Genomic DNA, 40,879 nt, shown 5'->3' on the forward strand with positions numbered 1-40,879 from the left:
ATGCCATTGAGAACCACTTCGACACCTCGTTCGAACTCGAGAGTATGCTGGAGTCGCGCGTCAAACGGCAGTTGCTGGACGAAGTGCAGTCCATCTGCCCGAAAGGCGTCACGGTGATGAACGTGCGCCAGGGGCACTCCAAGGGGCTGGGCCATGCGATCCTCTGCGCCCGCCCGCTGATTGGCGATGCACCGTTCGCCGTGCTGCTGCCGGACGTGCTGATGGATGATGTCTCCTGCGACCTGAAGAAGGACAACCTGGCCGCGATGCTGGCGCGTTTTGAGGAGAGCCAGACCAGCCAGATCATGGTCGAGCCGGTGCCGCAGCAGGACGTGTCCAAATACGGCATCGTGGATTGTGCCGGCAAGGCACTGGCGGCCGGCGCTTCCACGCCGATGCACGCGATTATTGAGAAGCCGGACGCTGACAACGCGCCGTCAAACCTGGCGGTGGTGGGCCGTTATGTGCTGTCGAAAGAGATCTGGCCGCTGTTGCAGGTGACGCCATACGGTGCCGGTAATGAGATCCAGCTCACCGACGCCATCGCCATGCTGATGGCCGAACACCCGGTGGAAGCCTATGCGATTGTTGGCCGCTCGCACGACTGCGGCGACAAATTCGGCTACCTGAAAGCCTTCGTCGAGTACGGGATGCGCCACCCGACCCAGGGCGCAGCATTCAGCGCCTGGCTGAAACAGACCCTGGCTTCCTGAGCCGCGCGGTAAACGCACACCATAAAAAAAGCACAGCCTGCGCTGTGCTTTTTTGTTCTGCCTGGCCGCAATTATTCTGCGATCAGGTCTTTCAGGTATTGCCCATAAGCGGTTTTCGCCAGCATCTGCGCCTGCTCCGCTACCTGCTCAGCACTCAGCCAGCCCTTGCGGAACGCAATCTCTTCCAGGCACGCGACTTTGAAGCCCTGACGCTTTTCAATGGTGTGAATGAACTGTGACGCCTCAACCAGGCTGTCATGGGTGCCGGTATCCAGCCAGGCAAAACCGCGCCCCAGCAGTTCCACTTTCAGCTCACCCTGTTGCAGGTACATTTCATTCAGGGTGGTGATTTCCAGCTCGCCGCGGTGCGAGGGCTTGACCTGCTTGGCCATCTCCACCACACGCTCGTCGTAGAAATAGAGCCCGGTCACCGCCCAGTGGGATTTCGGTTGCAGCGGCTTCTCTTCGATCGACAGGGCATTGAAGTTGTCATCGAACTCCACCACGCCAAAGCGCTCCGGGTCCATCACCTGATAGCCGAACACCGTGGCGCCGTGGGTGCGCTCAGCAACGGATTCCAGCTTCTTGCCGAAGCTCTGGCCGAAGTAGATGTTATCCCCCAGCACCAGCGCGCAGCGTTCGCCGTTGATGAACTCCTCACCGATGATAAACGCCTGGGCCAGGCCATCCGGGGACGGCTGCTCAGCATACGAGAGGGACAGGCCAAACTGCGCACCGTCACCCAGCAGGCGTTTAAAGGCCGGCAGGTCATCCGGCGTGCTGATGATCAAAATCTCCCGGATACCGGCCAGCATCAGCACGGAGATCGGGTAGTAAATCATCGGCTTATCATAAATAGGAAGCAGTTGCTTCGAGATGCCGCGTGTAATCGGGTAAAGGCGGGTGCCGGAGCCGCCCGCTAAAACGATGCCTTTCATTGACTCACCTTCCAGGTAATTATTTTTGCAGGCCGAGACGCTCGCCGGCGTAAGCACCGTTTTGCACGCGCTGCCACCACTCTTTATTGTTCAGGTACCACTGCACGGTTTTCAGGATACCGCTTTCAAACGTCTCTTCCGGTGTCCAGCCCAGGGTGCGCTCAATTTTGCTGGCATCAATGGCGTAGCGCATATCGTGGCCCGGACGATCGGTAACATACGTGATCAGGTCAGCAAAGTGGGTGACGCCCGCAGGTTTTTCAGCGATCAGCTCATCCAGGATGCCGCAGATGGTTTTCACCACGTCGATGTTTTTGCGCTCGTTATGGCCGCCGATGTTGTAGGTTTCACCAATCTCGCCTTCGGTGACCACCTTATACAGTGCGCGCGCGTGGTCTTCGACGTACAGCCAGTCACGGATCTGCTGGCCGTTGCCGTATACCGGCAGCGGTTTCCCGGCCAGCGCGTTCAGGATGATCAGCGGGATCAGTTTTTCCGGGAAGTGGTAAGGGCCATAGTTGTTCGAGCAGTTGGTCACCAGCGTCGGCAGGCCGTAGGTACGCTGCCAGGCGCGCACCAGATGGTCGCTGGAGGCTTTCGAGGCAGAGTAAGGGCTGCTCGGCGCGTACGGGGTGGTTTCGGTAAACAGGTCATCAGTGCCGTGCAGGTCACCATACACCTCATCGGTGGAGATATGGTGCAGGCGGAAGGCCGCCTTGCGCTCACCGTCCAGGGTGCCCCAGTAGTGGCGGGCCGCTTCCAGCAGGGAGTAGGTGCCGATGATGTTGGTTTCGATAAAAGCGGCCGGGCCGTCGATAGAGCGGTCAACATGGCTCTCAGCGGCCAGGTGCATCACAACGTCAGGCTGGTAATCGGCAAACAGCGTATCGAGGGCAGGGCGGTCGCAGATGTCCACCTGCGCGAAATGATAACGTGCATTGTCCGCCACTGCGGCCAGCGACTCCAGGTTCCCTGCATAGGTGAGGCTGTCCACCACCAGAACGCTGTCGTCCGTGTGGTTAATGATGTGGCGCACCACCGCCGAACCGATGAACCCTGCTCCACCCGTAACCAAAATTTTCATAAACGTAGACTCATATCTGGAATATTTACTCTCACGTCACTGCCGTGAGTCGCTCAGACGTATCGATGGCACCCGCTGCCGGATGCAACACCCTGATACAAAACCGACGAATTATACCTGTTGGCAAGATATGCTCAACAGGAATGGTCGAGGATTTAAAGATAAGTGAAACTGACGTATTTCTTATTTTTCAGATTAATCGCAAAGAAAAACAGAATAGCCGGATCGGCAAGGGATTTTATTGGTCAATAATACGCCTCAATAAAATAAACCCTAAAACTAATAGGAAGCTAATTATGCAGGGAATAGCGTACGGGGCAGAAAAGAACGCTGCCCGCGGGCGAACGTGCGCCTTAAACAGGTCAGGCCAAACGCGTGTGAAAAGGAGTTGTGAAGTAGAACGCGGAACGTGTAACCTTCACCCTGTTTAACCCGAGATATTTCCTTTAAGAAGGTTCTGGCATAACGATCATTGTGCTACCATTTTGGGGTAAATAACACCCGCAATCAGGCGCATAATTGATGTGTTTTGATAGGATATTTTCCCAGCGGAATGAGATATCGGCAGCACGTTTGCGTGTCAGTATATGAGTGAATGACGAAATGAATGTGATTGAGACCCGGGTAAAAGGTGTAAAACTGATCGAGCCAAAGGTATTTGGCGATCAGCGCGGCTTCTTTTTAGAAACATTCCAGCGGGATCGCTATCAGGAAATGCTTGATATTGATCTGGAATTTGTTCAGGACAACCACTCGCGCTCCTCGCAGGGTGTATTGCGCGGCCTCCATTTCCAGACCGCCAGGCCACAGGGTAAACTGGTGCGTGTGGTACGGGGCGAAGTGTTTGATGTCGTGGTCGATATCCGGCCGGATTCCCCCTCGTTCAAACAATGGGTGGGCGTGACGCTGTCTGAAGAGAACAAAAACCAGCTGTGGGTACCGCCTGGCCTGGCGCACGGGTTTGTCGTGATTTCAGAGTTTGCCGATTTTGAATACAAGTGCACGGATTACTATGATCCGGCCAACGAAGGCTGCCTGATTTGGAACGACCCGGACGTCGGCATCGAATGGCCGGTGGCTGAGCCGCGGCTTTCCGCGAAAGACCAGCTGGGCAAAACGTTCTCTGAATTGTTCTGAACAGACGCAATGCCTTTACTGAGGCCCCGGGGAAACCCCGGGGCCTTTTCCCTTATAAAGGCTGAGTGACCGATCTTTATTCAAGGTAATAAAAACGATTATGAAACTGTTGATTGTTGGCGGGGCCGGGCAGGTCGGCAAGGAGCTGGTAAGCCGTGCACCGGCAGACTGGGAGATTCTGGCGGTAGACCGCCAACAGCTCGATATTACTGACAGCGCAGCGGTTCACCGTCAGGTGACGGGCTTTGGCCCCGATGTCATCATTAATGCGGCGGCCTACACCGCCGTTGACCGCGCAGAGAGCGAGCAGGCACTGGCTTACGCCATTAACCGTGACGGCCCAGCGGCCCTGGCGGCAGCGGCGGCGTCCACCGGCGCGGCATTACTGCATATCTCCACGGATTATGTTTTCCCCGGCGATAAAGCCGGCACGTACCAGGAAGATGACCAGACCGGGCCGACCGGTGTGTACGGTGCCAGCAAACTGGCCGGGGAAGAGGCGGTTGCGGCGGCCTGCCCACGCCATATTATCTTGCGCACGGCCTGGGTGTTTGGTGCCCACGGCAATAATTTTGTGAAGACCATGATTCGCCTGGCACGGGATCGTGACCAGCTCTCCGTAGTCAGTGACCAGCTGGGCAGCCCCACCTATGCGGGCGATATCGCTGACACGCTGCTGGCCATCGCGCGCCGGGTGGCCGGCAAGCCGGACGCGCCGTGGGGCGTTTACCATTACAGCGGGGCCCCTTATACCTGCTGGTCTGATTTTGCCGGTGCCTTGCTGGATCAGGCGGTCGCCGCCGGCATCATTGCCGCAAAACCACGCATCAACCCTATTACCACGGCAGAATACCCCACGCCTGCGCAACGCCCGGCCAACTCCCGGCTGGATTGCCGCAAAATTGAGGCGGCGTTCGGGATTGCCCCCAGCGACTGGCAGGCTGCCCTGCGTGATATCACCCGCTATGCGTAACGGCATGGCTCAGTAATGCTGGTTCACCATACCCCTGTAAGCCTCTGCCTGCCGCCCGTTTTGCGCGGCAGGCAACATGTGCCGGCAGGGTTCAGGACGTAAGGTAAGAGAAAGGTAATGAATCCACATTCACGTAAGCCCACCTCGCTGCTCTCGCTGGCAGCCACTACCTGGGGGCACCGGAACCTCATTTTTCAGATGGCCAAACGGGATGTTATCGGCCGTTACAAAGGTTCGGTCATGGGGCTGCTCTGGTCCTTTATTAACCCGATATTTATGCTGGCGGTCTACACGCTGGTGTTCTCCGTGGTCTTTAAGGCCCGCTGGGCCGGTGGCGGTGCCACAGAGTCCAAAACCGATTTTGCCGTCATCCTGTTTGTCGGCCTGATTATTCACGGGCTGTTTTCCGAGGTGCTTAACCGCGCGCCGTTCCTGATTGTGCAAAATGCGAACTATGTCAAAAAGGTGGTGTTTCCGCTGGAAATCCTGCCTATCGTGACCCTCTGCTCGGTGCTGTTCCACAGCCTGATAAGCCTTATCGTGCTGGTGATTGCCTTCTTTATCTTTAATGGCTTCCTGCACTGGACGGCGATATTTGCGCCGCTGGTCTTTTTGCCTTTGCTGTTCCTGACGCTGGGGCTGGCGTGGTTTGTCGCGTCACTCGGGGTGTTTCTCCGGGACGTCGGCCAGACCGTGTCACTGCTGATGATCGTGACCATGTACCTGTCCACGGTGTTTTTCCCGATTTCTGCCCTGCCGCAAGAGCTGCAGCCCGTCATTCTGCTGAATCCGCTGACCTTTATTATTGAGCAGGCCAGGGCGGTATTGATCTGGGGAAAAATGCCTGATTTTGCCGGCCTGGGCACCTATGCCCTGGTTGCCCTGGGTGTGATGTGGCTGGGTTATGCCTGGTTCCAAAAGACGAGAAAAGGGTTTGCTGATGTCCTCTGAAGATTTTGCGATCCGCATTGAAAATATAAGCAAATGCTATCAGGTTTATGAAAGCCCGGTCCGTCGCCTCAAACAGTTCATTGTCCCTCAGCTGGATCGCCGTCTTGGCCGCCAGCCGCGGGTTTACCACCAGGATTTCTGGGCACTGCGGGATGTCTCTTTGGCGCTGCCGCGCGGCCAGACCATGGGGATTGTCGGCCGTAACGGTTCCGGTAAATCGACCCTGTTGCAGATTATTGCCGGTACCCTGACACCGACGTCCGGTGACGTTAAGGTCAACGGCCGGGTGGCGGCACTGCTGGAGCTGGGCGCCGGGTTTAACACGGATTTCAGCGGGCGCGACAACGTGTACCTGAATGCTTCCCTGCTGGGGTTAAGCAAAGAGGAGACCGATGCCAAACTGGATGACATCCTGTCGTTTGCTGACATCGGCCACTTTATCGACTCCCCGGTGCGGGCTTATTCCAGCGGGATGCTGGTGCGCCTGGCGTTTGCCGTTCAGGCGCAGATTGACCCGGAAATTCTGATTGTTGACGAAGCGCTGGCGGTCGGTGATGCCAAATTCCAGGCCAAGTGCTTTGCCCGCCTGAAAAAGCTGAAAGAGCAGGGCACCTCTATCCTGTTTGTCTCCCATGCCACTGAGCAGATTGTCACCCATTGTGACACGGCACTGCTGCTGGATGGCGGCAACGTCCAGGTACAAGGCAAGCCGCGTGATGTGGTTAACCGCTACCTGGATATCCTGTTCGGTAAACCGCAGGCAGAAAAAGGGGCGCGTGAAGAGGCTGAAGCGCTGATTGAAGAAGCCGTTATCGGCGAAACGGCGCGCTCAGCACGGGAAGAGGGAAAAACGGCCCCTGCCGTTGCCGGAAACCTGAAAAATCTGGTGAATGGCGCGTATGAGGAGCGGGTAAATTATAACCCGGCGGAATACCGCTGGGGTGATCGCGCTGCTGAGCTGGTGGACTTCCATCTGCAGCAGGATGACGAGCCCTATCCGGTGAGCCTGACGCCGCGCAAAGATATCCGCTTTGTGTTTCGCGTCCGCTTCAACAGCCTGGTTGTCCGGCCTATTTTCGGTTTTGCCGTAAAAACCAAAGAGGGGGTGACCATTTACAACACCAACTCTGAAATCCAGAATATCGAGCTGCTGAATGAAGGCATGGCCGGTGCTGAAGCCCTGGTGACCGTGGTGATGCCGGTCACGCTGTATGAAGGCGATTATTTTGTCTCCGTAGGCATTGCCAGTTGCTCTGCGGCCGGTGAAATCATTCCACATGACCGCCGTTATGATTCAATCCATCTCACTGTGCAACCGGTAGGGACGTTCACCGGTTTGGCTGATTTGAATGCGAGAATTAAATTTGAAACAGATTGATGTACCACACCGCCTCTCCACACACGGTTTTTCACTGAATGAACAAACCGGTGTCTGGTGCCTGAATACTCAGCAAGAGTTCGCCTATAACGACGGGGATGAGGTTGAAAACTACGTGCTGGACGCGGTAACGCAGGCCCGCGACCTGAGCGTCTACTCGCTGGAGCTGAGTGAGAAGATGAAGGACTGGCCCTCCACGTACCATCTTATTTCACGCCGTTCAAATCTGTTGCTGCCGTTCAAATCCTGGTTTGCCGGGAAACGGGTACTGGAAATCGGCTGTGGTTGCGGTGCTATCACCCGCTTCCTCGGCGAGTCCTGCGCCGAGGTGGTGTCTGTCGAAGGCAGCCCACGGCGTGGGCAGATTGCCCGCCAGCGTACCCGTGACCTGCCGAACGTCACCGTCATTTCCGCGCCCAGTGACCAACTGCCGGATTTAGGTGAGTTCGATGCGGTCTTGCTGATCGGTGTGCTGGAATATGCCAACGTCTTCCTGGGGACACAGGGCCAGCAGCACCTGCTGCAGGATTGCGAACGACGCCTTAGCCCGGAAGGCCGCCTCTTCGTCGCCATTGAAAACAAACTGGGCCTGAAATATTTCGCCGGTGCCAATGAAGATCATCTCGGCAAGCCCATGGTGGGGATCAACAACGCCTACGCAGACAACGGGGTGTCCACGCTTGGCCGCCAGGATCTGATCGCCTTGTTGGGCCGCAGCGGTTTTAACAGCGTAGAAGAGTACCTGCCGCTGCCGGATTATAAGTTGCCGGTTACGGTGGTGACACCGGCTGGCTGGCAGGAGAGTGCTGCCCAGCTGAGCCATTTGGCCATTGAAACCGTACACCAGGACCCGCAGCAGATCCCGGAGTACCTCTTCTCACTGGAACAGGCGACCAAAAGCATCTGGGAAAACGGCCTGGCACCGGATTTGGCCAACTCCTTCCTGATGGTCAGCAGCCGCCGGCCAGAAGCACCGATCCACCCGCAAACCGCCGCGTACCACTATTCCGATGGCCGGATCCCGGCCTTTAACAAAGTGACCCGCTTTGAGCATACAAAAACCGGTGACCTGTCAGTCATCACCGGCCCGATGGTCGAGCACACGGCTGGGCTGAGCCCGGTTTGCCGTAATCAGCCGGAAGAGAACGCATTTATCCACGGCAGCTCACTGTGGCAGGATCTGCTGAAGTTGGTGAATGGCTCAGGCTGGCGCATCGAGCAGGTTTGTGACTGGGCGGCCATCTGGCTGGACAGTCTGCTGACCCGCGCCGGGCAGCCAACGGGGCGTTATGACAAAGATCTGGCGCTGCCTGCCGAATATCAGGATGCCTTGCCCTTTAACGCTATCCGCACGCCTTCCGGCGAGATTGTCTATTTTGACCTGGAATGGGAACTGGAAGCCTCTGTGTCGCTGGGGTATGTCGCCTACCGCGGGATCTACCACTCCCTGTTCCGTATCACGTCACTGGAGAGCCTGCCGCCGGAGTGCAACAGCAATGTTTTCCAGCTGACCCTGTCGTTGATGCAGGCGCTGGGCTTTGATTGTGACGAAGAGGATGGCCGGGCTTATCTGGAGCAGGATGCTGCCTTTATGGCCCGTATCCAGAATAAGGTTGCCGCGCCGATTGCGGATCAGTTGCGCCCGGTCACACTGCGGACCCGGATCAATCTGCCGCAACTGGCTGAGCACATTGGCCAGTTACGCGCGTCCGCCGAAAAAGAGACATTGACCTTCCAGCAGTATATTGACCGCCTGACGCAGGAAAACAATTTGCTGGTTCAGGTGCAGCATATTCTGACCAAAGAGAATATGACGCTGGATGAGCGGCTGAATGCCCTGAGCATCATGCCTGACCCGGTAGGTTACTCCCAGGAGGAGGTTGACGCGCTGCATCAGCAAATTGCTGAGCTGAGCCAGCAAGCTGCTGATCTGAATCATCATCTGGCCAATCTCAACCAACATGCCGTCAACCTTGACCACAATCTGAGCGGTGTGTATGCCTCAGCGAGCTGGCGTGCCACCGCCCCGTTACGGGCCATCAGCCGCCGTTTGCCGGCAGATAAACGCAAATATGCGCATTTTGCCGTGCATAAAGCACACTCTGTTGGCCGCCTGGCAAAAAATGCGCCGCACTATGCCCGCGAAATGGGGGGCTGGAAACCGCTCGCCAAGCTGGTCTACCGTACCCTGCGTCGTGAAGGCGTCAGCGGCATTCTGTCCCGTGCGCGCGGAAAATTGAATCAGGCGGCGATTGAAACGCCGGCCCAGCGCCGTGCCGACTATGTCGAGTGGGTGGCGCTTTACGACACCTTCGATGAGGCAAAGCGCGACCAGGCACGCCAGGAGATTGCGGCGTTCGCACGCCACCCGGTCATCAGCGTCGTGATGCCGACCTATAACCCGCCGGCCGATTTACTGAGCGAAGCCATTGAGTCTGTGATGCGCCAGGTCTACCCGCACTGGGAACTCTGCATTGCGGATGATTGCTCGCCAAACGCTGAGGTACAGCAGGTCCTGAAGTCCTATGCGGCGCGCGACCCACGGATCAAAATCTGCCTGCGCGAACAGAATGGGCATATCTCCGCAGCCAGTAACAGCGCGCTGGCGCTGGCCAGCGGCGAGTATATCGCCCTGCTGGACCATGATGATCTGCTGCCGGAAAACGCCTTGTTTGACGTCGCGAAAGCGGCGCTGGCGCACCCTGATGCCGCCATGTTCTACAGCGATGAGGACAAAATTGACCCTGAGGGCGTGCGCTGCCACCCTTATTTCAAGCCGGACTGGAACCCGGATCTGTTCCTGTCGCAAAATATGTTCTCGCACCTTGGGGTCTATAAGCACAGCCTGATTAAAGAGATCGGCGGGTTCCGGCTGGGGGTGGAAGGGAGCCAGGATTACGATCTGGCTTTACGTTGCATAGAGGTTGCCGGTCACCAGGCGGTGCACCATATCCCGAAAGTGCTTTACCACTGGCGGATTATCCCCGGCAGTACCGCTGCCGGCGGGGGCGAAAAACCTTATGCTTTCCTGGCCGCCATGCGTGTGGTCAAAGAGCATCTTGAGCGCTGCAACATCCGGGCGGAGGTAGATGAAGCGGTAGAGGGCATGTCGATGATGCGGGTGAAATATGCCCTGCCTGACGTGTTGCCGCTGGTGTCTATCATTATCCCGACCCGCAACGGCAAGCAGTTGGTGCAGCAGTGCATTGACAGCATTACGGAAAAAACCACGTATCCGAACTATGAAATCATCCTGGTGGATAACGGCAGTGATGATGCAGATGCGCTGGCCTATTTTGCCGCGCTTGATCAGCATGACAACATTACCGTATTGCGCGATGACCGCCCCTTCAACTATTCCGCCCTGAATAATGAGGCGGTAAATGTGGCCCGCGGTGAGCTGGTCTGCCTGCTCAATAATGATATTGAGGTGATTACGCCTGACTGGCTGGATGAAATGGTCAGCCATGCAGTGCGCCCTGAGATCGGCGCTGTGGGGGCCCGTTTATGGTATCCGAATGATACGTTGCAACATGGCGGCGTGATTCTGGGGATGGGCGGGGTAGCCGGGCATGTGCATTTAGGGATTACCCGTGATAACCCCGGTTACTTTGGCCGGGCCTGGCTGGTTCAGAACTATTCGGCAGTGACAGCCGCCTGTTTGTTGATCCGGAAGGAGATTTATACGGCGGTGGGCGGCCTGGAAGAGGAAAACCTGACCGTAGCCTTCAATGATGTCGATTTCTGTATCCGCGTGCGTGATGCCGGCTACCGTAATCTTTGGACACCTTTTGCTGAGCTGTATCACCACGAATCAGCGACGCGGGGCAATGACCTTGCGCCGGAAAAAATTGAGCGGTTCAAACGCGAAATTGCCTATATGGAACAGACTTATCAGCATGCGCTGACGTGTGATCCGGCGTTTAACCCCAACTTTACACTGATGAATAATCACTTTGCCTTAGCATTCCCACCCCGAACCCCGACAGAATAAACAGGGTTAAAAAAGGGAGGTTTTTTACCTCCCTTTGTTCTTATTCAGGCTATATAAGATGTGGGTGTAATGCGGGTTGTCATGAAGAAAAATAACGCAGAAATAACAGGGCGGGTCGCCATTCTGCTCGGTACCTATAACGGTGCCGGGCATCTGGCTGATCAGCTGGACTCTTTCCGGGCGCAGACGTACCCGCACTGGGCGCTGTGGGCATCAGATGATGGGTCAACGGATGCCACCCCGGCAATAATTGAGCAGTTTCTCCGGCAGCCGGGCGTGAACGGGCAGTTGTTGTCCGGCCCGCGGCGGGGTTTTTGTGACAATTTCATGTCGATGGTGTGTCATCCGGCGATTGAGGCGGAGTATTATGCTTTTTCTGATCAGGATGATGTCTGGCTGGATGACAAGCTGAGCCGGGCAGTGGCCTGGCTGGAGACGGTCGACCCGGCGGTGCCGGCGCTGTATTGCTCCCGGACCCGGCTTACGGACAGTGAAGGCACGCCCACGGGGCTGTCGCCGGACTACCGTAAAGCGCCGGGGTTCGGCAATGCGCTGCTCCAGAACATTGCCAGCGGCAATACCATGGTCTTTAATCACCAGGCCCGGCGGCTGTTGCAAAAGGCACAAGGGACGCCGATGGTGGTGCATGACTGGTCGCTCTACCAGATTGTCAGCGGCTGCGGCGGCGCTATCCGGTTCGACCCGGCCCCCACCGTGCTCTACCGCCAGCACAGCAATAACCAGATTGGCAATGGAATGTCACCCCTCCGGCGTCTGCGTAACTTTATTGCCGCGCATAAGGGAAGGGCAGCCGGCTGGAATGACCGCAACTACCAGGTGCTGATGCGCGTGGCCGATGATCTTACCCCTGACAACGCCCGGCGGCTGGCGGCGTTCAGGCAGATCCGCCACAGTGGCTTGCTGGCGCGCCTGCGGTTATTTGCGGCCTCCGGCCTTTACCATCAGCAACCGGCAGGTATGCTGACTACGCTCACGTATGTGCTGCTCAACAGACTTTAATTTTGGTGTCTTTGGTGAAAATAATTGCTTCTCTGGTGCTGTATAAGCACCTGTATCAGGATGTTCAAGAAACGCTGACCTCGCTGTTCAATGAGGAGAGCATCGCTAAGGTGGTCATCGTGGATAACGGTGCCCACTGCGGCTGGCTCTCTACCCTGACCCATGAGAAGCTGGACGTCATCACGCTGCCCATCAACCGGGGTTTTGGGGCGGGCCATAATGCCGTGATTACGCGTTATCGCCAACAGGCAGAATTTATTCTGATCTGTAACCCGGATATCGCCTTTGCACAGGGCGAAGTGGACAAACTTTACGCCTTCAGCGTACGCCACCAGACCGGGTTGTCGATCCCGAAAGTGGTTTACCCGGACGGCAGCCTGCAACATGGCTGCAAATTGCTGCCCTCGCCCTACCAATTGCTGATCCGCCGGTTTATCTCGCGTTTTTCCAGCAATATCAATACGGAATACGAGCTGCGTAACGCCGATTACAGCCGGCCGTTTTTTGCGCCGTCGCTCTCCGGCTGCTTTATGCTGCTGAGCCGGCGTGCGTTGTCAGATGTCGGTGGGTTCGATACCCGCTTTTTCCTTTATCTGGAAGATGTGGATCTCTCACGCCGGGTTTGCCAGGCGCAGCACGTGGTGCGTTACTGCCCGGATGCGCTGGTGATCCATGAGTCCCAGCGCCGTTCTTACCGGGATGTCCGGTTCTTGCTGTTCCATATCACCTCCGCTATCCGCTATTTCAATAAGTGGGGTTGGTTCAGTGACCGGCAGCGTAAAAGTCTTAATCAGCGCTGCCTGGCAGAATTGCCGAACGCCAAATAACCGCAGCCGGCGGGGATTTAACAGGGCATCTGCGCATTGTTCACTAAAATTAAGCGTCTGCCCGCGCATTTTGCCCTGTATTTTTTCAATGTTACCGGTAAAGTAATCCGGCAGACCCGTAAGGCGGCAGGGAAGGGCGTGTGCCGGCAGCCAGGCGTTGTAAGAAGAATGTAATGGCTGTGATAGGTACACGGGCGCCTTTTCTCATGTACAATGCGGGTGTTCATCTGTGAGATCCGGCGCATTAAATCCCCTGATAACAGAGGGTTATGCAGTAATCGGGTTATCGTATATTTCAGACAGGAGTTGCTAATGTCCAAACAACAGATCGGCGTTGTCGGTATGGCGGTCATGGGCCGTAACCTCGCGCTTAACATCGAAAGCCGTGGTTATTCCGTTTCCATTTTTAACCGTTCAGGCGATAAGACCGATGAAGTCATCGCGGAGAACCCAGGCAAAAACCTGGTGCCTCACTACACGGTTGAAGAGTTTGTTGAGTCGCTGGAAAAACCGCGTCGCATCCTGCTGATGGTGAAGGCCGGCGAAGCAACCGACAAAACCATCGCCTCCCTGACCCCGCACCTGGATAAGGGTGACATCCTGATCGATGGCGGCAACACCTTCTATAAAGACACCATCCGCCGTAACCGCGAACTCTCTGAGCAAGGCTTCAACTTCATCGGCACCGGCGTTTCCGGCGGTGAAGAGGGCGCGCTGAAAGGCCCGTCCATCATGCCTGGCGGTCAGAAAGAAGCGTACGAACTGGTTGCCCCGATCCTCGAGCAGATCGCTGCCCGTGCTGAAGGCGAGGCCTGCGTGGCTTACATCGGTGCTGACGGCGCCGGCCACTATGTGAAAATGGTGCACAACGGCATCGAGTACGGCGACATGCAGCTGATTGCTGAAGCTTACTCCCTGCTGAAAAATGCCCTGAACCTGAGCAACGACGAGCTGGCGAAAACCTTCAGCGAGTGGAACGAAGGCGAACTGAGCAGCTACCTGATCGACATCACCAAAGATATCTTCACCAAGAAAGATGAAGAGGGTAACTACCTGGTGGATGTGATCCTGGACGAAGCCGCCAACAAAGGCACCGGGAAATGGACCAGCCAAAGCTCCCTGGATCTGGGCGAGCCGCTGACCCTGATCACCGAATCCGTGTTCGCACGCTACCTCTCCTCACTGAAAGAGCAGCGCGTTGCGGCCTCTAAAGTGCTGAGCGGCCCGGCGGTGAAAACCGTTGAAGGTGACAAAGCTGAGTTCATCGAGAAAGTGCGCCGTGCGCTCTACCTCGGCAAAATCGTCTCTTACGCGCAGGGCTTCTCTCAGCTCAAAGCCGCGTCTGACGAGAACAACTGGGATCTGAACTACGGCGAAATCGCCAAGATCTTCCGCGCCGGCTGCATCATCCGCGCCCAGTTCCTGCAGAAGATCACCGATGCCTACGCAGAAAACGCTGCTATCGCGAACCTGCTGCTGGCACCGTACTTCAAAAACATCGCTGACGAATACCAGCAGGCGCTGCGTGACGTTGTGGCTTACGCGGTGCAGAACGGCATCCCGACCCCGACCTTCTCTGCGGCCATCAGCTACTACGACAGCTACCGTTCTGCGGTACTGCCGGCGAACCTGATCCAGGCACAGCGTGACTACTTCGGCGCGCACACCTACAAGCGCATCGACAAAGACGGCGTGTTCCACACCGAGTGGCTGGACTAATCTCCGCCCCGGCGTCACCGCCATCCAGAAAAAAGCCGCCGGGTATCAGCCCGGCGGCTTTTTTTATGGCGCAACGTCAGCGGTTACTGATGGCGCTGGCGCAGGTTGGCGATCACGTCGCTCAGGGAGAGATCCTGATCCTGCAACAGCACCAGCAGGTGATAGACCAGATCAGACGCCTCATTGGTCAGCTCGTTGCGGTCATGCACCGTGGCAGCCAGGGCCGTCTCCACGCCTTCTTCCCCGACTTTCTGGGCGATGCGTTTGGTGCCGCTGGCATATAGGCTGGCGGTGTAGGAGCTGGCCGGGTCGGCGGTTTTGCGCTCAGCCAGCAGCTGCTCAAGCTGGTAGAGGAAGCCCCAGTCGCTGGCGGCCGGGCTGAAACAGCTGGAGGTGCCGAGGTGGCAGGTCGGGCCGATTGGGTTGGCCAGCACCAGCAGGGTGTCGTGGTCACAATCCGCAGTGATGCTGACGACTTTCAGGAAATGGCCGGAGCTTTCGCCTTTGGTCCACAGCCGCTGTTTGGTGCGGGAGAAAAAGGTCACGTTGCCGCTCAGCTCCGTGGCTTCCAGCGCCGCCGGGGACATGTAACCCAGCATCAGCACCTCGCCGGACACGGCGTGCTGGATGATGGCCGGCATCAGGTTGTCGGTTTTTGCCCAGTCAAGCTGGGCCTTTTGCTGTTCAGTTAACACAGTCGGATCTCCACGCCGTTCTCAGCCAGGTAGGTTTTCAGCTCGCCGATATTGATAATTTGTTTATGGAACACCGAGGCCGCCAGCGCGCCGTCTACCCCGGCGACCTTGAAGGCGGCCAGGAAGTGTTCCATCGTCCCGGCGCCGCCGGAGGCGATCAGCGGCACATGGCAGGCGTCCCGCACCAGCTTCAGCTGGGTCAGATCATAGCCGTTGCGCACGCCGTCCTGGTTCATCATGTTCAGTACAATCTCGCCTGCGCCGCGTGCCTGCACCTCCTTGACCCAGTCCAGCGTCTGCCAGGTGGTGACTTTGGTACGGCTCTCGTCACCGGTGTACTGGTTGACGTGGTAGAGGCCGGTGTCGGCGTCAAACCAGGTATCGATGCCGATCACAATGCACTGCACACCGAAGCGGTCGGCCAGCCGGGTGATCAGCGACGGGTCCGCCAGGGCCGGGGAGTTGATCGAAATCTTATCCGCGCCGAACGACAGGATCTGCGCCGCGTCGTCGGCGGTTTTGATGCCGCCCGCCACGCAGAACGGGATGTCGATCACTTCCGCCACCCGCGCCACCCAGCTTTTATCCACTACCCGGCCGTCTGACGAGGCGGTGATGTCATAAAACACCAGCTCGTCCGCGCCTTCCTGTGCGTAGCGCTGCGCCAGCGGCACGATGTCACCGATGATCTCATGGTTGCGGAACTGCACGCCCTTGACCACCTGGCCGTCTTTTACATCGAGACAGGGAATTATCCGTTTTGCCAGCATGCGATCGCCTCTTTCACGTTGAATTTACCTTCCAGCAGGGCACGCCCCACAATCACACCCTGTACGCCGCTGTCGCGCAGGGCTGCGATGTCGTCCAGGTTGCCGATGCCGCCGGAAGCCTGAAACGCCACCTGCGGGTAACGGCGGCTGACGTCGCGGTAAAGGGCCACGTTGGAGCCGGCCAGCGTGCCGTCACGCGAAATATCGGTACAGAGCACATGTTTCAGGCCAAACGGCAGGTACGCCTCCACCAGCTGTTCCAGCGTGGCGTCGGAGTTCTCCTGCCAGCCGCTCACGGCCACCTGTTTGGTGCCGGCCGCATCAATGCGCACATCCAGTGCCAGCACCAGCGCGTCAGCGCCGAAGCGCTCAAACCAGCCCTGCACGGTTTTTTGTTCTTTCACGGCGGTGGAGCCCACCACCACGCGGGCTGCGCCGGCGGCCAGCAGCGCCTCAACATCCTGCTCAGTGCGGATACCGCCGCCGACCTGTACCGGCACGCTGACCCCGGCCAGCAGGCTGCGCAGCAGCGGGATCTGGCGCGCGGCAGGGTCTTTCGCGCCGGTAAGATCCACCAGGTGCAGCACCTGCGCCCCTTGTTGCTGATAATCCTGCAAACGCGGCAGCGGGGTGTTGCCGTAGTCGCGCTGCTGGCCATAGTCGCCCTGATGCAGCCGGACGACGCTGCCGTCGATCAGATCCAATGCGGGAATAATCATGCTGCTCACATCTCCAGAAAGTTTTTCAGCAGTTGCGCGCCCGCGGCACCGGAGCGCTCGGGGTGAAACTGCACGCCGAAGAAGTTGTCTTTGGCGACGGCGGCGGTGAAGGGTTCGCCGTAATTGGCCTGAGCGATGGTATCGGTGCATACGGGCATGGCGTATCCGTGGACAAAATAGAAGTAGGCATCATCAGCAATGCCGCGGAACAGGTGGCTGTCAGCGTTGGCCGTCACCTGGTTCCAGCCCATGTGCGGCAGCGGCAGGCCGCGATCTTCCATTTTGATGACCGGCGTATCAATAATGCCCAGCGTCGGCACGCCGCCGTTCTCCTCACTGGAGGAGGCCAGCAGCTGCATACCCAGGCAGATGCCGAGCACCGGCTGGGTGCAGGCTTTGATCAGGTCGATCAGGTCACGCTGTTCGAGCTGATCCATCGCTGCCTGCGCGGTGCCTACGCCGGGCAGGAACAGCTTGTCTGCGCGCAGCACCACGTCGGCATCACGGCTCACCACAGGCTGGTAGCCCAGCCGCTGGATGGCGTAATTCACCGAAGAGAGGTTGGCGCAACCGGTATCCAGAATCACCACGTTCATCACAGCACTCCTTTTGAGCTCGGCAGGGTGTTGCCGTCCACCTTGATTGCCTGGCGCAGGGTACGGCCAAAGGCTTTGAACAGGCTCTCCACACGGTGGTGATCATTCTTGCCTTTGGTTTTCAGGTGCAGGGTGCAGGCCATTGCATACGAGAGCGAGCGGAAGAAGTGCTCCACCATCTCGGTGCTGAGGTCGCCCACGCGTTGGTAGCTGAACTCTGCCTTGAATTCCAGGTGCGGGCGGCCGGAGATGTCCAGCGCACAGCTGGCTTTGCACTCGTCCATCGGCAGGACGAAGCCGAAACGGCCGATGCCGCGCTTGTCACCCAGGGCTTTGTTCAGCGCCTCGCCGAGCGCCAGCGCGGTGTCTTCCACCGTGTGGTGATCGTCGATGTAGAGATCGCCGTTGACGTCAATATTCATGCGGAAACCGCCGTGGGTGGCGATCTGGTCAAGCATATGGTCAAAGAAGCCGACGCCGGTTTTGATCTTGCTGTCGCCTTCACGGTCCAGCCAGACATCCACCTCGATGGCGGTTTCACGCGTCACGCGTTTGACCTGGGCGTGGCGGTCGCGCTGGGTCAGCTGTTGCTCAATCGCTTTCCAGTTCAGCGCGTCGCGCTGGTAGCGCAACCCGACGATGCCCATGTTCTGCGCCAGCACCATGTCCGTCTCGCGATCGCCGATCACATAACTGTTGGCGGTGTTCATCACGCCGCTCTCCAGATAGGCGGCCACCAGCGCGGTGCGCGGCTTGCGGCAGGCGCAGTGGTCTGACGGCAGGTGCGGGCAGATCAGCGTCTCATCGAAATGGATGCCCTGTGAGGTCAGGATCTGCATCATCAGGTTATGCGGCGGATCAAAATCTTCCTGCGGGAAGCTGTCGGTGCCGAGGCCATCCTGGTTGGTGATCATCACCAGCCGGTAGCCTGCCGCCTGAAGCGCCAGCAGCGCCGGGATCACATCCGGCTCCAGCGCCAGCTTATCCAGCCGGTCAACCTGGAAATCCTCCGGCGGCTCGGCAATCATCGTACCGTCACGGTCAATAAACAAAAACTTCTCGCTCACATCGGCTCCTTGCTGGGGCTGTTAAGGGGGGCGGCCGCGGCCGGCAGCGCGCGCAGGGCGTCAATCACCCGGCGGCACTCGTCCGGGGTGCCGACCGTGATGCGCAGGCATCCGGCCAGTCCCGGCTGTTTGTTCTGGTCACGCAGGATAATGCCCTGATCCCATAAGGATTTAAATACCGTGGCGGAATCGGTGAAGCGGGCCAGCACATAGTTGCTCTCGCTGGCAAACACCTGTTCTACGCCGTCGCACTGTTGCAGTGCCTGCACCAGCCAGGCGCGGCTCTCCAGTATGCCGGCCACGTGGGCGCGCATTGCCGCGATGCCTTGCCCGCTCAGCGCCTGCGCGGCGATGTCCGCCACCGGGGTGGAGAGCGGGTAGGGGGCGATCACTTTTAGCAACAGCGTAATCAACGCCTCATTCGCCAGCGTGAAGCCGCAACGCAGCCCGGCCAGCGCAAAGGCTTTGGAGAGCGTGCGCAGCACGGCCAGGTGCGGGTACTCGGCCAGCCAGCCGGTCACGCTGGCCTGTGGGCAGAACTCAATATAGGCTTCGTCGATGGCGACGATCGCCCGGCCGCGCGTCATCTCCAGCACTTCGCGGAGCGTGGCCGGGTCAATCAGGTTGCCGGTCGGGTTATTCGGGCTACAGATATAGACCAGTTTGACGCCGTCGAGGCTCTGCGCAATCGCCGGCAGGTCAAGCTGCCAGTCGCGTCTGGCGGGCACGGTGCGGCGCTCAACGCCAAAGGTTTCAGCGCTGACGCCATACATGCCGTACGTCGGCGGGCAGTAGAGCACGGCATCCCGGCCCGGCTCGCAGAAGGCGCGGATCAGCAGCTCAATGCCCTCATCTGCCCCGCGGCTCACCAGCACCTGTTCCGGCCGCAGCCCGGCATAGGCCGCGTAACGGGTGATCACCTGTTTCGGCTGGCACTCCGGGTAGCGGTTAAACGTCTGGGCGGTCAGCTCAAAATGCGGCGCTTGTGGGTATTCATTGGCATTCAGCCAGACATCACCGTTGCCGCCGAGGCGGCGGGCGGACTGGTAAGGCGTCAGTTCCCGCACATTGGCGCGGGCCAGCGCGCTGATGTCGTCACGATCGGTCATTGTTGTTTCTCCCGGAGGGCGGCCACGCGCAGGGTCACGGCGTTTTTGTGGGCGGTCAGCTGCTCCGCCTGGGCCAGTGTTTCAATGGTTGGCGCGAGTTGCAGCAGCCCCTGCGGGGTCAGTTTCTGCACCGTCATCCGTTTCTGGAAATCCGCCAGCCCGAGGCTGGAGTGGGTCGCGGTGTAGCCGTAGGTCGGCAGCACGTGGTTGGTGCCGGAGGCGTAATCGCCCGCGGACTCCGGCGACCAGTCGCCGAGGAACACCGACCCGGCGCTGGTGATGCTGTCAACCAGCGCATCCGGGTCGCGGGTTTGCAGGATCAGGTGCTCCGGCCCGTAACGGTTGCTGATTTCCACGCACTGCGCCAGATCACGCGCCACAATCAAGCGGCTTTCGGCCAGCGCCTGGCGGGCGATCTTACTGCGGGAGAGCGTCGCGAGCTGCTCTTCTACCGCCTTGGCCACCGCCTCTGCCAGGGCGCGATCCGGCGTCAGCAGCACCACCTGGGAATCGGGGCCGTGCTCCGCCTGTGACAGCAAATCCGAGGCGACAAACGCCGGGGTCGCGCCGTTGTCGGCAATCACCAGCACTTCAGACGGCCCGGCCGGCATGTCGATGGCCGCGCCGTCGAGTTGCTGGCTTACCTGGCGTTTCGCTTCGGTCACATAGGCATTGCCCGGCCCGAAGATTTTATTCACTTTCGGCACGCTGCCGGTGCCGAACGCCATCGCGGCAATCGCCTGCGCGCCGCCGATCTGGAACACTTCCTGAATCCCGCACAGCTGGGCCGCGTAAAGGATCTCATCGGCAATCGGCGGCGGGGAGCAGAGCACCACGCGGCGGCAACCGGCAATACGTGACGGCGTGCCGAGCATCAGCACCGTGGAGGGCAGGGGCGCGGAGCCGCCGGGAATATAGAGGCCCACGGCGTCAATCGGGCGGGTCACTTGCTGGCAGCGCACGCCCGGCTGGGTTTCCACATCCACCACCGGCAGTTTCTGCGCGTTGTGGAAGGTTTCGATATTACGCACGGCCACGGCCATCGCCTGTTTCACGTCATCACCCAGGCGGGCGGCGGCGGCCGTGATCTCGTCGTCGCTGACGCGGATCGCGTCAATCGACACTTTGTCGAACTGGGCGCTGAAGTCGCGCAGCGCGGCATCGCCTTCCTGCCTGACCCGGCTTAAGATCGTCTGGACGGCCTCGGTGATCCGCGCCGAGGCGGACACCGCCGGGCGGGTCAGCAACGCCTGCTGTTCGGCGGCGCTGCACTGTTGCCAGTCAATAATCTGATCGAATGCGCGCATGGTTACTCCATCATCTTCTCAATCGGCAGCACCAGAATCGAACTGGCACCCAGGGCTTTCAGCTTCTCCATGGTTTCCCAGAACAGGGTTTCACTGCTGACCATGTGCATCGCCACGCGGTTCTGGTCACCGGCCAGCGGCAGGATGGTCGGGCGCTCCGCCCCCGGCAGCAGGGCGATCACCTCTTCCAGCCGCTCGCTCGGCGCGTGCATCATGATGTATTTGGATTCACGCGCCTGGATCACGCCGTGGATACGGGTCATCAGCCGGTCAATCAGCAGCTGTTTCTCCTGCGGCATTTCGCCGTCGCGCTGGATCAAACAGGCTTTGGAGCGGTAAATCACCTCGACTTCACGCAGGCCGTTGGCCTCAAGCGTGGCGCCGGTGGAAACCAGATCGCAAATCGCATCCGCCAGGCCGGCACGCGGGGCCACTTCCACCGAGCCGTTCAGCAGGCAGGCTTTGAACGCCACACCCTGTTTGTCTAAGTATTGCTTAAGAATGTGCGGGTAAGAGGTGGCAATGCGGGCATTCTGCAAACTGCGCGGGCCGGTGTAATCGAAATCCAGCGCGGCAGCCAGTGACAAACGGCACCCACCGAAGTCCAGGCGGCGCAGGGTGGTGTAGCGCGGGTCTTCGCCCTGGGCGCGGCGGCTGAGCAGCTCCTCTTCCAGCACGTTCTCGCCGATGATGCCGAGATCCACCACGCCATCCATGACCAGGCCGGGGATGTCATCATCCCGCACGCGCAGGATGTCGATCGGCATATTCTCTGCGAACGCAATCAGGCGCTGTTGTTGCAGGTTGATTTTGATCCCGCAGCGCGCCAGCAGCTCCTGTGACTCCTCGCTCAGGCGACCCGATTTCTGCATGGCTATCCGTAAACGTGTTTTATCCAACATGGTGACGCCCTCTTACCCGTAATAGTGATGTAAAAAAATTCTTTCTGATGAAGGGGTTAAAAAAAAAGCCCCCGGAAGAATCTTCCGGGGGCTTTTCTGTCGCGTTCTGCCGCCACTGGAAGATTCGTTAAACGTCTTCCAGCACACATCGCCTGAAAGACTAGTCAGGGTGATGGTGATGATGGTGGTTGAACTGAACGCGATTCATAATTTTTCTCGTCTGTTTGGGTTAACCGGCGCACAGGCCGATTCAGATTTAACTGTTGATTAACCTAAACCATCATCACGGCGTCACGCAACCTTTTTTTAGCTGGATGATTTATTTTCATTCCGGCCGCTTATTCATCACTGAGGGGAATAGAATAGGCGGAAGGTATTGCTATGCGCCGCTCTCAGGCCAGTCCTATTGTCGGCAGGGGCCGGGCGGCGTAGCGTGGCAATGAGAAACAGGCCACCGCAGGAGAAGAAAGATGGAAAATGTGGCGATAAACAAGGTCGCAATTGTCGGCTTAGGCTGGCTGGGGATGCCGCTGGCGCTGGCACTGACCGCCCAGGGGATGCAGGTCGTCGGCAGCAAAACCACACCGGACGGGGTGGATGCGGCGCGCATGGCCGGGATCGACTGTTACCCGCTGGAGATTACACCGGAAATGGCGGGGGATGCAGAGGATCTGGCGCAGCTGCTGGAGGTGGACGCGCTGGTGATCACCCTGCCGGCACGCCGCACGCCGGAGGGCAGCCGCCTCTACCTGCAAGCCGTACAGTTGCTGGTGGACAGCGCGCTGGCGCATCAGGTGAAACGGATTATCGTGACCAGTTCCACCGCAGTGTATGGTGACCAGCCGCGGGAAGTGGATGAAGAGAGCCCGCTCGACCCGGTGACTCACAGCGGCCGCGCGCTGGCGGAGCTGGAAGTCTGGCTGCACCGGTTGCCCAATATTGCGGTGGATATTCTGCGCCTCGGCGGGCTGGTGGGGCAGGACCGCCACCCAGGGCGTTTCCTGGCCGGGAAGAGCGGCATTAAAAACGGTTCGCATGGCGTAAACCTGGTGCATCAGGATGACGTGATCGCTGCGATCCAGTTGCTGCTCCGCCGGCCGGACGGCAACCGCACCTATAACCTCTGCGCGCCGCAGCACCCGCAGAAGCAGGTGTTTTACCGCAGTGCTGCAAAACGGCTGGGGCTGACACCGCCGCAGTTCGATGCCGACGACGGCAGTGCCGGAAAGATTGTAGACGGCAGCCGCATCTGCCGCGATCTCGGTTTTACCTATCAGTTCCCTGACCCAGACCGGATGCCGGTCAGCTGATCACCCCCACCGACAAACAGGGCAGTCCGCGGGTTGCCCTGACATTTCCCCTGTCGCCTTTCTGCTTATGTCCATCCCCGTCCCCTTGTGAGCCGCGGGTGTGCGCCCGGCCCGCCGTGTCCTCGCGTCGTTCCTGGCCTGCTTACCGGCAACCGCCGCCGTGTTTATCAGCAACAGCCCCTGTACAGCCCCTCAGCACAGGGCGGGTGAGGGCAGACCCCACCCAATAAAGGTGAGGGCAGTCACACAATAAAAGATGACGTAAAAATGTCGGGACTGTTAAGAAAGTGTAAATATGAAGAAATAGAAAGAGGAATCCGCCCTTTTTTATTTTTTTTCTCATTTAACGCTAAAGCTTTTTTAATTAATGCCGATAAAAGGTATGCCACGTATTAAATAATATCCATTCGCATCTATTAAACTCTTTTTGCCTGTCCTGCCCTCCGGCCGGGAGGCATCTTATCGTCCCAGACACATTTTTTTACGTTTCCTGTCTTGTTGCCGCCAACCAAAAGTTGTTCTTAACCTTCCCCGTACATTTGTACAAAAAACAACCTGTTTATCCCCACGCCTTAACCTAAATTATCAGGTTAAATCCTAGGCGATTGATTCGATTCAGCTTCCTGCCAATTTCGTTAAATCAGCACGCGATGCTATGAATTTGCGCTAATACCAGCATGAAACGCTGCTGATTCCGCTTTCTTATTCACAAGTTCGAAATGATCTCAAAAAGGGCAGATATTTGCCTTTAAAGTGGGTGTTTTTAGCCAGATTTTTACATTGGCATGATTTTTAAACTGCATTTTTATGACCTAAACGAAACTTTTACGCTTTTCGGGCTAATATTTATTTTATTTTTGTGACTTACATCACACTTTTTCGAAAATTCTTACCCGCCTCCGTTGTGCAGCTACCGCCATCAAGAGTAGAGTTGCGCCAATTAGGAATAATCCTAAGAAAGTGTGTAAAAGCGTTTCAAAGGCGAAACAGTTTCAGTACGAAAATGTCTCTTAAAAACGTTAGATTTCTTTGACCAAACCATCGGTTTTGACGCTGTCAAGCGTTTTTTTCTGTATACCAGGAACACGAATTTGGCCGGTTACGGCGCAATTACCAGGGTCAGTCTTGGGAATTTACCTGAGGCGTGAAATATACTTTTTAGCTGTTTATGTTAAGAAACATAATCAGCCAGGCGGGGTTACTGAGTATGTCCGAATTACTCAAACATATTTATGACATTAACTTGTCGTATCTGCTTTTAGCACAGCGTTTAATCAATGACGAAAAAGATGCAGCCATGTTCCGGCTGGGAATTGATGAGGCCATGGCAGATGCATTGGCGCAGCTAACCCTGCCGCAGATGGTCAAGCTGGCGGAAACCAACCAACTGCTTTGTCAGTTCCGTTTTGACGACCACAAATCGATTGAGCGCCTGACCCAGGCCTCACGCGTGGACGACCTCCAGCAGATCCATACCGGTATCCTGCTCTCCAGCAATATGCTGAAAAACCAGGCACAGGCGGATTCCGCCGCCGCAGCGCAAAAGAAAAGGGCAATGTGATGAGCGAGAAAAGCATTGTTCAGGAAGCCAAAGATATCCACCTGGCGATGGAGCTGATCACCCTCGGTGCGCGCCTGCAGATGCTGGAGAGTGAAACCCAGCTCAGCCGCGGCCGCCTGATCAAACTCTATAAAGAGTTGCGCGGCAGCCCGCCGCCGAAAGGGATGCTGCCGTTTTCGACCGACTGGTTCATGACCTGGGAACAGAATATCCACTCGTCGATGTTCTATAACATCTACCTGTTCCTGACGCAGAAAGGGCGTTGCAACGGCGTGGAAGCGGTGATCAAAGCCTACCGCCTCTACCTGGAGCAGTGCCCGCAACAGGCGGGTGAAGCCCCGGTGCTGGCGCTGACCCGCGCCTGGACGCTGGTGCGTTTTGTGGACAGCGGCATGTTGCAGATGTCCGGTTGCACCTGTTGCAGCGGCGCGTTTATCACCCATGCGCACCATCCGGCCAACACCTTTGTGTGCAGCCTGTGCCAGCCGCCGTCCCGCGCAGTAAAAAGACGTAAACTTTCGCCGCAAATGGCCGATATAACTCCTCAAACGCTGGACGAACAGGTCAAGCGCGCAGTTTGAGCGGAATAACGGCAACCTACTGAATTGGGGCCGGCAACAGGCCGGCCCGGTTCAGCAAGCACCACCCCCCCGATGTTCCGTGTCCGTGGCGTACGCCCGGCCTCTCCCGCTGTGCGCAACACCCCGCCTTTCCAACCACTTTATTAAGGAATCATCGTGTTAGTTATCATAGGTTACATCCTGGTATTAGGCGCCGTCCTGGGCGGCTACATGATGGTCGGTGGTGAACTCGGCGCGCTCTATCAACCCTCTGAGCTGGTCATCATCGGCGGCGCGGCCGTGGGCGCCTTCTTCGTGGGCAACAACGGCAAGTCGATCAAGGCCACCATGCGCGCGCTGCCGAAGCTGATGCGCGGCTCGAAATACAACAAAGCAGTCTACATGGATGTGATGGGCCTGCTTTACCGCCTGCTGGCCAAATCGCGCCAGCAAGGCATGTTGTCACTGGAGCGCGATATCGACTCCCCACCGGACAGCGAAATTTTCTCTAATTATCCGCGCATTCTGGCCGATAAAGTGCTGATGGAATACATCACCGACTATCTGCGCCTGATGGTGAGCGGCAACATGAACTCCCATGAAATCGAAGCGCTGATGGACGAAGAGATCGAAACCTTCGAACACGAGAGCGAAGTGCCGGCAGGCAGCCTGTCGATGATCGGTGACTCGCTGCCGGCGTTCGGCATCGTGGCGGCGGTGATGGGCGTGGTACACGCACTGGCCTCGGCGGATCGCCCGGCGGCGGAGCTGGGTGAGCTGATTGCCCACGCGATGGTCGGGACTTTCCTCGGCATCCTGCTGGCGTACGGTTTCATCTCGCCGCTGGCCTCAGTGCTGCGCCAGAAATGTGCCGAAAACGTCAAAATGATGCAGTGCATCAAAGTGACGTTGCTGTCGAGCATTAACGGTTATGCGCCGCAGATTGCGGTGGAGTTCGGCCGTAAGACCCTTTACACCAGCGAGCGCCCGTCCTTCGTTGAGCTGGAAGAACACGTGCGCAAAACCAAATCCCCGGCTGGTCAGACAGCGGAAGAGAAGGCATGAAACAGCAAAATCACCCGGTGATCGTGGTTAAAAAGAAGAAAGCCAAGCATGGCGGCGGCCACCACGGGGGATCATGGAAGATCGCATACGCTGACTTTATGACGGCGATGATGGCGTTCTTCCTGGTGATGTGGCTGATCTCCATCGCCAGCCCGAAAGAGCTGACGCAGATCGCCGAATATTTCCGCACGCCGCTGAAGGTCGCCATTACCGGCGGCCAGCGCAGCAGCGACAGCGAAAGCCCGATCCCCGGCGGCGGTGATGACCCGACGCGCCAGGAGGGCGAAGTGCATAAATCGACGCCGAACCACGCCGAGCAGATCGCCGAGAACGCGAAACTCGAGAAACTGCATGAGGACCTCGACCAGTTGCTGGAGTCCGATCCGCGCCTGCGCGCCCTGCGCCCGCACCTGCTGATCACGCTGACGGAAGAGGGGCTGCGTATCCAGATCATCGACAGCCAGAACCGGCCGATGTTCCGCACCGGCAGCGCGCAGGTGGAGCCGTACATGCGTGACATCCTGCGCGCCATTGCGCCGATTCTGGATCACTTCCCGAACAAAATCAGCCTGGCCGGGCACACCGATGACCTGCCGTACGTCACCGGGGAGCGCGGCTACAGCAACTGGGAACTCTCGGCAGACCGCGCCAACGCCAGCCGCCGTGAGCTGGTGTATGGCGGCCTCACCGAGGGCAAAGTGCTGCGGGTGATGGGGCTGGGCTCCACCATGCAGCTTAAGGATCACCAGGCCGATGACGCCATCAACCGCCGTATCAGCATCCTGGTGCTGAATAAAGAGGCGCAGGCGCACATCGAGCGTGAAAACAGCGAAAGCGCGGCGGTGGCCATCAGCCAGCCCGACGTGCTGAAAACCCTGGTTCCGGCCGGTCAGGGCGGCGCGGCGGCACCGTCCGCGCCGGCTGACCCGGCAACGGGCCAACCGTCTGCGGCAGCGGCGCCGGCGACGCCCGCCGATGCCGCACCGGCTCAACAACCGACTCAACAACCGACCCCGGTAGCGGCCCCTGTGCCGGCGGCCACTCAGGCAGCGCGGCCTACCGCCGCGCTGCCGGCCGCACCGGACAGCCAGGCTGCACCGGGCAGCCGCGACTCACAGCAGAGGTGACACCGTGAGCATGGATATCAGTGATTTTTATCAGACGTTTTTCGACGAAGCGGATGAATTGCTGGCGGATATGGAGCAGCACCTGCTGCTGCTTGACCCGCACAGCCCGGACATCGAACAGCTCAACGCGATTTTCCGCGCGGCGCACTCGATAAAGGGCGGGGCAGCAACCTTTGGTTTTTCAATCTTGCAGGAGACAACCCACCTGCTGGAAAACCTGCTGGACGGCGCGCGCCGCAGTGAAATGCAGCTCAGCACCGAGATCATCAACCTGTTTTTGGAAACCAAAGATATTATGCAGGAGCAGCTGGACGCCTATAAATCCTCCCAGGAACCGGACGCAGAGAGCTTTACCTATATCTGCGCCGCCCTGCGCCAGCTGGCGCTGGAAGCACAGGGCGGGGAGGCTGCGGCCGCCCCTGCCGCGGCACCGGCTGCCGCCGCACCCGCCGCAACACCGGCTACCCCGGCCGCAACCCCTGCCGCCGGCGGCGGTTTGCAGATCCGCCTGAGCGGGCTGAAGCCGCAGGAGATCCCGCTGATGCTCGAGGAGCTGGGCAACCTCGGCGAGGTGACCCAGCCGCAACAGACCGACAGCACGCTGGACGTCACCCTGGTGACGTCCGTGGGCGCGGATGACATCAGCGCAGTGCTCTGCTTCGTGCTGGAACCGGAACAGATCAGCATCAGCCAGGCAGACGCCACTGCGGCCCCGGCAACCGCCGTGAGCACCCCGGCCGCCGAGGCCCCGGCAGCGCCGGCCCCCGCCCCGGTAGTGCCGGCGGCAGCCAAAGCCGAGGCGCCGAAAGCGCCGAAAGCGGCCAAAGCCGCAGAATCTACCAGCATCCGCGTGGCCGTGGAGAAGGTGGACCAGCTGATTAACCTGGTCGGTGAGCTGGTGATTACCCAGTCGATGCTGGCGCAGCGCTCCGGCACCCTGGACCCGGTCAACCACGGCGACCTGCTGAACAGCATGGGGCAGTTGCAGCGCAACGCCCGCGATCTGCAGGAATCGGTGATGTCTATCCGTATGATGCCGATGGAATATGTGTTCAGCCGCTTCCCGCGCCTGGTGCGCGATCTCGCCAGCAAACTGAACAAGCAGGTGGAGCTCACCTTGCAGGGCAGCTCCACGGAGCTGGACAAGAGCCTGATTGAACGCATTATCGATCCGCTCACCCACCTGGTGCGCAACAGCCTCGACCACGGCATCGAAAACGCCGCGACCCGCGAGGCCAACGGCAAAAACCCGGTCGGCAACCTGATCCTCTCCGCAGAGCACCAGGGCGGCAATATCTGCATCGAGGTTATCGATGACGGTGCCGGGCTAAACCGTGAGCGTATCCTGGCGAAAGCGGCCTCCTCGGGGCTGCCGGTCAGCGAGAGCATGACGGATGAAGAGGTCGGGATGCTGATTTTCGCCCCAGGCTTCTCCACCGCAGAACAGGTCACCGACGTGTCCGGCCGTGGGGTCGGGATGGACGTGGTGAAACGGAACATCCAGGAGATGGGCGGCCATGTGGAGATCCACTCCCAGCAGGGTAAAGGCACCACCATCCGCATTCTGCTGCCGCTGACGCTGGCGATCCTGGACGGCATGTCCGTGAAGGTCGGGCAGGAAGTCTTCATTCTGCCGCTCAACGCGGTGATGGAGTCCCTGCAACCGCTGGCAGAAGATCTGCACCCGCTGGCCGGGGGCGAGCGCGTGTTGCAGGTGCGCGGCGAATACCTGCCGCTGGTGGAGCTGTTCCGGGTATTTGACGTGGCAGAGGCCCGCACCGAGGCCACGCAGGGCATTGTGGTGATCCTGCAAAGCGCCGGTCGCCGCTACGCCCTGTTGGTTGATCAGCTGATCGGCCAGCATCAGGTGGTGGTGAAAAACCTGGAAAGCAACTACCGCAAGGTGCCGGGCATCTCCGCCGCCACCATTCTGGGCGACGGCAGCGTGGCGCTGATCGTTGATGTCTCCGCGCTTCAGGCGCTGAACCGTGAAAAACGGGTATCGGGTGTGGCCGCCTGAGGCCGCCCCATTATCTAGAGCCGCATAACGAGTAGGGTAACTAACATGGCAGGACTGGCAACTGTGACAAAACTGGCGGGCGAAACGGTAGGACAGGAGTTCCTGATCTTTACGCTGGGTGACGAGGAGTACGGGATTGATATCCTCAAGGTGCAGGAGATCCGCGGTTACGATCAGGTAACGCGCATCGCCAACACCCCCTCCTTTATTAAAGGCGTCACCAACCTGCGCGGCGTAATTGTGCCGATCATCGATCTGCGGGTGAAATTTGCCCAGCAGGGCGTCGAGTACAATGACAACACCGTGGTGATCGTGCTCAATTTTGAGCAGCGTGTGGTAGGCATCGTGGTGGACGGCGTCTCTGACGTGCTGTCACTCACCACGGAGCAGATCCGCCCGGCACCGGAATTTGCGGTGACGCTGGCAACGGAATACCTCACCGGCCTCGGCTCCCTCGGCGAGCGGATGCTGATCCTGGTGGACATCGAAAAGCTGCTCAGCAGCGAAGAGATGGCCCTGATGGAAGTGGTCGCCAAAGCCTGATGAAAAACCCCTTTTCCCACGGGAAAAGGGGTTTTTTTCTCTGACAATATTGTCTTATCCGCCGCATCCTCTATTATCCTGTGCGTTATTCCCCCTGATTCTTATTTCTTCCTGTTTTTTTCTCAAAGCAATCACCATTAAAATTATTAATAATCCCCGCTATTTATTTTTCAATAAGTCATTTTGTATTCACTTTTAATTGTGAAGTGAAATAGCACTATTTACTATCCACGCCTGCATAAGGTGACTGTGCCATTTGGCACAGTCCGGCGTGTTTTGAAAATATAAGGAAATAATAATGCTGTCGATAAAGAAAAGTCTGCTCTGCCTGGCGGTGTCTGCCCTGTTGATGACCACGGGAGCCGCCGCAGATCCGGGCCAGGGCCAGGGAAAAATTACGTTCAAAGGCGTGGTTATCAATGCGCCGTGTTCTGTGGATCCGGAGAGTGTGGATCTCCAGGTCTCTCTGGGTGAAGTCTCTGATAAGGCACTGGCCACCGGCGTCTCTGCTGCCGTGCCGGTCAACATCCAGCTGAATGATTGCGTGCTGGGCGGCGAAACCCCTGTTACCAAAGTAAAAGTGAAATTCGAGAGCACGAACGTTACCGCAGAAAATACCGACCTGCTGGCTAACCTGCACGCGGGCGGCGCACAGCATGTGGGCGTACGGCTGATGCAGGAAAACGAACAGCATATCGGCATCGGCTCCACGGTTGAGGTGCCTTTGGTCGGGACTAACAAAACCCAGATCCTGAAATTCAAAGCCCATATGGAGCCGGTGGGCGGCGCCCCGACACCGGGTGATGTAGAAGCGTCCGCGCATTACGTCCTCGAATATCTCTGATTGCCGCTTTACGGCGTTACGCCGTTTATTGCCACCGCCGGGGTAACCCCCGGCGTTTATTTCCTGCCGACCAGCCAGATTATTATGCCGTTAATCAGTTTGTCTGTCAGAACAGGGATAATAAGCACGTTCCTGCCGCTGCTTATTCTCTCTTTTCCGCTGAGCGCCACTGAATTTAATCTCCATGCCCTGGACGCTGACGCGCGCCATAATATCGACCTGGCGGCATTTGCCGACCCCGGCAGCATGATGGCGGGGGAATATCTGGTCAACGTCACGGTCAACGGCCAGCCCCTGCCTGACCCGGTGCTGCTGGCCTGGCGTGCCGCCCCGCAGGCCATCGGGCCGCAACCCTGTATTCCTGACACCCTGGCTGACGCCCTGGGCCTGCAACCGGCGATCCGCCGTACGTTGCCGCTGGTGCAGGGCTGCGTCTCTTTTGCCGCCCAGCCCGGTATCACTTTCACCCTCGATCGCGCCAGCCAGACGCTGGCCATTACCGTGCCGCAGGCGTGGCTGGCCTATACCGACCGCCAGGGCGTGCCGCGCGCCCTGTGGCACCACGGCATCGGCGGCGCTTTTCTTGACTACAACCTGTTTGCCGCCCATTACGCGCCGCAGCAGGGCGGGGCGCGCAACACTCTTGATGCCTACGGCACCGCCGGGGTCAACCTCGGGGCCTGGCGGTTACGCAGCGATCTGCACTACTTTACCGGTGATGATGCCGGAGACGAGGACCACCGCCTCAGCCCGTCGCGCCTCTATGCCTTCCGCCCGCTGCCGTCAGTCAACGGCAAACTCACCCTGGGCGAAACCGATCTTCACTCCGATATTTTCGACGGCTTCGCGTTCACCGGCGCTGCGCTGGAGAGCGACGAACGGATGCTGCCCTACCATTTGCGCGGCTACGCGCCGCAGGTCAGCGGCATGGCCAGAACCCATGCCCGCGTCACGCTCAGCCAGAACGGCCGCACCCTCTACCAGACGGACGTGCCGCCCGGCCCCTTCCTGATCCAGGATCTCAGCGAAGCCTATCAGGGTGCGCTGGAGGTGGCCGTCACCGAAGAGGACGGCAGCCGCACCACCTTTACGGTGGAGGCCGCGGGCGTGCCGTTCCTGACCCGCAAAGGGCAGTGGCGGTACAAACTCGCCGGTGGCCGGTTAACCGGGCAGCCGGGCGGCGCGGCGCGGGAGCCGGACTTTTACAGCGGCGAATTCTCCTGGGGGGCGTTTAACCAGACGTCGTTGTATGGCGGCCTGCTGACCAGCGGCAGCGACTACCGGGCGCTGTCGCTGGGGGCGGGGCAGAACCTGATGCACCTGGGGGCGGTCTCGTTTGACGTCACCCAGGCCCAGGCGACGTTGCCGCATCAGGCTGCCGTGCGCGGCACACGTTACCGGCTCAGCTACAACAAACGGTTTGCCGCCGGCAACAGCGGGATTGCGCTCTCCGGCGACCGTTATGCTGACCCGCATTTCCTCTCGCTGGCGGATCTGGCCCGTGGCGGGCCGGCGCAGGGCCGCGCCGAAAAACAGTCCGTTAACCTCATCGCCAACCACTACATGACGCCGCTGAAGGTGTCGCTGGCGCTCAGCCTGCGCAACCAGCGCGACTGGCAGGGCGCGGATGAAAATACCTACACCCTGACGCTGGGCCGGATGTTTGACCTCGGGCCGTTGCGCAGCCTTTCTGCCTCGCTCTCCGCCGGCCGCACCCGCAGTGAGGCCGGCGGCAGTGACAAGCAGTTCTATGTCTCTTTCAGCCTGCCGCTCCATGACGGCGACCGCTTAAGCTACAGCGTGCAGCAGGGTGAGGGGGTGGATCAGCTGCTGAATTATGCCGCTTTCCCCGACCGCGACAGCAACTGGGGGGTGAGTGTGGGCCACCAGCACGGCGGCAGTGAGCCGGGGATGCTGGCGCGCGGCAACGTCCAGCAGCGCAGCCCGCTGGGTGAACTGGCGCTGGCGGCCAGTTACAAGCAGCAGGCGTACTACTCGGTGAACGCCGGCTGGGCCGGGTCGATCACCGCCACCCGCTACGGCGCGGCGCTGCACCGCTACAACCAGGGCAATGAACCCCGGCTGATGGTGGACGGCAACGGCGTCGCGGCGATCCCGCTCAATAACGGCAGCGCCGTCACCAACCCGTTCGGCGTGGCGGTGATCCCCACACTCAACAGTTACCAGCCCGCCGAGGTGCGGGTTGATGTCAACCATCTGCCTGAAGACGTCACGGTACATAACAACGTCCTGCGCCAGACCTTCACCGAAGGGGCCATTGGTTACCGGCCGCTGAATGCGGTGCAGGGCGGGAAGGGCATGGTGGTTATCCGCCTGGCAGACGGCACCTTTCCGCCGCTGGGGGCGGAAATCGTGGATGAGGCGCGGGCGCTCAGCGTCGGCATGGTCAGCGAGGCGGGGATGGCCTATTTGCAGGGCGTTGCACCGGGCCATGTGCTCCACGTGCAGTGGGGCAGGGGGAAGGCGTGCCGCCTGACGCTGCCGGACACCTTCCCCGCCACCGGTGGCACGCTGCTGCTGCCGTGCGGTGACTGATTATTTTCAGGCGGATAACGCCTGTTACCTGAAGGAGTTATAGGATGAAACTGCGATCGTTCCTGTTATTGCCCGGCGTGCTCTGCGCCGCGTTAACCAGCCAGGCTGCCGTCAACCTCGACCGCACCCGGCTTATCGCCTATGAGGCGGATGCCTGCGTCAGCCTGATGCTGACCAACGAGAGCAGCGCGCTGCCCTACCTGGCGCACGCCTGGGTCGAGGATGCCGCGGGCAACAAGGCGGCGTCGGTGTTTATGGCGCTGCCGCCGCTCCAGCGGCTGGAGCCGCAGGCCAACAGCCAGGTCAAACTGGTGCGCCAGCCGGGCGCGGCGTCCCTGCCTGCCGATCGCGAAAGCCTGTTCTACTTCAATGTGCGGGAAGTGCCGCCCAAAGCCAGCCAGCGCAACGTCATGCAGATGGCGACCCAAAGCCGCATCAAACTCTTCTACCGCCCGGCGGCCATCGCCAACCTGCCTGCCATTCCCTGGCAGGAGCGCATTGTGGTGACGCGCAGCGCGGCCGCACTGACATTGCGCAACCCCACGCCCTACTACATCACGGTCGGGTTTGTCGGCAACCGCCGCCAGCCGGGCATAAAAGCGTTTGGGGGCATGATGGTGCCGCCGTTCGGCAACGCCAGCGCCGCCATTGACGGCACGCTGCACCCGGCATTCCTGCTGGGCTACATCAATGACCACGGCGCGCTGAACATGCTGGCGGTGGACTGTGCGGCGGGCGCGCCCTGCCGGGTGACGCCGGATAAGGGGGAGGGGCGATGAGGCGCGCGGCCCTGCTGTTGCTCGGCCTGTTGCTGTTTACCGGCCGGGCGCTGGCGCTGGATTGCTTCCTGAACGGGCCGGGCGGGGCGGTGGATGTCACCGCGCAGGTCGAGCCGTTTGCGGTGCCTGCCAACGCCACACCCGGCGACATCATCTGGGAGAGCGGCGACTACACCCTCACCGTCTACTGCGACAACAACACGGCCGACCAGCATGAACGCGAGAACGTTTTCGCCTGGATCAACCCTTATCCGTCGCAAACCGATCCCTACTACCAACTGGGCGTGAATTTTAACGGCCAACAGTTTGATGCGGCAGGCGGCCTGTATGGGCTGGACACCCACCAGTGTGTGGATAACAACGTGCTGGCACAGAACCCGGACTTAATGCGGAAACACCCTGAAAAACTCTGCTCAGGGAATGCGGCCCAGGTGCACACCTCGCGCGCCTTCAACGTACGTTTCCGCCTCTATGTGAAACTGAACAGCCTGCCGCCACCGGGCTACCAGAGCGCGCTGGGCAGTTATACGCTGGTGCAGTTCGACGGCAAAGGCGGCATCAACCAGTTGCCGGACGCCCGCAACCTGAAATACCGCCTCAACGGCCTTAATAACATCACCGTGCTGGACTGCGGCGCATCGCTGACGGTGCACCCGGAGAACCAGATCGTGGACTTCGGCACCGTCAGCGCCGCTGACCTGACAAACGCGCCGCGTGAGCGTACCTTTTCCGTGACTGCCACCAAAACACAGGATCACACCTGCAGCATGGGGTTCCGGCTGGCCGCGGAGTTCTACACTGACCAGCCGCTGCTGGCGGGCAATACGGCCCTCGATCTGCAAAACGGCCTGATGCTGAACATCCTGGAGGCAAAAACGCCGCTGGTTTTCAACCACTATTTTCTGTTCGCGGATTTCAGCACCCACTCGCTGAGCGTGGAGAGAACCTTTACCGCCCGGTTGTTGCCAATCCCCGGCCGCACGGTCACCCCCGGCCCGTGGGAAGCCACCACGGTATTCAAGATTAACTACTACTGATTTTCCCCCCGGCAGGCGCCCGGCCTGCCGCCCGCGCTTTTCAGCAAATGCCGCATAAAGTTCCCTTTCATGGTGCCGATAACATGTTCAGTTGAATCACCTACTAAGGGACATCATGTTAAAGCGAATGAAAGTGGTCACCAGCCTGGTCATCATGCTGGCGTTGTTCGGCGCACTGCAACTTGCGTCAGGCGGCCTGTTTTTCAGCGCCCTGAAAAACGATAAAGATAATTTTGCCACCTCGCAGCGCATCCGCCAGCAACAGGCTGAGATGAACGCGAGCTGGATCTACCTGCTGCAAACCCGTAACACCCTGAACCGGGCGGGCATTCGCTACATGCTGGACGCCAACCAGATGGGCAGCGGCGCGACCGTGAAAGAGCTGGTGGCCGTGGCGCAAAAAGATCTGGAGATCGCCGCGCAGCACTACGCCAACTATCAGAAAATCCCGCTGGATGCCGGCCAGAACCCGCGCTATGCCGATGAAGTTAAAAAGAATTATGACATCCTGCACGGCGCGCTGTCCGAACTGATTGAGCTTATCAGCATCGGCCGCATCAATGACTTCTTCGAACAACCGACCCAGAGCTACCAGGACGGCTTTGAAAAGGCATTCGTCAATTACATCGACCAGAACGACAAGCTTTATGACCACGCGGTGAAGGACAGCGAGTCTTCCTTCGGCAACGCCATGTGGGTACTCGGCACGGTGCTGATCCTGGTGCTGTTACTGATCGCCGCGGCCTGGTTCGGCATTCAGAGCGCGCTGATCGCGCCGCTTAACCGCCTGATCGCACACATCAAACACATCGCCGCCGGTGACCTGACCCACCCGGTGGAAGGGGCAGGCCGCAACGAGATGGGCCAACTGGCCGCCAGCCTGCAACACATGCAGAGCGAACTGATCACCACCGTCAGCGGCGTGCGCCTCGGGGCCGATGCCATTTACAGCGGCGCGAGCGAAATCTCCGCCGGTAACAATGACCTCTCCTCACGTACCGAGCAGCAGGCCTCTTCGCTGGAAGAGACCGCCGCCAGCATGGAGCAGCTCACCGCCACGGTGAAACAGAACGCCGAAAACGCCCGTCAGGCCAGCCAGCTGGCGCTGAGTGCCTCCGAAACCGCACAGAAAGGCGGCAAGGTGGTGGCGAACGTGGTGCAGACCATGCAAGAAATTGCCGGCAGTTCGCAGAAGATCGCTGACATCACCGGTGTGATTGACGGCATCGCCTTCCAGACCAACATCCTGGCGCTGAACGCCGCCGTGGAAGCCGCCCGTGCCGGTGAGCAGGGGCGTGGTTTCGCCGTGGTCGCCGGTGAGGTGCGCAACCTGGCGCAACGCAGCGCCCAGGCCGCGAAAGAGATCAAAGGGCTGATTGATGACTCCGTGGCCCGCGTTGATACCGGCTCCACGCTGGTGGAGAGCGCCGGTGAAACCATGAGTGACATCGTCAGCGCTGTTACCCGCGTGACTGACATCATGGGCGAAATTGCCTCCGCCTCGGATGAACAGAGCCGCGGCATCGAGCAGGTCGGGCTGGCCGTGACCGAAATGGACCGCGTGACCCAGCAGAACGCCGCGCTGGTGGAAGAGTCTGCCTCTGCCGCCGCCGCGCTGGAAGAGCAGGCGAGCCGCCTGACGCAATCCGTGGCGGTATTCCGCCTGACCACCAGCCAGCAGCGTAACGCCGTGGCTGAACTGGCACCGAAAAGCGTGGCCACCGCACCGGTATTGAAAAAACCGGCCGCCGCTGCCGCCGCCACCACAGAGAATTGGGAAACCTTCTGACCGGCAACCCTGCCTGACAGAGGCCACAGGACGGTGACTACCCTGCCGGCACGGTGCCGGCAGGCGCAAACAACCCGCAGCAGCACAGGAATACTGAGATTGAGCAACAACACAGCGCTTTGTTTGCACCCTGAGGGGGTGTTATGAACCGGCAACCACTGACCCCGGAACCTGATCTGGCCTCCCTGTCACAGATGGCCCAGCGCCTGCCGCTGTCTGATGTGCATTTCCGTCGCATCAGCCAGCTGATTTACCAGCGTGCCGGCATCGTACTGGCCGATCACAAACGTGAAATGGTCTACAACCGGCTGGTGCGCCGCCTGCGCACCCTGGGGCTGAACGATTTCGGCCAGTACCTGGCGAAACTGGAGCAGAACCAGAACAGCGCAGAGTGGCAGGCGTTTATCAACGCGTTGACCACCAACCTGACGGCGTTTTTCCGCGAGGCGCACCACTTCCCGATCCTGGCGGAGCACGCCCGGTCGCGCGGCGGCAACTACAGCGTCTGGAGCACCGCGGCCTCCACCGGGGAAGAGCCATACTCCATCGCCATGACGCTGATGGAAGCGCTCGGCAACCGCGGCAACGGCGCACAGGTGATCGCCTCTGACATCGACACCCAGGTGCTGGAGAAGGCGACCGCCGGTGTCTATCGCCAGGAGGAGCTGCGTACCCTCAGCCCGCAACAGTTGCAGCGTTTCTTCCTGCGCGGCACCGGCCCGCATGAAGGGCTGGTGCGGGTGCGGCCGGAGCTGGCGGCGATGATCACCTTCCAGCCGCTGAACCTGCTGGCACCGGAATGGGCGCTGCCGGGGCAGTTTGACGCCATTTTCTGCCGTAACGTGATGATCTATTTCGATAAAGAGACCCAGGAGCGCATCCTGCGGCGTTTCGTTCCCTTGCTGAAGCCGGGCGGGCTGATGTTCGCCGGCCATTCTGAAAACTTCAGCCAGATCAGCCGGGAATTCTGCTTGCGCGGCCAAACCGTGTACAGCCTGGCCAAGGAGAAGTCATGAGTAAAATCAGGGTACTGAGTGTTGATGACTCAGCACTGATGCGCCAGTTGATGACCGAGATCATCAACAGCCACCCGGACATGGACATGGTCGCGACCGCGCCCGATCCGCTGGTGGCCCGTGATCTCATCAAAAAATATAACCCGGACGTGCTGACGCTGGACGTTGAAATGCCGCGCATGGACGGGCTGGATTTCCTCGAAAAGCTGATGCGCCTGCGGCCGATGCCGGTGGTGATGGTCTCTTCCCTGACCGGCAAAGGCTCAGAGATCACCCTGCGGGCGCTGGAGCTGGGGGCGATTGACTTCGTCACCAAGCCGCAGCTCGGCATCCGTGAAGGGATGCTGGCCTACAGCGAGATGATCGCCGACAAAATCCGCACCGCGTCCAAAGCGCGGCTGACCCAGCGCCAGCAGGGGGCCGGCAGCCCGGCGATGCTCAGCCATGCGCCGTTGCTCAGCAGTGAGAAGCTGATCGCCATCGGCTCCTCCACCGGCGGCACGGAGGCGATCCGCCATGTGCTGCAACCGCTGCCGCCGTCCAGCCCGGCGCTGCTGATCACCCAGCATATGCCGCCGGGCTTTACCCGCTCGTTTGCTGACCGGCTCAACAAGCTGTGCCAGATAACGGTGAAAGAGGCGGAAGACGGCGAGCGCGTGCTGCCGGGCCACGCCTATATTGCGCCGGGTGACCGGCATATGGAGCTGGCGCGCAGCGGTGCCAACTACCAGATCAAAATCACCGATGGCCCGGCGGTCAACCGCCACCGGCCATCCGTGGATGTGCTGTTCCGTTCGGTGGCGCAGTACGCCGGGCGCAATGCGGTAGGGGTGATCCTGACCGGGATGGGCAACGACGGTGCCGCAGGCATGTTGGAGATGCACCGGGCAGGCGCCTACACCCTCGCACAGAACGAGGCCAGTTGCGTGGTATTCGGCATGCCGCGTGAAGCCATCGCCTCCGGCGGTGTCAGTGAGGTGGTGGACCTGAGCCAGATAAGCCAGCGGATGCTGGCGCAAATCTCAGCCGGGCAGGCGCTGCGCATCTGATGCGCCGGGCCTTTTAACATGAGCAACTTCGCTCAGAAACGAACAATAAACCTTAGTTAGGAGTACGTATGGCAGATAAGAATCTTCGCTTCCTGGTGGTGGACGACTTCTCCACGATGCGCCGCATCGTCAGAAACTTGCTGAAAGAGCTGGGCTTTAACAACGTGGAAGAGGCCGAAGACGGCGCAGACGCCCTGAACAAACTGCGCAGCGCGCCGTTTGATTTCGTGGTGTCTGACTGGAACATGCCGAACATGGACGGCCTGCAACTGTTGCAGACCATCCGCGCTGACGCAGCGCTCGCGGCGATGCCGGTGCTGATGGTCACGGCGGAAGCCAAGAAAGAGAACATCATCGCTGCCGCTCAGGCCGGTGCAAGCGGTTATGTCGTCAAGCCGTTTACTGCGGCAACCCTCGAAGAAAAGCTGAATAAGATCTTCGAAAAACTCGGGATGTAAGGAGAAGGGTATGGCACAACAACACACGCCCGCGTTTGAAGCCGCCTCCGCCGGCGATATTATTTCGCGCATCGGGCAACTGACGCGTATGCTGCGTGACAGCATGCGGGAACTGGGCCTGGATCAAGCGATTGCGCAGGCGGCGGAAGCCATCCCAGACGCCCGCGACCGGCTGGACTATGTGGTCACCATGACCGCGCAGGCCGCTGAGCGCGCGCTGAGCAGCGTTGAAGCCGCGCAGCCGCGCCAGAATGAACTGGAAACCGGGGCGAAAGCGCTCTCCGGCCGTTGGGACGCCTGGTTTGAAAACCCGATTGAGCTGGCGGATGCGCGCGAGCTGGTGACCGACACCCGTCAGTACCTGAGCGCGGTGCCGGAACATACCGGGTTCACCAACGCCCAGCTGATGGAGATCATGATGGCGCAGGATTTCCAGGACCTGACCGGTCAGGTGATCAAGCGCATGATGCATGTGGTACAAGAGATTGAAACGCAGTTGCTGATGGTACTGATGGAGAACATTCCCGATCAGGCCGCCAAGCCGAAGCGTGAAAATGACAGCCTGCTCAACGGGCCGCAGCTCGATGCAAATGGTGTGGGTGTTGTTGCCAGCCAGGCACAGGTTGACGATCTGCTCGACAGTCTGGGCTTCTGATTCAGTGACTGAAATCCCTCCACGGAGACGTGGGGGGATTTTTTTTTGCCTGGCGGCAGGCCTGGCAGGGGGGCGGCTGCTGTTGCCGCTACCAGGTGTGATGTGGCTTGTTTCGGTTGGTTATGTGCGGTGGCATGTTTCGGTTGATTATGTGTGGTAGCTTGTTTCGGTTGCTCAGGTGTCTTTGTCTACCTGGCTTTCCGAACCTCAACCGAGCAGGGCCTGCCGGCGCGCCGGCCCTGCACCCGCGCGCTGTCGGTGATCCGGCTGAATCATTGCACGCTCCCGCGTGTCCCCTCATTTCGCCTCCGGGCTTCCGGGCCGCCGCTAATGACAGTCCCTGTCATGGGCGGCTCTCGCGGGCATCCATGCCCGCTCGCCCGGCCCTGCGCCTCCACTCGGCAATGATTTTTACGCCCCCACCCCCTCTGCAAATCAATAGGTATGTGAGGAAATAGTAGGGGAGGATTTTTTTTGCGTTCGGTGTGTTTTTTCTCATTTTGAATTTTCATGCGGCAATGCAATTTCACGCATTCCAAACCTTAAAAAGAACTTATCTACTCTTTCCTTACATAGCCGAGGATTTGCAGTCTGGTGGGGGCATTAAATTA

General features: G+C 59.4%; 36 protein-coding genes and 1 other annotated feature (1 of these 37 running past the window's edge). Of the genes, 25 read left to right on the forward strand and 11 right to left on the reverse strand.

Features of this window, described 5'->3' with window-relative positions; translation table 11 throughout:
* Positions 1-713: the 3' portion of a UTP--glucose-1-phosphate uridylyltransferase GalU gene (gene galU, locus CYR52_RS11185; protein ID WP_072928592.1), read on the forward strand. It extends 175 nt beyond the left edge of the window; the window shows 713 of its 888 coding nt (coding positions 176-888); its start codon lies off the left edge, out of view; its stop codon occupies positions 711-713.
* 71 nt (positions 714-784) lie between these two features.
* Here galU and rfbA read toward each other — a convergent pair whose 3' ends face one another.
* Together rfbA and rffG are read right to left on the reverse strand one after the other, a co-directional pair.
* Positions 785-1,651 (reverse strand): glucose-1-phosphate thymidylyltransferase RfbA, encoded by an 867-nt coding sequence (gene rfbA / locus CYR52_RS11190; RefSeq protein WP_101828581.1) that lies wholly within the window; start codon positions 1,649-1,651, stop codon positions 785-787.
* A 19-nt stretch (positions 1,652-1,670) separates the two neighbouring features.
* A complete protein-coding gene (rffG, locus tag CYR52_RS11195; protein WP_101828582.1) occupies positions 1,671-2,735 on the reverse strand; it encodes a dTDP-glucose 4,6-dehydratase in 1,065 nt (354 codons plus the stop codon).
* Between the two features lie 603 nt (positions 2,736-3,338).
* On the opposite strand from rffG, the gene rfbC reads away from it, so the two are divergent.
* The 8 genes from rfbC to gndA all read left to right on the forward strand — a co-directional run bounded on the left by rfbC (position 3,339) and on the right by gndA (position 14,734).
* Positions 3,339-3,872 carry a dTDP-4-dehydrorhamnose 3,5-epimerase gene (gene rfbC, locus CYR52_RS11200; RefSeq protein ID WP_072928593.1) on the forward strand — a complete coding sequence of 178 codons (534 nt, stop codon included), beginning with the start codon at positions 3,339-3,341 and terminating at the stop codon, positions 3,870-3,872.
* 100 nt (positions 3,873-3,972) lie between these two features.
* The gene (gene rfbD / locus CYR52_RS11205; RefSeq protein ID WP_072928443.1) at positions 3,973-4,845 is read left to right on the forward strand and encodes a dTDP-4-dehydrorhamnose reductase; all 873 of its coding nucleotides are present in this window, start codon (positions 3,973-3,975) and stop codon (positions 4,843-4,845) included.
* 117 nt (positions 4,846-4,962) lie between these two features.
* On the forward strand, positions 4,963-5,796 hold the full coding sequence (locus CYR52_RS11210; protein ID WP_072928444.1) for an ABC transporter permease: 834 nt from the start codon (positions 4,963-4,965) through the stop codon (positions 5,794-5,796).
* Entirely contained in the window at positions 5,786-7,174 is a 1,389-nt protein-coding gene (locus CYR52_RS11215) for an ABC transporter ATP-binding protein (protein ID WP_072928445.1), read from the forward strand. Before CYR52_RS11210 ends, CYR52_RS11215 begins: the two co-directional genes overlap by 11 nt.
* Complete coding sequence (locus CYR52_RS11220) at positions 7,161-11,168, forward strand: glycosyltransferase (RefSeq protein WP_165699084.1); 4,008 nt, start codon at positions 7,161-7,163, stop codon at positions 11,166-11,168. Before CYR52_RS11215 ends, CYR52_RS11220 begins: the two co-directional genes overlap by 14 nt.
* A gap of 81 nt (positions 11,169-11,249) precedes the next feature.
* Positions 11,250-12,188, forward strand: a complete 939-nt coding sequence (locus CYR52_RS11225; protein WP_101828584.1) for a glycosyltransferase family 2 protein — start codon at positions 11,250-11,252, stop codon at positions 12,186-12,188.
* Between the two features lie 14 nt (positions 12,189-12,202).
* The gene (locus tag CYR52_RS11230) at positions 12,203-13,015 is read left to right on the forward strand and encodes a glycosyltransferase family 2 protein (RefSeq protein ID WP_072928595.1); all 813 of its coding nucleotides are present in this window, start codon (positions 12,203-12,205) and stop codon (positions 13,013-13,015) included.
* Between the two features lie 312 nt (positions 13,016-13,327).
* Positions 13,328-14,734, forward strand: coding sequence for an NADP-dependent phosphogluconate dehydrogenase (gene gndA, locus CYR52_RS11235; protein WP_072928447.1), 1,407 nt, complete (start codon positions 13,328-13,330; stop codon positions 14,732-14,734).
* Positions 14,735-14,817: 83 nt separating this feature from the next.
* On the opposite strand, the gene hisIE is transcribed toward gndA, so the two are convergent.
* The 9 genes from hisIE to hisL all read right to left on the reverse strand — a co-directional run bounded on the left by hisIE (position 14,818) and on the right by hisL (position 22,107).
* Positions 14,818-15,429 carry a bifunctional phosphoribosyl-AMP cyclohydrolase/phosphoribosyl-ATP diphosphatase HisIE gene (gene hisIE / locus CYR52_RS11240; RefSeq protein ID WP_072928448.1) on the reverse strand — a complete coding sequence of 204 codons (612 nt, stop codon included), beginning with the start codon at positions 15,427-15,429 and terminating at the stop codon, positions 14,818-14,820.
* A complete protein-coding gene (hisF, locus tag CYR52_RS11245; RefSeq protein WP_072928449.1) occupies positions 15,423-16,199 on the reverse strand; it encodes an imidazole glycerol phosphate synthase subunit HisF in 777 nt (258 codons plus the stop codon). Before hisF ends, hisIE begins: the two co-directional genes overlap by 7 nt.
* A complete protein-coding gene (hisA, locus tag CYR52_RS11250; RefSeq protein ID WP_072928450.1) occupies positions 16,181-16,918 on the reverse strand; it encodes a 1-(5-phosphoribosyl)-5-[(5-phosphoribosylamino)methylideneamino]imidazole-4-carboxamide isomerase in 738 nt (245 codons plus the stop codon). Before hisA ends, hisF begins: the two co-directional genes overlap by 19 nt.
* Positions 16,919-16,923: 5 nt before the next feature.
* Positions 16,924-17,514 (reverse strand): imidazole glycerol phosphate synthase subunit HisH, encoded by a 591-nt coding sequence (gene hisH, locus CYR52_RS11255; RefSeq protein ID WP_101828585.1) that lies wholly within the window; start codon positions 17,512-17,514, stop codon positions 16,924-16,926.
* Positions 17,514-18,581, reverse strand: a complete 1,068-nt coding sequence (gene hisB, locus CYR52_RS11260) for a bifunctional histidinol-phosphatase/imidazoleglycerol-phosphate dehydratase HisB (RefSeq protein ID WP_101828586.1) — start codon at positions 18,579-18,581, stop codon at positions 17,514-17,516. Before hisB ends, hisH begins: the two co-directional genes overlap by 1 nt.
* On the reverse strand, positions 18,578-19,690 hold the full coding sequence (gene hisC, locus CYR52_RS11265; RefSeq protein WP_101828587.1) for a histidinol-phosphate transaminase: 1,113 nt from the start codon (positions 19,688-19,690) through the stop codon (positions 18,578-18,580). Before hisC ends, hisB begins: the two co-directional genes overlap by 4 nt.
* Complete coding sequence (gene hisD / locus CYR52_RS11270) at positions 19,687-20,997, reverse strand: histidinol dehydrogenase (RefSeq protein ID WP_101828588.1); 1,311 nt, start codon at positions 20,995-20,997, stop codon at positions 19,687-19,689. Before hisD ends, hisC begins: the two co-directional genes overlap by 4 nt.
* A gap of 2 nt (positions 20,998-20,999) precedes the next feature.
* Entirely contained in the window at positions 21,000-21,899 is a 900-nt protein-coding gene (gene hisG / locus CYR52_RS11275) for an ATP phosphoribosyltransferase (protein WP_072928455.1), read from the reverse strand.
* A gap of 59 nt (positions 21,900-21,958) precedes the next feature.
* Positions 21,959-22,084, reverse strand: a sequence feature (His leader region).
* Positions 22,060-22,107, reverse strand: a complete 48-nt coding sequence (hisL, locus tag CYR52_RS11280; RefSeq protein ID WP_002231208.1) for a his operon leader peptide — start codon at positions 22,105-22,107, stop codon at positions 22,060-22,062. It overlaps the preceding feature by 25 nt.
* Positions 22,108-22,384: 277 nt before the next feature.
* On the opposite strand from hisL, the gene CYR52_RS11285 reads away from it, so the two are divergent.
* From CYR52_RS11285 to cheZ, 16 genes are all read left to right on the forward strand, one after another.
* Complete coding sequence (locus CYR52_RS11285; protein ID WP_072928596.1) at positions 22,385-23,209, forward strand: SDR family oxidoreductase; 825 nt, start codon at positions 22,385-22,387, stop codon at positions 23,207-23,209.
* Between the two features lie 1,201 nt (positions 23,210-24,410).
* On the forward strand, positions 24,411-24,770 hold the full coding sequence (flhD, locus tag CYR52_RS11290; protein ID WP_175558148.1) for a flagellar transcriptional regulator FlhD: 360 nt from the start codon (positions 24,411-24,413) through the stop codon (positions 24,768-24,770).
* Positions 24,770-25,351 (forward strand): flagellar transcriptional regulator FlhC, encoded by a 582-nt coding sequence (gene flhC, locus CYR52_RS11295; RefSeq protein ID WP_072928457.1) that lies wholly within the window; start codon positions 24,770-24,772, stop codon positions 25,349-25,351. The genes flhD and flhC overlap by 1 nt, the downstream gene beginning before the upstream one ends.
* A 156-nt stretch (positions 25,352-25,507) precedes the next feature.
* The gene (gene motA, locus CYR52_RS11300) at positions 25,508-26,395 is read left to right on the forward strand and encodes a flagellar motor stator protein MotA (RefSeq protein ID WP_072928458.1); all 888 of its coding nucleotides are present in this window, start codon (positions 25,508-25,510) and stop codon (positions 26,393-26,395) included.
* Positions 26,392-27,522, forward strand: coding sequence for a flagellar motor protein MotB (gene motB / locus CYR52_RS11305; RefSeq protein ID WP_101828589.1), 1,131 nt, complete (start codon positions 26,392-26,394; stop codon positions 27,520-27,522). Before motA ends, motB begins: the two co-directional genes overlap by 4 nt.
* Before the next feature lie 4 nt (positions 27,523-27,526).
* A complete protein-coding gene (gene cheA / locus CYR52_RS11310; protein WP_101828590.1) occupies positions 27,527-29,542 on the forward strand; it encodes a chemotaxis protein CheA in 2,016 nt (671 codons plus the stop codon).
* A gap of 45 nt (positions 29,543-29,587) precedes the next feature.
* Positions 29,588-30,085: a chemotaxis protein CheW gene (gene cheW, locus CYR52_RS11315; protein WP_072928461.1), complete on the forward strand. Its 498-nt coding sequence runs from the start codon at positions 29,588-29,590 to the stop codon at positions 30,083-30,085.
* Positions 30,086-30,383: 298 nt separating this feature from the next.
* Complete coding sequence (locus tag CYR52_RS11320; RefSeq protein ID WP_072928462.1) at positions 30,384-30,929, forward strand: fimbrial protein; 546 nt, start codon at positions 30,384-30,386, stop codon at positions 30,927-30,929.
* Positions 30,930-33,485 (forward strand): fimbria/pilus outer membrane usher protein, encoded by a 2,556-nt coding sequence (locus tag CYR52_RS11325; RefSeq protein WP_101828591.1) that lies wholly within the window; start codon positions 30,930-30,932, stop codon positions 33,483-33,485.
* A 44-nt stretch (positions 33,486-33,529) separates the two neighbouring features.
* Positions 33,530-34,264, forward strand: coding sequence for a fimbria/pilus periplasmic chaperone (locus CYR52_RS11330; protein ID WP_101828592.1), 735 nt, complete (start codon positions 33,530-33,532; stop codon positions 34,262-34,264).
* A complete protein-coding gene (locus tag CYR52_RS11335) occupies positions 34,261-35,301 on the forward strand; it encodes a fimbrial protein (RefSeq protein ID WP_101828593.1) in 1,041 nt (346 codons plus the stop codon). Before CYR52_RS11330 ends, CYR52_RS11335 begins: the two co-directional genes overlap by 4 nt.
* Before the next feature lie 115 nt (positions 35,302-35,416).
* On the forward strand, positions 35,417-37,090 hold the full coding sequence (locus tag CYR52_RS11340; RefSeq protein ID WP_072928465.1) for a methyl-accepting chemotaxis protein: 1,674 nt from the start codon (positions 35,417-35,419) through the stop codon (positions 37,088-37,090).
* Positions 37,091-37,233: 143 nt separating this feature from the next.
* Complete coding sequence (gene cheR, locus CYR52_RS11345) at positions 37,234-38,106, forward strand: protein-glutamate O-methyltransferase CheR (RefSeq protein WP_072928466.1); 873 nt, start codon at positions 37,234-37,236, stop codon at positions 38,104-38,106.
* Positions 38,103-39,155, forward strand: a complete 1,053-nt coding sequence (locus tag CYR52_RS11350) for a protein-glutamate methylesterase/protein-glutamine glutaminase (RefSeq protein WP_072928467.1) — start codon at positions 38,103-38,105, stop codon at positions 39,153-39,155. The genes cheR and CYR52_RS11350 overlap by 4 nt, the downstream gene beginning before the upstream one ends.
* A gap of 68 nt (positions 39,156-39,223) precedes the next feature.
* The gene (gene cheY, locus CYR52_RS11355) at positions 39,224-39,613 is read left to right on the forward strand and encodes a chemotaxis response regulator CheY (RefSeq protein WP_072928468.1); all 390 of its coding nucleotides are present in this window, start codon (positions 39,224-39,226) and stop codon (positions 39,611-39,613) included.
* 10 nt (positions 39,614-39,623) lie between these two features.
* A complete protein-coding gene (gene cheZ / locus CYR52_RS11360) occupies positions 39,624-40,268 on the forward strand; it encodes a protein phosphatase CheZ (RefSeq protein WP_072928469.1) in 645 nt (214 codons plus the stop codon).
* Positions 40,269-40,879: the final 611 nt, after the last annotated feature.

Source organism: Chimaeribacter arupi, assembly GCF_002858805.1.
Lineage (GTDB): Bacteria > Pseudomonadota > Gammaproteobacteria > Enterobacterales > Enterobacteriaceae > Chimaeribacter > Chimaeribacter arupi.

Excerpts from the sequence above, each read along its gene's own strand:
- hisG (WP_072928455.1), bottom strand. The coding sequence starts at position 21,899 with ATGTTGGATAAAACACGTTTACGGATAGCCATGCAGAAATCGGGTCGC.
- rffG (WP_101828582.1), bottom strand. The coding sequence starts at position 2,735 with ATGAAAATTTTGGTTACGGGTGGAGCAGGGTTCATCGGTTCGGCGGTG.
- hisH (WP_101828585.1), bottom strand. The coding sequence starts at position 17,514 with ATGAACGTGGTGATTCTGGATACCGGTTGCGCCAACCTCTCTTCGGTG.
- hisD (WP_101828588.1), bottom strand. The coding sequence starts at position 20,997 with ATGCGCGCATTCGATCAGATTATTGACTGGCAACAGTGCAGCGCCGCC.
- motB (WP_101828589.1), top strand. The coding sequence starts at position 26,392 with ATGAAACAGCAAAATCACCCGGTGATCGTGGTTAAAAAGAAGAAAGCC.
- CYR52_RS11330 (WP_101828592.1), top strand. The coding sequence starts at position 33,530 with ATGAAACTGCGATCGTTCCTGTTATTGCCCGGCGTGCTCTGCGCCGCG.
- CYR52_RS11215 (WP_072928445.1), top strand. The coding sequence starts at position 5,786 with ATGTCCTCTGAAGATTTTGCGATCCGCATTGAAAATATAAGCAAATGC.
- rfbC (WP_072928593.1), top strand. The coding sequence starts at position 3,339 with ATGAATGTGATTGAGACCCGGGTAAAAGGTGTAAAACTGATCGAGCCA.
- hisA (WP_072928450.1), bottom strand. The coding sequence starts at position 16,918 with ATGATTATTCCCGCATTGGATCTGATCGACGGCAGCGTCGTCCGGCTG.
- CYR52_RS11320 (WP_072928462.1), top strand. The coding sequence starts at position 30,384 with ATGCTGTCGATAAAGAAAAGTCTGCTCTGCCTGGCGGTGTCTGCCCTG.
- gndA (WP_072928447.1), top strand. The coding sequence starts at position 13,328 with ATGTCCAAACAACAGATCGGCGTTGTCGGTATGGCGGTCATGGGCCGT.
- rfbA (WP_101828581.1), bottom strand. The coding sequence starts at position 1,651 with ATGAAAGGCATCGTTTTAGCGGGCGGCTCCGGCACCCGCCTTTACCCG.
- hisC (WP_101828587.1), bottom strand. The coding sequence starts at position 19,690 with ATGACCGATCGTGACGACATCAGCGCGCTGGCCCGCGCCAATGTGCGG.
- CYR52_RS11340 (WP_072928465.1), top strand. The coding sequence starts at position 35,417 with ATGTTAAAGCGAATGAAAGTGGTCACCAGCCTGGTCATCATGCTGGCG.
- cheZ (WP_072928469.1), top strand. The coding sequence starts at position 39,624 with ATGGCACAACAACACACGCCCGCGTTTGAAGCCGCCTCCGCCGGCGAT.
- rfbD (WP_072928443.1), top strand. The coding sequence starts at position 3,973 with ATGAAACTGTTGATTGTTGGCGGGGCCGGGCAGGTCGGCAAGGAGCTG.
- cheY (WP_072928468.1), top strand. The coding sequence starts at position 39,224 with ATGGCAGATAAGAATCTTCGCTTCCTGGTGGTGGACGACTTCTCCACG.
- cheR (WP_072928466.1), top strand. The coding sequence starts at position 37,234 with ATGAACCGGCAACCACTGACCCCGGAACCTGATCTGGCCTCCCTGTCA.
- CYR52_RS11335 (WP_101828593.1), top strand. The coding sequence starts at position 34,261 with ATGAGGCGCGCGGCCCTGCTGTTGCTCGGCCTGTTGCTGTTTACCGGC.
- CYR52_RS11210 (WP_072928444.1), top strand. The coding sequence starts at position 4,963 with ATGAATCCACATTCACGTAAGCCCACCTCGCTGCTCTCGCTGGCAGCC.
- flhC (WP_072928457.1), top strand. The coding sequence starts at position 24,770 with ATGAGCGAGAAAAGCATTGTTCAGGAAGCCAAAGATATCCACCTGGCG.
- cheW (WP_072928461.1), top strand. The coding sequence starts at position 29,588 with ATGGCAGGACTGGCAACTGTGACAAAACTGGCGGGCGAAACGGTAGGA.
- CYR52_RS11225 (WP_101828584.1), top strand. The coding sequence starts at position 11,250 with ATGAAGAAAAATAACGCAGAAATAACAGGGCGGGTCGCCATTCTGCTC.
- CYR52_RS11350 (WP_072928467.1), top strand. The coding sequence starts at position 38,103 with ATGAGTAAAATCAGGGTACTGAGTGTTGATGACTCAGCACTGATGCGC.
- hisF (WP_072928449.1), bottom strand. The coding sequence starts at position 16,199 with ATGCTGGCAAAACGGATAATTCCCTGTCTCGATGTAAAAGACGGCCAG.